At 62.8% G+C, this 54,527-nt stretch carries 59 protein-coding genes (2 of these 59 cut by a window edge); 23 read left to right on the forward strand and 36 right to left on the reverse strand.

Features of this window, described 5'->3' with window-relative positions; translation table 11 throughout:
* The 4 genes from ICI42_RS07550 to ICI42_RS07565 form a co-directional block, all read right to left on the reverse strand.
* A protein-coding gene (locus ICI42_RS07550; RefSeq protein ID WP_188163944.1) for an endonuclease domain-containing protein crosses the window boundary here: on the reverse strand, positions 1-152 show its 5' portion. 97 nt of this gene lie to the left of the window's left edge; only the first 152 of its 249 coding nucleotides appear in the window; the start codon lies at positions 150-152; the stop codon falls past the left edge of the window.
* A gap of 26 nt (positions 153-178) precedes the next feature.
* Positions 179-1,324, reverse strand: a complete 1,146-nt coding sequence (locus ICI42_RS07555) for a hypothetical protein (RefSeq protein ID WP_188163945.1) — start codon at positions 1,322-1,324, stop codon at positions 179-181.
* Between the two features lie 233 nt (positions 1,325-1,557).
* Complete coding sequence (locus ICI42_RS07560) at positions 1,558-2,646, reverse strand: coiled-coil domain-containing protein (protein WP_188163946.1); 1,089 nt, start codon at positions 2,644-2,646, stop codon at positions 1,558-1,560.
* A 147-nt stretch (positions 2,647-2,793) separates the two neighbouring features.
* Entirely contained in the window at positions 2,794-3,408 is a 615-nt protein-coding gene (locus tag ICI42_RS07565; RefSeq protein WP_188163947.1) for a thymidine kinase, read from the reverse strand.
* 220 nt (positions 3,409-3,628) lie between these two features.
* On the opposite strand from ICI42_RS07565, the gene ICI42_RS07570 reads away from it, so the two are divergent.
* The 4 genes from ICI42_RS07570 (at position 3,629) to clpS (ending at position 7,359) form a co-directional block, all read left to right on the forward strand.
* Positions 3,629-4,576: a choline ABC transporter substrate-binding protein gene (locus ICI42_RS07570; protein ID WP_188163948.1), complete on the forward strand. Its 948-nt coding sequence runs from the start codon at positions 3,629-3,631 to the stop codon at positions 4,574-4,576.
* A gap of 271 nt (positions 4,577-4,847) precedes the next feature.
* Positions 4,848-5,702, forward strand: coding sequence for a choline ABC transporter permease subunit (gene choW / locus ICI42_RS07575; RefSeq protein WP_188163949.1), 855 nt, complete (start codon positions 4,848-4,850; stop codon positions 5,700-5,702).
* Entirely contained in the window at positions 5,699-6,889 is a 1,191-nt protein-coding gene (gene choV, locus ICI42_RS07580) for a choline ABC transporter ATP-binding protein (protein WP_188163950.1), read from the forward strand. The genes choW and choV overlap by 4 nt, the downstream gene beginning before the upstream one ends.
* Before the next feature lie 125 nt (positions 6,890-7,014).
* Positions 7,015-7,359, forward strand: coding sequence for an ATP-dependent Clp protease adapter ClpS (gene clpS, locus ICI42_RS07585; RefSeq protein WP_188163951.1), 345 nt, complete (start codon positions 7,015-7,017; stop codon positions 7,357-7,359).
* Between the two features lie 126 nt (positions 7,360-7,485).
* Here the strand turns inward: clpS and betC are convergent, their stop codons facing one another.
* On the reverse strand, positions 7,486-8,997 hold the full coding sequence (betC, locus tag ICI42_RS07590) for a choline-sulfatase (RefSeq protein ID WP_188163952.1): 1,512 nt from the start codon (positions 8,995-8,997) through the stop codon (positions 7,486-7,488).
* 64 nt (positions 8,998-9,061) lie between these two features.
* Positions 9,062-10,000: a choline ABC transporter substrate-binding protein gene (locus ICI42_RS07595; RefSeq protein WP_188163953.1), complete on the reverse strand. Its 939-nt coding sequence runs from the start codon at positions 9,998-10,000 to the stop codon at positions 9,062-9,064.
* Positions 10,001-10,122: 122 nt separating this feature from the next.
* Between ICI42_RS07595 and ICI42_RS07600 the strand changes: the two genes are divergently transcribed.
* A complete protein-coding gene (locus tag ICI42_RS07600) occupies positions 10,123-11,013 on the forward strand; it encodes a LysR substrate-binding domain-containing protein (RefSeq protein ID WP_188163954.1) in 891 nt (296 codons plus the stop codon).
* Between the two features lie 3 nt (positions 11,014-11,016).
* On the opposite strand, the gene ICI42_RS07605 is transcribed toward ICI42_RS07600, so the two are convergent.
* From ICI42_RS07605 to ICI42_RS07620, 4 genes are all read right to left on the reverse strand, one after another.
* The gene (locus ICI42_RS07605) at positions 11,017-13,098 is read right to left on the reverse strand and encodes a hypothetical protein (RefSeq protein ID WP_188163955.1); all 2,082 of its coding nucleotides are present in this window, start codon (positions 13,096-13,098) and stop codon (positions 11,017-11,019) included.
* Positions 13,099-13,288: 190 nt separating this feature from the next.
* Entirely contained in the window at positions 13,289-16,117 is a 2,829-nt protein-coding gene (locus ICI42_RS07610) for a DUF4159 domain-containing protein (RefSeq protein WP_188163956.1), read from the reverse strand.
* Positions 16,114-17,028, reverse strand: coding sequence for a DUF58 domain-containing protein (locus tag ICI42_RS07615; protein WP_188163957.1), 915 nt, complete (start codon positions 17,026-17,028; stop codon positions 16,114-16,116). Before ICI42_RS07615 ends, ICI42_RS07610 begins: the two co-directional genes overlap by 4 nt.
* Positions 17,028-18,032, reverse strand: a complete 1,005-nt coding sequence (locus ICI42_RS07620) for an AAA family ATPase (RefSeq protein ID WP_188163958.1) — start codon at positions 18,030-18,032, stop codon at positions 17,028-17,030. Before ICI42_RS07620 ends, ICI42_RS07615 begins: the two co-directional genes overlap by 1 nt.
* A gap of 139 nt (positions 18,033-18,171) precedes the next feature.
* On the opposite strand from ICI42_RS07620, the gene ICI42_RS07625 reads away from it, so the two are divergent.
* From ICI42_RS07625 to ICI42_RS07635, 3 genes are read left to right on the forward strand one after another with little or no spacing between them, the layout of a single operon-like run.
* Complete coding sequence (locus tag ICI42_RS07625; RefSeq protein ID WP_230980249.1) at positions 18,172-18,816, forward strand: DUF1285 domain-containing protein; 645 nt, start codon at positions 18,172-18,174, stop codon at positions 18,814-18,816.
* A gap of 1 nt (position 18,817) precedes the next feature.
* A complete protein-coding gene (locus ICI42_RS07630; protein ID WP_188163959.1) occupies positions 18,818-19,450 on the forward strand; it encodes a CoA pyrophosphatase in 633 nt (210 codons plus the stop codon).
* Positions 19,447-20,718, forward strand: a complete 1,272-nt coding sequence (locus tag ICI42_RS07635; RefSeq protein WP_188163960.1) for a CCA tRNA nucleotidyltransferase — start codon at positions 19,447-19,449, stop codon at positions 20,716-20,718. Before ICI42_RS07630 ends, ICI42_RS07635 begins: the two co-directional genes overlap by 4 nt.
* Here the strand turns inward: ICI42_RS07635 and ICI42_RS07640 are convergent, their stop codons facing one another.
* The 3 genes from ICI42_RS07640 to hemF all read right to left on the reverse strand — a co-directional run bounded on the left by ICI42_RS07640 (position 20,719) and on the right by hemF (position 23,846).
* Positions 20,719-20,904, reverse strand: coding sequence for a DUF1059 domain-containing protein (locus tag ICI42_RS07640; protein ID WP_188163961.1), 186 nt, complete (start codon positions 20,902-20,904; stop codon positions 20,719-20,721).
* Between the two features lie 133 nt (positions 20,905-21,037).
* Positions 21,038-22,810 carry a DEAD/DEAH box helicase gene (locus ICI42_RS07645; RefSeq protein WP_188163962.1) on the reverse strand — a complete coding sequence of 591 codons (1,773 nt, stop codon included), beginning with the start codon at positions 22,808-22,810 and terminating at the stop codon, positions 21,038-21,040.
* A gap of 121 nt (positions 22,811-22,931) precedes the next feature.
* Complete coding sequence (gene hemF, locus ICI42_RS07650) at positions 22,932-23,846, reverse strand: oxygen-dependent coproporphyrinogen oxidase (RefSeq protein WP_188163963.1); 915 nt, start codon at positions 23,844-23,846, stop codon at positions 22,932-22,934.
* 78 nt (positions 23,847-23,924) lie between these two features.
* On the opposite strand from hemF, the gene ICI42_RS07655 reads away from it, so the two are divergent.
* Positions 23,925-24,179 (forward strand): hypothetical protein, encoded by a 255-nt coding sequence (locus ICI42_RS07655; protein WP_188163964.1) that lies wholly within the window; start codon positions 23,925-23,927, stop codon positions 24,177-24,179.
* Positions 24,180-24,222: 43 nt separating this feature from the next.
* Here ICI42_RS07655 and ICI42_RS07660 read toward each other — a convergent pair whose 3' ends face one another.
* Complete coding sequence (locus tag ICI42_RS07660) at positions 24,223-24,942, reverse strand: anti-sigma factor (RefSeq protein WP_188163965.1); 720 nt, start codon at positions 24,940-24,942, stop codon at positions 24,223-24,225.
* Complete coding sequence (locus tag ICI42_RS07665; protein WP_188163966.1) at positions 24,939-25,493, reverse strand: sigma-70 family RNA polymerase sigma factor; 555 nt, start codon at positions 25,491-25,493, stop codon at positions 24,939-24,941. The genes ICI42_RS07660 and ICI42_RS07665 overlap by 4 nt, the downstream gene beginning before the upstream one ends.
* Positions 25,494-25,660: 167 nt before the next feature.
* On the opposite strand from ICI42_RS07665, the gene ICI42_RS07670 reads away from it, so the two are divergent.
* Complete coding sequence (locus ICI42_RS07670) at positions 25,661-26,431, forward strand: DUF4394 domain-containing protein (protein WP_188163967.1); 771 nt, start codon at positions 25,661-25,663, stop codon at positions 26,429-26,431.
* Positions 26,432-26,518: 87 nt separating this feature from the next.
* On the opposite strand, the gene ICI42_RS07675 is transcribed toward ICI42_RS07670, so the two are convergent.
* From ICI42_RS07675 to ICI42_RS07685, 3 genes are all read right to left on the reverse strand, one after another.
* On the reverse strand, positions 26,519-26,959 hold the full coding sequence (locus ICI42_RS07675; RefSeq protein WP_188163968.1) for a hypothetical protein: 441 nt from the start codon (positions 26,957-26,959) through the stop codon (positions 26,519-26,521).
* A 446-nt stretch (positions 26,960-27,405) separates the two neighbouring features.
* The gene (gene soxR, locus ICI42_RS07680) at positions 27,406-27,843 is read right to left on the reverse strand and encodes a redox-sensitive transcriptional activator SoxR (protein WP_188163969.1); all 438 of its coding nucleotides are present in this window, start codon (positions 27,841-27,843) and stop codon (positions 27,406-27,408) included.
* 137 nt (positions 27,844-27,980) lie between these two features.
* Positions 27,981-28,445 carry a tRNA (cytidine(34)-2'-O)-methyltransferase gene (locus ICI42_RS07685; protein WP_188163970.1) on the reverse strand — a complete coding sequence of 155 codons (465 nt, stop codon included), beginning with the start codon at positions 28,443-28,445 and terminating at the stop codon, positions 27,981-27,983.
* Between the two features lie 286 nt (positions 28,446-28,731).
* Here ICI42_RS07685 and ICI42_RS07690 point away from each other — a divergent pair, with 286 nt between their 5' ends.
* The 8 genes from ICI42_RS07690 to ICI42_RS07725 all read left to right on the forward strand — a co-directional run bounded on the left by ICI42_RS07690 (position 28,732) and on the right by ICI42_RS07725 (position 36,880).
* Positions 28,732-29,091 carry a hypothetical protein gene (locus ICI42_RS07690; protein WP_188163971.1) on the forward strand — a complete coding sequence of 120 codons (360 nt, stop codon included), beginning with the start codon at positions 28,732-28,734 and terminating at the stop codon, positions 29,089-29,091.
* A 65-nt stretch (positions 29,092-29,156) separates the two neighbouring features.
* Positions 29,157-31,043: an ABC transporter ATP-binding protein gene (locus ICI42_RS07695; RefSeq protein ID WP_330999126.1), complete on the forward strand. Its 1,887-nt coding sequence runs from the start codon at positions 29,157-29,159 to the stop codon at positions 31,041-31,043.
* Positions 31,044-31,045: 2 nt separating this feature from the next.
* On the forward strand, positions 31,046-32,905 hold the full coding sequence (locus ICI42_RS07700) for an ABC transporter ATP-binding protein (protein WP_188164458.1): 1,860 nt from the start codon (positions 31,046-31,048) through the stop codon (positions 32,903-32,905).
* A 47-nt stretch (positions 32,906-32,952) separates the two neighbouring features.
* Positions 32,953-33,228 carry a DUF6665 family protein gene (locus tag ICI42_RS07705; protein ID WP_330999127.1) on the forward strand — a complete coding sequence of 92 codons (276 nt, stop codon included), beginning with the start codon at positions 32,953-32,955 and terminating at the stop codon, positions 33,226-33,228.
* A 227-nt stretch (positions 33,229-33,455) separates the two neighbouring features.
* Complete coding sequence (petA, locus tag ICI42_RS07710; RefSeq protein WP_188163974.1) at positions 33,456-34,019, forward strand: ubiquinol-cytochrome c reductase iron-sulfur subunit; 564 nt, start codon at positions 33,456-33,458, stop codon at positions 34,017-34,019.
* 25 nt (positions 34,020-34,044) lie between these two features.
* Positions 34,045-35,346 carry a cytochrome b gene (locus ICI42_RS07715; protein WP_188163975.1) on the forward strand — a complete coding sequence of 434 codons (1,302 nt, stop codon included), beginning with the start codon at positions 34,045-34,047 and terminating at the stop codon, positions 35,344-35,346.
* 31 nt (positions 35,347-35,377) lie between these two features.
* Positions 35,378-36,241, forward strand: coding sequence for a cytochrome c1 (locus ICI42_RS07720; RefSeq protein WP_188163976.1), 864 nt, complete (start codon positions 35,378-35,380; stop codon positions 36,239-36,241).
* 93 nt (positions 36,242-36,334) lie between these two features.
* The gene (locus tag ICI42_RS07725) at positions 36,335-36,880 is read left to right on the forward strand and encodes an adenine phosphoribosyltransferase (protein ID WP_188163977.1); all 546 of its coding nucleotides are present in this window, start codon (positions 36,335-36,337) and stop codon (positions 36,878-36,880) included.
* Between the two features lie 6 nt (positions 36,881-36,886).
* Here the strand turns inward: ICI42_RS07725 and ICI42_RS07730 are convergent, their stop codons facing one another.
* The 15 genes from ICI42_RS07730 to ICI42_RS07800 form a co-directional block, all read right to left on the reverse strand.
* Positions 36,887-37,345 carry a MaoC family dehydratase gene (locus ICI42_RS07730; RefSeq protein WP_188163978.1) on the reverse strand — a complete coding sequence of 153 codons (459 nt, stop codon included), beginning with the start codon at positions 37,343-37,345 and terminating at the stop codon, positions 36,887-36,889.
* The gene (locus ICI42_RS07735; protein WP_188163979.1) at positions 37,342-37,803 is read right to left on the reverse strand and encodes a MaoC family dehydratase; all 462 of its coding nucleotides are present in this window, start codon (positions 37,801-37,803) and stop codon (positions 37,342-37,344) included. The genes ICI42_RS07730 and ICI42_RS07735 overlap by 4 nt, the downstream gene beginning before the upstream one ends.
* A 9-nt stretch (positions 37,804-37,812) precedes the next feature.
* Complete coding sequence (gene corA, locus ICI42_RS07740) at positions 37,813-38,787, reverse strand: magnesium/cobalt transporter CorA (RefSeq protein ID WP_188163980.1); 975 nt, start codon at positions 38,785-38,787, stop codon at positions 37,813-37,815.
* Between the two features lie 188 nt (positions 38,788-38,975).
* Positions 38,976-40,079 (reverse strand): redox-regulated ATPase YchF, encoded by a 1,104-nt coding sequence (ychF, locus tag ICI42_RS07745; protein ID WP_188163981.1) that lies wholly within the window; start codon positions 40,077-40,079, stop codon positions 38,976-38,978.
* A 10-nt stretch (positions 40,080-40,089) separates the two neighbouring features.
* A complete protein-coding gene (locus ICI42_RS07750; protein WP_188163982.1) occupies positions 40,090-40,539 on the reverse strand; it encodes a PIN domain-containing protein in 450 nt (149 codons plus the stop codon).
* Positions 40,526-40,780 (reverse strand): hypothetical protein, encoded by a 255-nt coding sequence (locus ICI42_RS07755; RefSeq protein ID WP_188163983.1) that lies wholly within the window; start codon positions 40,778-40,780, stop codon positions 40,526-40,528. Before ICI42_RS07755 ends, ICI42_RS07750 begins: the two co-directional genes overlap by 14 nt.
* 116 nt (positions 40,781-40,896) lie before the next feature.
* On the reverse strand, positions 40,897-41,613 hold the full coding sequence (pth, locus tag ICI42_RS07760; RefSeq protein ID WP_188163984.1) for an aminoacyl-tRNA hydrolase: 717 nt from the start codon (positions 41,611-41,613) through the stop codon (positions 40,897-40,899).
* 24 nt (positions 41,614-41,637) lie between these two features.
* Positions 41,638-42,273: a 50S ribosomal protein L25/general stress protein Ctc gene (locus ICI42_RS07765; protein ID WP_188163985.1), complete on the reverse strand. Its 636-nt coding sequence runs from the start codon at positions 42,271-42,273 to the stop codon at positions 41,638-41,640.
* 199 nt (positions 42,274-42,472) lie between these two features.
* Positions 42,473-43,408 carry a ribose-phosphate pyrophosphokinase gene (locus ICI42_RS07770; protein WP_188163986.1) on the reverse strand — a complete coding sequence of 312 codons (936 nt, stop codon included), beginning with the start codon at positions 43,406-43,408 and terminating at the stop codon, positions 42,473-42,475.
* 125 nt (positions 43,409-43,533) lie between these two features.
* Positions 43,534-44,685: a M24 family metallopeptidase gene (locus ICI42_RS07775; RefSeq protein WP_188163987.1), complete on the reverse strand. Its 1,152-nt coding sequence runs from the start codon at positions 44,683-44,685 to the stop codon at positions 43,534-43,536.
* Between the two features lie 4 nt (positions 44,686-44,689).
* Entirely contained in the window at positions 44,690-45,481 is a 792-nt protein-coding gene (gene pgeF / locus ICI42_RS07780; protein ID WP_188163988.1) for a peptidoglycan editing factor PgeF, read from the reverse strand.
* Between the two features lie 108 nt (positions 45,482-45,589).
* Positions 45,590-46,672: a class I SAM-dependent methyltransferase gene (locus ICI42_RS07785; protein WP_188163989.1), complete on the reverse strand. Its 1,083-nt coding sequence runs from the start codon at positions 46,670-46,672 to the stop codon at positions 45,590-45,592.
* Positions 46,669-47,532: a prolipoprotein diacylglyceryl transferase gene (lgt, locus tag ICI42_RS07790; protein WP_188163990.1), complete on the reverse strand. Its 864-nt coding sequence runs from the start codon at positions 47,530-47,532 to the stop codon at positions 46,669-46,671. Before lgt ends, ICI42_RS07785 begins: the two co-directional genes overlap by 4 nt.
* A gap of 52 nt (positions 47,533-47,584) precedes the next feature.
* On the reverse strand, positions 47,585-47,857 hold the full coding sequence (locus ICI42_RS07795) for a type II toxin-antitoxin system RelE/ParE family toxin (protein ID WP_188163991.1): 273 nt from the start codon (positions 47,855-47,857) through the stop codon (positions 47,585-47,587).
* 21 nt (positions 47,858-47,878) lie between these two features.
* A complete protein-coding gene (locus ICI42_RS07800) occupies positions 47,879-48,136 on the reverse strand; it encodes a type II toxin-antitoxin system ParD family antitoxin (protein ID WP_188163992.1) in 258 nt (85 codons plus the stop codon).
* Between the two features lie 146 nt (positions 48,137-48,282).
* On the opposite strand from ICI42_RS07800, the gene ICI42_RS07805 reads away from it, so the two are divergent.
* The 4 genes from ICI42_RS07805 (at position 48,283) to ICI42_RS07820 (ending at position 50,671) form a co-directional block, all read left to right on the forward strand.
* A complete protein-coding gene (locus ICI42_RS07805) occupies positions 48,283-48,597 on the forward strand; it encodes an accessory factor UbiK family protein (RefSeq protein ID WP_188163993.1) in 315 nt (104 codons plus the stop codon).
* Between the two features lie 305 nt (positions 48,598-48,902).
* Complete coding sequence (locus ICI42_RS07810; RefSeq protein ID WP_188163994.1) at positions 48,903-49,403, forward strand: type III secretion system chaperone family protein; 501 nt, start codon at positions 48,903-48,905, stop codon at positions 49,401-49,403.
* Between the two features lie 9 nt (positions 49,404-49,412).
* Positions 49,413-49,772, forward strand: coding sequence for a tRNA-binding protein (locus ICI42_RS07815; RefSeq protein ID WP_188163995.1), 360 nt, complete (start codon positions 49,413-49,415; stop codon positions 49,770-49,772).
* A 158-nt stretch (positions 49,773-49,930) separates the two neighbouring features.
* Positions 49,931-50,671, forward strand: coding sequence for a gamma-glutamylcyclotransferase (locus tag ICI42_RS07820; RefSeq protein ID WP_188163996.1), 741 nt, complete (start codon positions 49,931-49,933; stop codon positions 50,669-50,671).
* 8 nt (positions 50,672-50,679) lie between these two features.
* On the opposite strand, the gene ICI42_RS07825 is transcribed toward ICI42_RS07820, so the two are convergent.
* From ICI42_RS07825 to ICI42_RS07835, 3 genes are all read right to left on the reverse strand, one after another.
* Entirely contained in the window at positions 50,680-52,095 is a 1,416-nt protein-coding gene (locus ICI42_RS07825; RefSeq protein ID WP_188163997.1) for an ATP-binding protein, read from the reverse strand.
* 98 nt (positions 52,096-52,193) lie between these two features.
* Positions 52,194-52,913, reverse strand: coding sequence for a response regulator (locus ICI42_RS07830; protein WP_188163998.1), 720 nt, complete (start codon positions 52,911-52,913; stop codon positions 52,194-52,196).
* Positions 52,900-53,433: a MarR family winged helix-turn-helix transcriptional regulator gene (locus tag ICI42_RS07835; RefSeq protein WP_188163999.1), complete on the reverse strand. Its 534-nt coding sequence runs from the start codon at positions 53,431-53,433 to the stop codon at positions 52,900-52,902. Before ICI42_RS07835 ends, ICI42_RS07830 begins: the two co-directional genes overlap by 14 nt.
* A 246-nt stretch (positions 53,434-53,679) precedes the next feature.
* On the opposite strand from ICI42_RS07835, the gene ICI42_RS07840 reads away from it, so the two are divergent.
* Positions 53,680-54,527 carry the 5' portion of a branched-chain amino acid aminotransferase gene (locus ICI42_RS07840; protein WP_188164000.1) on the forward strand. The gene runs 46 nt beyond the window's last position, so 848 of the gene's 894 nt are visible here — the first part of the coding sequence; it begins with the start codon at positions 53,680-53,682; the stop codon falls past the right edge of the window.

Consider the following 54,527-nt stretch of genomic DNA (forward strand, 5'->3'; position numbering starts at 1 on the left):
TCGAGACCATACGGCCCGATTGGATGCTGGCGGCGGAACCGCAGCCCACCGAGGCGCAACTGTCGCAATTGCTCCCAGAGCAAAACCTCAGGAAGCGACATGTCACTTCGCAGGGTCCGCGCCGCCGCCACGGTCCTCTCAGGCGCGCGCATTCGGCACTCGGAAAGATCGGCTGGGTTCAAACATCGCTGATCACCTGCCCCTGCGACAGGATATGCACCTTGTAGCCGCTGAAGATCTTGGCGGTTTCCCCCGCTGCGTAGAGCACCTGATAGGCCTCGTGCGGGACGAGCGCGTGTTTTTCGTAGCTGGAGACGCCTTGGCGGGCGGCTTCGAGATCGTCGGTGTTGATGTAGAATTCCTCGCTTGCCGGCGTGCTCGACCACAGGCCGCGACGGCTGGGGATCTCGCCCTTGGAATAGACCTCCTGTACCGTCCAGGTCAGCAGCCAGGCGTTTTCCGCCTTGCGCACCTTGGACAGCACCTCCGTCACCGTCGAATTGTGCTCGGTGATGCCAGCCGTGTAGAACGGCCCCAGCACGACGCGGCGCAACTGCTTGGGGTGCAGCGTCTCGAAATCCTTGTCCATGTTGCTGGCGATGGTCACGGGCGACAGCGTGTAGGCGGAATTCTTTTGGGTGAAATCGTCGAAGCGGTGGGCGAGCTGCGGATTGAGCAGACCGTCGACGGGCAGGGGGATGTCCAGCTTGTCGTTGAGCTTGCCGTCGGGGCCGACGAGCTGGGCTACCATGTCTTCGGAGGAATCCTCGACGGTGGCCATGTAGATCAGAGGCAGGTTGGCGAAACCGTCGAAGCTCGCCCAATGCACGAGGTAATAGGGGCGCAGCGTTTTCGGGTTTACCGATACCTTGACCGTCTGGCACAGGCTGAACGGGCCGAAATTCGCGCCGTCCTTCACACTTTCCAGATAGAGCCGCTCCGCCATGGAGCGTTGCAGCGCATCGGGAAAGGCTTTGTGACGCAGGATGAAATCAGCCATCTCGCCGCGCAACTCGTCGGGCTGCGGAATGTTCGCCAGCCGCTGGGCGGCAGTGCGGCGGTCGTTTTCAAGCTCCAGCACGTTCTGGAAGACAGGAAAACCGCTCTCGGCGCGCGAAATGCGGAAGCTGTCCATAAAGCCCAGCCGGTTGCGCCATGAGGCGAACGCGCTGTCGAGCTGGGCGATGTATTCGACCACAACGCGCCCGATCAAGTCATGCCGATAAAGCGGCGAGCGGTCGTCGCGCAGGAAGATTTCCAGACCGTCGAGTGCTGCGACGATGGAATCGAAATAGTGCACGGCGGGGTCGGTGGAGGGGGTCATTTGTAATGTACTCGGCGGCGCATGCGATCCTTCGCGCCCCCCTCTGTCCTGCCGGACATCTCCCCCGCATAGGGGGAGATTAGGCCCTTACGTCGGCTTTCGCCAATCGCAAACGTCGCAGAAAAGGCGGTTGCGACCGAACTGCTGATCTCCCCCCATGCGGGGGAGATGGCCGGCAGGCCAGAGGGGGGCAACATGGGGCGAAAACCCATCAAGCGTTCAAGCTCACCCACCTAAGACTGCACGTAGTTCGAAGCGTTGTGCTGTTTCAACACCTCTTCGAAGCGGCGGGCAAAGGCGTCGTCGGCGAGCTTCTTGCGGCGCTGGATGTCGGCCGAGGCATTCATATTGGTGCCGTGGAGTTCCAGGAGGTCGCCGATATGCTTCTGCGAAGCGGCGCCGATGCCGGCCATGGTTTCCTCGGCGGTGTTGTCGACCTTGGAGCCCAGTGTGTTGATCTTGTGGGCGACATCCTGTTGGGCCGCGGTCTTCAACGAATCCTCAAGCGCCTTATAGAGCACGATGCGCTGCTCGGTATCGATGGTCAGCTTGTTGATCAGCGTGTTCTGCGCGGCGATCTGGTTGTTGAGCGAATCCACGAAGGTCTGGAACATCGAGGTATAGCGTTCCAGCGTCTGGCTTTCGGCGAGCAGCTCCTGTTCCTTGGCCTGCTTCTCGTTGTATTCGGTCGCGAGCTTGGCGCGCTCAGCTTCGAGCTCTGCGCGCTCGCTCTGGTTGGTCGAGGCGGCGATGCGGTTTTCCACGTCGAGCAGGATCGGATTGAGTTCCTCGATGCGCTTCTGGGTGGCTTCGAGATTGGCGATCGTCGCCTTGCGCCGTTCGATGACCTGCCCGAGACTGGTTTCCGAGGTCTTGTAGCGTTCGGCGAGAACCTGCTTCTGTGCCTTCAGCACGCCTACGATGGTGTCGGACTTCGACAGAAGCTCCTGCAGATTGCCAGACAGGGACATGTTGCGAACGCGCTCGGTGCGCATGCGCTGCTTGCTCTGGTTGGAGAAGATGCCGACAAAGCTCTCCCAACCGCTGTAGTTCTTCATGCTCTCGAACTCGGTGCCGAAGACGTTGGTGGCATCCTCCAGGCCGATGATGAGATCGGCGATGTTGGCTTCCATCACCTTCTGCTGGTTCAGCACGTCGGTGATGCGGGCATTCTCGATGTCGAATTCGGCCGCGCCGATCTTGGCATCGGATTGCGCCAGCTTGTCCAGCACGGTGCTCGACTGCTCGATCTTGGAGCGCATCTGCTCGACGGCCTGTTTCGTCTTGGCGATCTCGGCATCGAAGTTCTGCAGCGTTGCCATTGGTGTCTCCGGTTGTGGGGTCTCCTCACAATCAACTATAGGCATTGAGCAGCACGGTTAAAAGACATCGGCCAAAACGAAACAGGCGCTTTTTTTCAACAGCTTGTCCTGATCGTGCCGTTTCAGTGTCTCAAATGGCACCGCGTGTCAGCTGCCGCCAAAGCCGAACATGTCTTCCGGCTTCACGCGGCCCATCTCTTCCTCCCAATGGCGGCGGCACAAGGAGACATAGGCTTCCTTGCCGATGGCGACCTGTTCGCCCTGCTTGGCGACCTTGCCGTCGGCGCCAAGCCGCACCACCATCGTCGCTTTCTTGCCACATCGACAGATGGTACGGACTTCGCGAAACTCGTCGGCGATGGCGAGAAGCTGCCGCGAGCCTTCGAACAGCTTTCCCTGGAAGTCGGTGCGCAGGCCGTAGCACATCACCGGAATGTCCAGCCGGTCGGCGACGCGGGCAAGCTGCCAGACCTGGTCTTCCTGGAGGAACTGCGCCTCGTCGACGAAGACGCAATGCACGGGTGCACGGCCGTGATGCTCGGCGACACGAGCGAGAAGGTCGTCGCCGTCGCGAAACATGTCGGCGTCCTCCTCCAGCCCGATGCGCGAGGAGATGTAGCCGGCATCGTCCGCCTTGCGGTAATGCCCGGCTACGAACAGCATCGTGTTCATGCCGCGCTCACGATAGTTGTAGGACGCCTGCAGCAACATGGTGCTCTTGCCGGCATTCATCGTCGCGTAGTGAAAATAGAGTTTTGCCATGGCGTTTCATATCGCGACGGCACGGCAGGGTGGGAGAGCAAATGCGAGACCGTTCACCGTATTTTATCGTTTGCCGGGTCTGAGAGGACGCATCCGGGCTATTGCATGGCGCGGCGCGTATAGCGGAAGTGCTTGTAAGCTCGGCAAAATGATGTTTGGTTTTAGCACGAGAAGGCGGATAGCGCCCGCGTCGCTTTAATTCAGAATGGGAGACTACCCGATGCTGCGTATGAAATCTGTTGCCGTCTCGTTCGGCATGGTAGCGCTTCTGGCTTCGCCGGCGGCTTTTGCCGCTGAGCCCGACAGCTGCAAGACCGTGCATTTTGCCGATGTCGGCTGGACCGATATCACCGCTACCACCGCGACCGCCTCGGTGGTGTTGGAAGCGCTGGGCTATTCGCCCGATGTGCAGGTGCTTTCGGTGCCGGTGACGTATACCTCGCTGAAGAACAAGGACATCGATGTCTTCCTCGGCAACTGGATGCCGACCATGGAAGCAGACATCAAGCCATATCTGGAAGACAAGTCGGTCGAGACCGTCCGGGTCAATCTGGAAGGCGCGAAATACACGCTCGCCGTGCCGAAATACACTTTCGACGAAGGCCTCAAGACCTTCGCCGATATTGCGAAATTCAAGGACAAGCTGGGCAACAAAATCTATGGCATCGAGGCCGGCAATGACGGCAACCGGCTGATCCTCGACATGATCGAGAAAAACAGCTTCGACCTTGGCGGCTTCGAACTGGTCGAAAGCTCCGAGGCGGGCATGCTCTCGGCTGTCCAGCGTGCGGCGGGTTCCAAGACCGACGTGGTGTTCCTCGGCTGGGAGCCGCATCCGATGAATGCCAATGTCGAGATGGCCTATCTGTCGGGCGGCGACGAGGTGTTCGGGCCGAATTATGGCGGCGCCACGGTTTCAACCAATGTGCGTGCGGGCTACACCAGCGAATGCGCCAATGTCGGCCAGTTCCTGAAGAACCTCTCCTTCTCGTTGAAGATGGAGAACGAGATCATGGGCTCGATCCTCAATGACGGAGCCGATCCCGAAGCAGCCGCCACCGAATGGCTGAAGGCCAATCCAACGGTAATCGACCCCTGGCTGCAGGGCGTGACCACCTTCGACGGCGGCGATGCGACTGCGGCGGTCAAGACGGCATTGGGTATCTAGAAGGCATTGGAGCATAGGAAATTCTTGCGAAGCTACGGTGAACCCCCCTCACCGGTTTGCTTCGCAAACCACCTCTCCCCCACTGCGTAGGGGAGAGGAACCGCTGGTTCTTCCGGCTCGGCATTCCGGAGCTTGGGTTCCTCGCCCCCATGGAATGGGGGAGAGGTGCCGAGCGAAGCGAGGCGGTGAGGGGGGCCTAGCTCGGTAGTGCCAATAACGTCGCCCAAGTGGAATTGCAAAACACGCTAAGCAAAACAGAAAAGAGAGGTTGATGGATCCCGTATCGCAACTGATCGCTAGCTTCAAAATCCCCGTCGGGCGATGGGGCAAGCAGTTCTTCGATTTCCTCACCGGCAATTTCGCCTGGTTCTTCGATTCCATCGCCGGCGGCGTGGCCTTTGTCCTCAACGGCCTGATCAGCATCATGCTGTGGCTGCCGGCCTTCGTGCTGGTGCTGATGATCGCAGCCCTTGCCTGGTATCTGCAGAAATCGTGGAAGCTGGCGCTGGCGGTGGTGATCGGGCTCTCCTTCATCATCAACCAGGGCCTGTGGAAAGAGACGGTTGAGACGCTGGTGCTGGTGGTCGCTGCCGCTGCCGCTTCGATGGCCATCGGCGTGCCGATCGGCATCTGGGCCGCGCACAACGAGCGCGGCTATCGCTGGCTGCAGCCGGTGCTCGACCTGATGCAGACCATGCCGACCTTCGTCTATCTGATCCCGGTTCTGATCCTGTTCGGCCTCGGCCTCGCGCCCGGCCTGATCGTCACGGTGATCTTCGCCGCGCCCGCGCCGATCCGCCTGACGCATCTCGGGATCACTTCTGTGCCGAAGCCGATGCTGGAAGCGGGCGAGGCGTTCGGCGCCACCAAGCGCCAGCTCCTGTGGAAGGTCGAGCTTCCGGCGGCCCTGCCGACCATCATGGCCGGCCTGACGCAGTGCATCATGCTGTCGCTGTCGATGGTGGTCATCGCCGCCCTGATCGGCGCCAACGGCCTCGGCAAGCCGGTGGTTCGCGCGCTGAACTCGGTCAACATCCCGCTCGGTCTCGAAGCCGGGCTGGCGATCGTCATTCTTGCCATCATCCTCGACCGTATCAGCCGCGTCCACACCGGAGTTGCCCGATGACCGTCGCCGTCGATTTCCGCAACGTCGACATCATCTTCGGCGAAAACCAGAAGCAGGCGTTGGCGATGGTGGACGCAGGCGCCACCCGCGCCGAAATCGCTGCCAAAACCGGTGCGGTGCTGGGCTGCGCCGGGGCCAACCTCACCGTCAGGGAAGGCGAGATTTCCGTCCTGATGGGCCTGTCCGGATCGGGCAAGTCTACTCTCTTGAGAGCGGTCAACCTGCTCAACGTCCCGGCGCGCGGCAATGTCTTCGTCAAGGACGGGCAGGGTACGGTGGATGTCGCCCATTGCGATGCCACCACATTGCGGCGCATACGCCAGAAGCAGGTTGCCATGGTGTTCCAACAGTTCGCGCTGCTGCCGTGGCGGACAGTCGAGGAAAATGTCGGCTTCGGCCTGGAACTGGCCGGCGTCCCAGATGCCGAGCGCCGCGAACGCGTCCAGACGCAGCTCAAGCTCGTCGGCCTCGACCAGTGGGCGAAGAAATACGCCCACGAGTTGTCCGGCGGCATGCAGCAGCGCGTCGGCCTGGCGCGCGCCTTCGCCACCGAAGCACCGATCCTGCTGATGGACGAGCCGTTTTCCGCGCTGGACCCGCTGATCCGGACCAAGCTGCAGGACGAGTTGCTGCAGCTTCAGGCCAAATTGAAAAAGACCATCATCTTCGTCAGCCACGATCTGGAGGAGGCGCTGAAGATCGGCACCAACATCTCGATCATGGAAGGCGGCCGTATCGTGCAGACGGGCGCGCCGGAAGACATCGTGCTTCGGCCGGCCAACGACTATGTCAGGGACTTCATCGCCAATGTGAACCCGCTGTCGGTGCTGACGGCGTGGAACGTCATGCGCGACCGTCGCGATCTGGAAGCTGCCGGCGATGACGGGTGGGTATGGCTGGACCGCCGCAACACCACCCGGTTCAAGATCGACAGCGACGGGCTGGTGGCGGCTGCGGAGCGCAACGGCAAGCCTGCCGTCTGGATATCCTGCGACGATGTCGAGCGCCAGCCGGAGGACGATGCGCAGGTGTTCTGGGCCAATCCGGGCACGTCGCTGAAGACTGTTATGTTCGCCATGCACCGGTCGCAGACGGCGCCGGTGGCTTTGCTGGACGACCGGTCGCGCTTCGTCGGCGCCATCGGCATCCGCGACGTGCTCAGTGCGGTGTTGCGGCGCGCGGCATAGGCCTCGCATGCGGCAGGGCTTTCATTGTCGGGAATCTGCGCTAAATTAGGCGCAGGCCCTGACCGCCCGCGCGAGATGCGTTGATGTGACGGTCGGCTGTTCCTGAAACAATCCGCGAGTTGCCGATGAACGCCGTCGTTTCTATTCCCCGTCTTGCCGGCAATGACGATGACACGACGCTGAAGCCGCGCCTGAAGGTCCGGCCCAAACTCGAACGGCCGAAACTCTACAAGGTCATGCTGGTCAACGACGATTTCACCCCGCGCGAATTCGTCGTCATGGTGCTGAAGGCCGAGTTCTCGATGAGCGAGGACCAGGCCAGCCGCGTCATGATCACCGCGCACCAGAAAGGCGTTTGCGTGGTCGCCGTCTTCACCCGCGATGTCGCCGAGACCAAGGCCACCCGCGCCACCGACGCTGGCAAGGCGATGGGCTTTCCGCTGATGTTCACGACGGAGCCGGAGGAGTAGGAGCTCCCTGATGGAATTCTTGCAACTCACGCCGGCGATGCCCCTCACTGTCCTGCCGGACATTGCCGGGGTGAGCCACCGGTCCCGGCAGGGGGATGAGGGGCTGTAATTTGTTATTGCGTCCGATCACTCCCCGCGCGGAAAGCGCTGGGCATCTTCGAGCACGTTGAGATCCATATGGTTGCGCATGTAGCGCTCGGAGGCGCGCTGCAGCGGCTGGTGGTCCCAGGGATAATAGGCGCCGTTGCGCAACGCCGCGTAAACGATGTGACGGCGCGCCTGGCTGGCGCGGACATCGGCATCGAAACGCCTGAGGTCCCAGCGGTGGCGTGCGACTGTTGTCATCGACGCAAGCGTCTCGGCATATGAAGGATCGGCCGCAAGATTTGTAAGTTCATGCGGATCGGCATCGAGATCGAACAGTTGCGCCGGGTCGGCCTCGCAGAGTGTCAGCTTGAAGCGGCCGTCGCGCAGCCCCACCATCGGCGAGACGGTCCCTTCGGCAGCATATTCCATCGGCACGGGGCCGCGGCGCTTGCCTTTTGTAACTTCGACGAGGCTTTCGCCGTCGGTCCAGGGCAGGATTTCGCCGAGATCGATGCCGGCCAGCTCGGCGAGCGTCGGCACCACGTCCAGCGTCGACACCGGCGCATCGACGCGGCCCGCCGCCAGCCCGGGTGCTGCGATCATCAGCGGCACGCGGGCCGAGCCCTCCAGAAAACTCATCTTGAACCACATGCCGCGCTCGCCCAGCATGTCGCCATGGTCGGAGAGGAAGACGATTATGGTGTTGTCGTCCTGGCGCGTGCGCTTGAGCACGTCGAGGATTTCGCCGATCTTGCTGTCGACATAGGAGATGCCGGCGAAGTAGGCGCGACGGGAGCGGCCGACCTGTTCGGGCGTAATGTCATAGGCGGCATGGTCGCTGGCAAGCATCAGCCGCTGCGAATGCGGGTCCTGATCCTCGAAACGTATCGGTGCGACCTTTGGTTGGAGCTCCAGGCAGTCCTCGTAGAGGTCCCAGAATTCCCGGCGCGCCACATAGGGGTCGTGCGGGTGGGTGAAAGAGACCGTCAGGCACCAAGGTCGCGCATCGTGGCCGCGCGCGAGGTCATAGAGCTTGCGGGTGGCGTTGTAGGCGACCTCGTCGTCATATTCGAGCTGGTTGGTGATCTCCGCCGTTCCCGCGCCGGTGACCGAGCCGAGATTGTGGTACCACCAGTCGATGCGTTCGCCGGGCCGGGTGTAGTCGGGCGTCCAGCCGAAATCCGCCGGATAGATGTCGGTCGTCAGCCTTTCCTCGTAGCCGTGCAACTGGTCGGGGCCGACGAAATGCATCTTGCCCGACAGGCAGGTCTGGTAGCCCGCCCGGCGCAGATGATGCGCGTAGGTCGGAATGTCGGAGGCGAATTCGGCCGCGTTGTCATAGACGCGGGTGCGCGACGGCAACTGCCCGGACATGAAGGATGCACGCGCCGGCGCGCAGAGCGGGCTTGCGGTGTAGGTGTTGGCGAAGCGCGCTGAGCGAGCGGCAAGAGCTGTCAGGTTCGGCGCATGGAGAAAAGGCGCCGGCCCATCCGGAAACAGCGTTCCGTTGAACTGGTCGACCATCAGGATGAGGATGTTGGGGCGCTGCATGCGCGGTCTTTCAGGCAGGAGAGGCAGCCGCCCAGGCTTGCTGCTCGGGCGGCTGTCGTGTTCGTTACAGGCCGAGTGAGGTCTTCACCGCCGCCAGGCCGGGCTGGCCGTCGAAGGTGGTGACGTCCTTCAGCCAGGCGTCGAGGGCTGTCGGATTGGCCTTGATCCAGTCTTTCGCGGCGTCGTTGGGCGCCATGCTGTCATCCATGATCTTGCCCATCATGGCGTTTTCAATGTCGAGCGTGAATTTCAGGTTCTTGAAGAAGGTCGCCGCGTTCGGGCATTCGCCCGACCAGCCGGTGCGTGCCAGCGTGTACACGTCGGCCCCGCCGAAATTCGCCCCGAAATATTCATCGCCGCCCGACAGATAGGTGATGTCGAACTTGGTGTTCATCGGGTGCGGCGCCCAGGCGAGGAAGACGATGTCCTGCTTGGCGGCTTCGGCGCGTGCGACCTGCGATAGCATGCCGGCCTCGCTGGATTCGACGACGCTCCATTTGCTCAGGTCGAAATCGCCGGAATCGATCATCTTCTGCATGTTTTCATTGGCGGGCGCACCCGGCTCGATGCCGTAGATCTGCGAGCCGAACGAATCGGCATGCTTGGCGAGGTCCTTGAAGTCCTTGATGCCCTTCTCGGCGACGTAGGACGGCACGGCGAGGGTAAATTTCGCGCCGGTGAGGTTCTGCCCGAGCACTTCGGCAGCATTGCTGGCATTGAGTTCGTCGATGAATTTCTGCTGCGCCGGCATCCAGTTGCCGAGGAAGACGTCGATGTCCTTGTTCTTCATCGACTGGTAGCCGACCAGCACCGACAGCGTCTGGATATCGGTCGAATAGCCGAGGCCTTCGAGAAGGACGGTGGCGATTGCGTTGGTGGAGGTGATGTCGGTCCAGCCCGGATCGGACATGCGGATCGTCTTGCAGCTCTCGGCATCGGCGGCCATGGCCGGTGCGCTGAGAAGAATGGCGGCCACGGCCAGGCCGAAACGGCGGTATGTCATGGCAATTCCCCTATTTTTCTGGGTTCGCAGGCGGTCCTCCAACCTGCGCGGACTTCCATCAAAGCTTTTTATGCGGTTCTATTGCAGTCGTTGTTTTTCGATGGTTGCCATAGAGAACGTTTATGTCAGAACGAAAGCTGGATTTGGGGTGGCTGCGCATTTTTGAGGCCGTCGGCAGGCTAGGCAGCCTCACGGGCGCGGGGGCGGAGCTCGGCCTGTCGCAGCCGGCCGTCAGCTATCAGATCAGGCGTATCGAGGAACAGGTCGGCGCACCCCTGATCAGCCGAATGCATCGCGGCTGCAAGCTGACGACGGCAGGGGAGACGCTGTTTCGTGCGGTGCATGGGGGGCTCGAACGCATCGACGACGCAGCCAGACAGGTGCGGGCGAGCCTCAGTTCGCCGGTGATGCGCATTTTCACGGATTACGGTTTTGCCAGCTTCTGGCTGATGCCACGTGTGGCCGAATTCCGGCGCCTGCACCCCGGCATCGATGTCCATGTCGTGGCTTCGCAAGGGCTGGAGGGTGCTTTCGATGGAACGTCCGACGCGGCGATCCTGTTCGGCAGGAGAGCGGACTTTCCCGGCGAGGCGCGGCTTCTCATGCCGGAGCGGGTCGTTCCGGTGTGCAGCGCCGGATATCGCGCACGCTACGGTCCGTTCGACGATCCGCGCAGCCTTTCGCGGCAGCCGCTGCTGCATCTCGACACGGTGGGCAAGCCGCGCTGGCTGACCTGGACCACCTGGCTTGCCGTACAGGGCGTGGAGCGGGAGCCGGCACAGGGCGACCTTGGCCTGAACACATACGGCTTCGTCATCCAGGCTGCTCTTTCCGAGCAGGGAATTGCTCTGGGATGGATCGGACTGGTCGATGCGCACCTGGCCGGGGGGAGCCTTGTAGCCGTCGGTCCGGAAGTGCGGCGCGACGATTGCGGCTACTGGCTGGTCACGACGGGCGAGGGGAACGAGCGGCGGAAAGCGCTGTCCGACTGGCTGCTCAGCCAGCCGCAATAGCTCTTACCGACCCTCGCGATACCACATCGAGCCAATGGCGAGCAGCAGCAGGCCGAGGCCGAGGAAGCCGCCGAACATCGGCACGCGGCCGACGGATTTGAGCACGCTGTCGTCCGTCGTTCTGAGGCCGATCCAGTCGCGGCCCGAGGCGTCCGCCGTGCCTCGCACGGGCACAACGCTGGGCAGGCTGACGCTGGACGCATTGCCGAGCAGGCCTGTGCCCTGCACCCTGCGGACACTGCCGCCGGAGGCATCGGCCACGGGCGACACGACATCGGCGGTGGACACCACATCGGTGAACTCGGGCGCATTGATCGGGCCGACATGGGCCAGCGTGGCGAGATCGCCGTTCGCCACCTGATAGAGGCCGATTTCGGGAACTTCCGCACTGCCGGAGAAGATGCCGGGCTCGGACTGGCTGAGCTGGATGTCCATGGCTTGGCCGGACGGCGTGATGACCCTGGCGGGACCGGCCTGGTCGCTCATGGTCTGGCGGCGCACTTCGAGAACCATGCCGCGACCGTCGGCGGTCAGGCGTTCTTCCTCGAGTTCCGGCTCCTTCATCAGCCAATGCGCCATGCGCCGGTAGAGCTGGACATGCGGGCCGCCGCCCTCGAAGCCGCGCGCCCAGAGCCAACCCTGGTCGGATAGAAGCATGCCGACGCGGCCTTCGCCCTTGCGGTCGAGCAAGAGCAGCGGCTGGTCGTCCGCGCCCTTCATGACGACTTCGCCCTCAGGGTTCTGAATGCCGATCTGGCGGAACCAGCGGCTCCAGTGCGGCGGCTCCTGGCCCGATCCGTCGAGCCCGCGCGTGACCGGGTGGCGCTGGCCAAGATCGGTCAGGCGCGGATAGAAGGCCTTCTCCATGACATCACCGGTTGGCAGGCCGGGCAGCGCGGCCATCAGCGGCGTGCGCGCGATGGAGGACTGGCTAGCATATTCGGGACCTGCGGCAACCAGCAGCGCGCCGCCCTGTTCGACATATTCGGCGATGTAGTCGTAGTAGAGGATCGGCAACACGTCGCGATGTTGGTAGCGGTCGAAGATGATCAGGTCGAAATCGTTGATCTTCTCGACGAACAATTCGCGCGTCGGGAAGGCGATGAGCGACAGCTCGTTGATCGGCGTGCCGTCCTGCTTTTCGGGCGGACGCAGAATGGTGAAGTGCACGAGATCGACCGAAGCGTCCGATTTGAGAAGGTTGCGCCAGGTGCGTTCGCCGGCGTGCGGCTCGCCGGAGACGAGAAGCACGCGGAGGTTTTCGCGGATGCCGTCGACCATGGCGATGGCGCGGTTGTTGGTGTCGGTCAGCTCGCCCTCAACGGGATCGATGGCCAGCTCGACGATGTTGCGGCCGGCGGTCGGGATGGTGATCTGCAGCGGCATTTCCTGGCCGATGACGGCTTGTTCCGCTGCGACCTGATTGCCGTTGATGGAGATGCGCACATTGACCGGGCCGGACTGTCCGTCGGTGGCGATGACCCGGTAGGACATGTCGAGCGGCTTGCCGACGATGCCGAAGCGGGGCGCGCGCTCGAAACGGATGCGGCGGTCCATCTCGCCTTCGTGGCCGGTGATGAGAGCATGCAGCGGCGCGCCGAATTCGGTGCGTTCGGGCACGTCGTGAACCTGCCCGTCGGTGATCATGATAGCGCCGCCGATACGCGACGGCGGCACGTCGCGGAAGGCGCTGTCGAGCGCGCCAAAGAGGCGGGTTTCGGTGCGGTCGTCGGCAGCTTCGCCGCGCCCGGCCTCGACCTCGCGGACGTCGAATTGCGGAAAGCGCTGCAGGCGTTCCTTGATGCCTTGCACAGCGGCGTCGGTCTGGGCAGTGCGTTCGCCGATATCCTGGCTCTGGCTGCGGTCGACCACGAGCGCGACGACGCTTTTCAGCGGCTCGCGCTGCTCATCGAGCAGCACCGGATTGATCAAGGCAAGGGCGAGTGCTGCCAGGGCGGCCAACCGGAACCATGCGCCGCGCTGGCGAAACCAGACGCCGGCCAGCGCCAGCAGCGCGAGCGGGATCATCATGGCGACGAGAATCGGCCATGAGAACAGCGGCTCAGAAGCGATGGACCAGTTCATTGAGTGCCTCTCGGGAAGGTTTCAACCACCCCCTCACCGGCCCTTCGGGCCACCTCTCCCCCTGCCAGGGGGAGAGGAAACGCAGCGTCTGCGCCGGCGTTTTTCCAGCCTGGGTTCCTCTCCCCCGGGCAGGGGGAAAGGTGGTTTGCGAAGCAAACCGGTGAGGGGGTGATTTCTACTGGGAGAGCAATCACTGTCCCAGCCTTTCCAGCAGCGTGGGCACATGGACCTGGTCGGACTTGTAGTTGCCGGTCAGCATGTACATCATGATGTTGACGCCCGAGCGCAGGGCGTAAATCCGCTGCATCGGGTCGGCGGGAACAGTTGGCAGCATGGCGTTGCCGGAGGCATCTATGGCCCAGGCCCCGGCGAAATCGTTGGCGGTGATCATGATCGGGCTGACGCCGTCGCCGGTGCGCACCGGGCGGTCGCCGTTGTCGGAGGTATCGAGCGACGTCGCCACCCAGAGCGGGCTGCCATTGAAGCGGCCGGGGAATTCGGGAAGGATGAAGAAGGATTTGGTCAGCACATGGTCGGCTGGCACGGGCTCGAGCGGCGGGACGTTGAGATTGCCGAGAATGTCGCGCAGCCGCTCCGTCGCGGGGCTGGCGGAATTGGCGTCGAAGCCGGTGGAGAACTGGTCGCGGGTGTCGAACAACACCGTGCCGCCCTGCTTCATGTAGGCGTCGACGCGCGAGATCGCGTCCTGGCTGGGCATCTCAGCATTCGCATCGATGGGCCAGTAGATCAGCGGATAGAACGAAAGCTCGTCGCTGGCGATGTCCACGCCGGCGGGCTCGCCGGGCTCGAGTGCCGTCTTGTCGACGAGGAAACGGTTGAGCCCTTCGATGCCGGCCCGACTGATGGAATCGACCGAGGAATCGCCGGTGACGACATAGGCGATGCGGGTCTTGGCGATGGCCTCTACCGCCTCGACATCGCCGGGCTTGGAATCGTCGGCCAGCGATACGCCTGAGGAGGCGAGCACGGCACCGAAAGCGACGATCGCGAGCAAGGTTGTCGTTGCCGCTGCGCGGCTGCGCATGCGCGAACGGCGCGAGAACAGCCCGCCCATCCAGAATACGATCAGCGTATCGAGCGCCAGGAGGAGCAGGGCGATGATCATCAGCAGGCCCTTGAGGTCGCGGGATTCGTCGAAGGCATAGCGCATATCGGTCATCGTGCCGGTGAATTGCGGCCTCACGATGGGGGCAAAGCTCGCATCGGCGGCAAGAAGATTATGCGCGAAAACGCCTTCCTCGGAGCCGTAAAGGCCGGGAGGGTTCTCGATGGTGATCGGCATCGCGCCGGCGCGGACCTGCAAGGGGCGGGCGTCCGGGCCGGGCGGCACCAGCGTCCCGTCTGCGCCGATCATGCGATAGGGTGCGAGCGAGGCGGAGCGGCTGTCGGCATTGGCAGCCGCTGTTCCCTGGTTGCGCGAGAGCTGGACGATGCGGCGCAGCATCTCCACGAAGCTGCCGGAGATCGGCAGGCTCGACCATGTCGCTTCCGGCGTGACATGGAACAGCACGACATTGCCTTCGCCGCGACGCGCGCCGGTCACCAGAGGCGTGCCGTCGGCGAGATTGGCCCAGGTGCGTTCGGCAAGGTCGGGGGTCGGTTCGGCAAGCACCTGACGGGTGACGGTGACCTCATTGGGCGGCGGCAGGTCGGCGAAGGGGCCGTTCTGCGGGAACTCGGTCACCGGCTGGGGTGTCGTCCAGGACAGCGAACCGCCCAAAGAGCGTTCGCCCAGCCGCAGGCGAACGGGAAGCAGTTCCTCGTCATTGCCGGCGGCGGCCAGGCGCGAACCGGCGAAACGGACCAGCGTGCCGCCCTCGTTGACCCATTGCACCAGCCTTTCGCGGGCAGCGTCCGGAATGGTGCCGACATCGGCCATGACGATCATCGCCGGATTCTGGTCGAGCAACTGCGGCACGGCCTCAGCCAGGTCCTGCGCCTGCGGTTCGAGCAAATCGGCGTACGGTTCCATGGCGCGGCGGATGTAATAGAGCGGCGACAGCAGCGGCTGCGACTGGTCGGCTTCGCTGAGCGAGAGCAGACCGACGCGACGGCGTTTGGAGTTTTCGTCGAGCACGCGGATGGCGCCGGCCTGTGCTTCGCCGTCGAGCGCGATGGAGGAGAAGTCGTTGCGCAGTTCGAAGGGCACGGTCATCGTGCCGGTTGCGGTGGCTGAGCCCGCGCCGAAGGTCAAAGTGGCATCGGCGATGCGGCGGCCCCTGTCGTCGAAAGCACCCGCGGTGACGCTGCGCGGCGCGGGATCGCCCGCGGCGCGGATGGCGGTCAGCACGAAGCCGTCGACTTCGTTGGTTGTGGCGGTGAGGCCGAGCGGTGCGAAGCGGTCTGGCGTCGCCCAGACCACAGTGCCGGGGTTGGCGGCGAGCAAGCCCTGGAAGGCCGCTTCGTCATCGCCGGAAGCAAGTCCGTTGACCAGAAGGGCAAGGCTGGCGCCGGGGAATTCGGCCAGCGCGCCTGCTACCCGTTCATAGACGGCGGCGCGGTCGGTCGGGATCGGGCGCGGGGCTGCTGCGCGCAGCCGGTCGCGGGCCGCTTCTGCATCGAAAGGCCCGATCTCGGCGTTCGGCGGCTCGGAGGTGAGCGCAAGCAGCACAGGTATGCCGGTGGAGGAGGCGTCGGCGATCAGCCTTTCGGCGGTTGCGACGCGCCGGTCCCAATCGGGCGCGCTCGACCAGTCGTTGTCGATGACCACGGCGAGCGCCGATCCGCCGGTTGAGACGCGCTCACGCGGATTGAAGACCGGATCGGCCAGCGCCATGACGACGAGGCCGGCAAGGATCAGGCGCAGCAGCGTCAGCCACCAAGGGCTCTGGTAAGGCGTTTCCTCCTTGCGCAGCACCTTGGCGAGAATGCGCAAGGGCGGGAACACCTCGGTCTGCGGGCGAGGCGGGGTCAGCCGGAGCAGCCACCAGATGACAGGTAGGGCGAGCAACCCCCACAGGACCGCCGGTGCGCCGAAGGACAGCGGGAGCCAACTCACGCGGCACCTCCCTTGGCGGCGTCGCCCAGGCTCATCGCCATATGCACTTTGACCAGCGCCTCCGAGGCGAGACGATCGGTGTGATTGACGGTGTAGCTCCAGCCCTGGCGCTTGCACCAGGCGGCGAGTTCCTCGCGCCGGGCGACATAGACGTTGCGATAGGCTGAAACCAGCGTCTCGGCTCGGCCCGCGGTCAGCTTCTCGCCGGTCTCAGGATCGGTGAACTCTGTGCGGCCGGAATAGGGGAAGGTCTCCTCCGCCGGGTCGGCGACCTCGACGAGATGGGCGCGGACGCCATGCCGCGCCAGCGGGTCGAGCCAGGCCATGGTTTCCTCGACCGGATCGAGGAAGTCGCCGACGAGGATGATGTCGGAAAAGCGCCGGATCGCGGTCAGGTCGGGCCGCATCGGCAGCGTTGGGGCATGGGCGAGATGGGCTGCCATGCGTTCTGCGCCATTGCGGGCGCTGAACGGTTCGGTCAGGCCCGGCCAGGCGATGCGTTCGCCGCTGCGTGACAGAAGCTCGGCCAAGGCAAGCGATAGAACCAGGGCACGGGATTGCTTGGACACGGTCGCGGTGGTTGATTGGTAGAGCATCGAAGGCGACGGGTCGGCCCAGATCCAGACGGTATGAGCGGCCTCCCATTCGCGGTCGCGCACATAGGTTTGCTCGTCGCGGGCCGAACGGCGCCAGTCGATGCGGGCGATGGCCTCGCCCTCGACATAGGGACGGAACTGCCAGAAATTCTCGCCGATGCCGCGCTTCTTGCGGCCGTGCCAACCGGCGATCACGGTGTTGACGATGCGGCGCGCCTCCACCAGCAGGTCGGGGACGAGCGATGCGCGTTGCCTGCCGCGAGCGAGAGCGTCGGTTGTCGTGACCGCTGCAACTGACTCGCCGATACGCGCCATCAGATTCCTTTCGCCAACTTGGCGACGACGTCGCGCACGCTCATGCCTTCGGCGCGGGCAGCAAAGGTCAGGGCCATGCGGTGCTGCAGCACCGGCTCGGCCAGGGCGCGCACATCGTCGATGGATGGCGCGAGGCGGCCGTCATAGAGCGCGCGGGCACGGGCGCAGAGCGTCAGCGCCTGGCTGGCCCGCGGGCCGGGACCCCAGGCGACGTGCTTATCGGTGTCGGCATCGCCCTGGCCCGGCCGGGCGGAGCGCACCAGCTTCAGAATGGCCTCGACAACGCTTTCGGGCACGGGCATGCGGCGGATGAGATGCTGGATGTCCTTGAGGCGCGAAGGGTCGAGCGCGTTCTGGGCAACAGCGTCCTGCGTGCCGGTGGTTTCCAGAAGGATGCGGCGTTCGGCCTCCAACTCCGGATAGAGGATGTCGATCTGCATCAGGAAGCGATCGAGCTGGGCTTCCGGCAGGGGATAGGTGCCTTCCTGCTCCAGCGGGTTCTGAGTGGCCAGGACATGGAACGGGGCGGGCAGGTCATGGCGCGCGCCGGCGACGGTGACATGATATTCCTGCATCGACTGCAGAAGTGCCGACTGCGTGCGCGGGCTGGCGCGGTTGATCTCGTCGGCCATCAGAAGCTGGGCGAAGATCGGGCCGGGAATGAAGCGGAAGGAGCGGCGGCCGGTCTCGTCCTGTTCCATGACTTCGGAACCGAGAATATCGGACGGCATCAGGTCGGGCGTGAACTGGATACGGCGGGCATCGAGGCCGAGCACGATGCCGAGCGTCTCGACCAGCTTCGTCTTGGCAAGGCCGGGGACCCCGACCAGAAGGGCATGCCCGCCCGCCAGAAGGGCTACCAAAGTCCGTTCGACGACGCTTTCCTGGCCGAAAATGACTTTGCCGACGCCGTCGCGAACCTTGGAAATATCGGCCAGCGCGGCTTCCGCCTGCGCCACCATATCCTTTTCGCTGAGGGCGGGTTCCTTGACGACAACGCTCATGCAGGTCGGATCCTTCTTTTAGCCAGAACGTTCGCCTGACGTGATACGATAACCTGACTCGCACACGGCGCCGTCCAGCGATCAACTTAAATCACGCACCAAGGCTGACAAGCGCAACAACAGTGACTATTTCGTGACCATGACAAAAGACACCGACGCCGAAACACCAAGCAGCGCCGAGGCCGGTCTGGCCGAAAGCCGAGACACGGCGGGTCTCGAAGCCCTGATTTCGCGTGCTGCCCGCGCCGGCAAGGGGCCTGCCCCCGTCGAGCGCTGGAATCCCGACTTCTGCGGCGATCTCGACATGGAGATCCGCGCGGACGGCACCTGGTTCTATCTGGGAACGCCCATCGGCCGCATGCCGCTGGTGCAACTGTTTTCGTCCGTCCTGCGCAAGGACGAAGACGGCAAAACCTATCTGGTCACACCTGTGGAAAAGGTCGGCATCCGCGTGGTCGATGCTCCCTTCATCGCCGTGGAGATGGATGTGTCGGGCGCCGGTCACGATCAGGTCATCACCTTCCGCACCAATGTCGGCGATGTGGTCGCGGTCGGCCCGGACCGGCCGCTGCGCTTTGTCGATGAAGACGAGACCGGCGGGCTCAAGCCTTACGTGCTGGTGCGCGGACGGCTGGAGGCCCTGGTGGCGCGGCCGGTGATGTATGAACTGGTTGAGCATGGCGAAGAGATCGAGATCGATGGCACGGTGATGTTCGCCGTGCGGTCAAAGGGCGAGGTTTATCCGATCATGCCCGCCGACAAGCTGAAGCGGCTGAGCGCCTGAGATGGCCGACCTCGTGCTGCCGTCCTTTTCCGCCGAGGATTTTCGCGCCCGCGCGTCGACGGCGATGTCGCATGCGGACGATGGCGAGTATGGCGATCACCGCTTCAATCCGGGACATCCCCGCCTGACGCTGAACGCAAGGCTTCGCGATGCCGCAGTGCTCATTCCGGTGATCGATCATGGCAGGGAAGCAACGGTGCTGCTGACCAAGCGCACCGAGTTTTTGCGCAATCATTCCGGCCAGGTGGCTTTCCCCGGCGGACGGATCGACCCCGAGGACGTGTCGCCGGAGGCGGCGGCGCTGCGTGAGGCGCAGGAAGAAGTCGGGCTCGACAGTCCGCATGTCGATATCATCGGCCGTCTGCCGGATTATGTTTCGGGAAGCGGCTATCGCATCGCGCCGGTGCTCAGCATTGTGCGGCCTGGCTTCACCTTGACGCTCAACCCTGCGGAGGTCGATACGGCCTTCGAGGTTCCGCTGTCCTTCCTGATGGATCCGGCCAATCATCATCAGGGCCGCGTGATCCGGGAAGAACAAGAGTGGCTCTATTACGACATGCCCTATGGCGGCCAGCGCATCTGGGGCGTCACCGCCGGCATCATCCGCACCCTTTACGAAAGACTGTACCGTTGAACCCTTCGCTTGCCGATGCCGCCTGGTTGATAGAGGGGCGGTTGCAGAGCCTTCTCGCGGTGCTGAACGCCGATGGCGAAGAGGCGCGCGTGGCAGGCGGGGCCGTGCGCAATGCGCTTCTCGGCCAGTCGGTGGCCGATGTCGACATCGCCACCACCAGCCTGCCGGACGAGACCCTTCGGCGGGTCGAGGCCGCCGGCTTCAAGGCGGTGCCGACCGGGATCGAACACGGCACCATCACAGTGATCGTCAGGGGCGAGCCGTTCGAGGTGACGACGTTGCGCAGTGATGTCGAAACCGACGGGCGCCATGCCAAAGTATCGTTCGGACGCGACTGGAAGGCGGATGCCGAGCGCCGGGATTTCACCATCAATGCGCTCTATGCCGAAGCCAACGGCACGGTCATCGATCTGGTGGGCGGGCTGGCGGATATTCAGAGCAAGACTTTGCGTTTCATCGGCGACGCCGAGGCGCGCATCCGCGAGGACTATCTGCGCATCCTGCGTTTTTATCGCTTCTTTGCCTGGTACGGCTCCGGCCGGCCCGATGCGGAGGGGGTGAAGGCCTCGGCGCGGCTGAAGGAAGGGCTCGACCGGCTGTCTGCCGAGCGCGTCTGGTCCGAACTCAAGAAGCTTTTGAGCGCGCCCGATCCATCCCGCGCCTTGCTGTGGATGCGGCAATCGGGCGTCCTGACCCGCGTCCTACCTGAAAGCGAGAAGTGGGGCATCGATGCGATCCACGGTCTTGCAAAGACCGAAGCCGAGCTCGGCTGGGCGGTCGATCCGCTGCTGCGTCTGGTGGCAATCATTCCCCCGGACGCGGCGCGCATGGATACGCTGGCCCAGCGACTGAAGATGTCGGCCCACGAACGCGAGCGCCTGACCGCATGGGCGCTGTCGGATGCGGTCGCGGCGGGGGTTACGGAGCTGGAACTGGCGCGTCGGCTTTATTGCGGCAGTCCGCAAGGGATCATCGACCGGCTCAAGCTGGCCTTCGCCGCCGCGCGCTGGAAGGCGATGCAAGAAGACGGCGCCCTGGTGCAGGCGGGACATTTGTCGCGCCTCCTGGCGTTTGCGCAGGCATGGCAGAAGCCGACATTTCCAATTTCGGGTGCCGACCTCCTGGACCTGGGAATGGAAAAGGGCCCGGCTGTCGGCCAGACCCTCAAAAAGCTCGAAACGGAGTGGATATCGAAGGATTTCCGGATTGGGCGCGACGCTTTGTTGAAGCAGGCCGCGGAGCTCTTCGGAAATTTAAGCGCCGACTGATCAGGCGGCGTCGCGAACTTTTTCGATACGAGAGCGAATCGCTTCGATCATCGTTTCCCGAATAAGCGTTTCGCCATGGGTTTCGCGCAGGTGCTCGGCGGCGCGTCGGATGATTTCAGCTTCTTCCTGATGCCGTGTGTGCCAGTCGCAGCCGGGAACCAGTGATCCGCATTGAAATTCTTTCATTGCTTCCTCCTGTACTTCGTTCTGCCACTATAACCCAAAACAACCGCGATTGGTTGCGGAAAATGGCGGCGCAAAAGTTGCAGCCCGCCATTTCGCTTCCTCTTTCGGCAGTTCGAGCGGCTGTCGGATCGGGTCAGCCTTTGTCGAAGGGCTTCTTCTTGAACTTTCTGTCGGGGCGTGGCGTGGCGTTGTCGCCAAAACCGGCAGCCTTCTTGTCCTTGATGGAGCGCTTGGGTTCCGCGCCGGGAGGCGGGCCTTTGCGATGCTTTTTCTTGAAGTCCTTTTCGCCGCGATCCGATGGGCCGGCATCTTCAGCAAGGCGGATGGTGACGCCTTTTTCCAGCGTTCCCTGTTCGCGGACGGCGGCGGCATAGCCGGCGGCCCTGTCCGACTTCACCTCGAAGCGGGTTTCCGCATCGAGAATGCGGATCGAGCCGATCTCGTTCTTGGTGACGCGACCGGCCTTGCACAGGAGCGGCAGCAGCCAGCGCGGCTCGGCGCGGTGCTTGCGGCCAAGCGAAACGCTGAACCAGGTGCCGCCTTCGAAGCGGGTGTCGGGGCGCTCGCCCTTAGAAGGCTCGAAGGTCGGCGCGGGACCGCTCGACAGTTCCTCGGCGGCGGGGCGAGAGGCGATCTGCTGCCGCAGCCAGGCCAGCGCGAAGCGTTCGGCATCGTGCTTTTCAAGCAGTTCGGCGACCATCGCGCGCTCTTCGTCGCTCGGCGCTTCGGTCTGCTCGAGGTCGGCCAGCATGCGCTGATGGTTGCGCTCTTCGATCTCCGCAGGGCCGGGGGCCGGCTGCTGGACGGCTTCGAGCTTGGCAAGCTTGAGCAGGCGGGCAGCGCTGCCGCGACGGTGATAGGGCACGATCAGCGCGCAAATGCCCTTGCGCCCGGCGCGACCGGTGCGGCCGCTGCGGTGCAGCAGCGTGTCCGGATTGGTCGGCAGATCGGCATGGATGACGAGATCGAGATTGGGCAGGTCGATGCCGCGCGCGGCGACGTCGGTGGCGACGCAGACGCGGGCCCGGCCATCGCGCATGGACTGCAGCGCGTTGTTGCGCTCGGCCTGGCTGAGCTCTCCCGACAACGACACGACCGAGAAACCGCGATTGTTCAGGCGGCTCGCCAGATGCTTCACCGCATCGCGGGTGGAGCAGAAGACGATGGTGTTCTGGGCGTCGAAATAGAGCAGGGCGTTGATGATGGCGTTTTCCCGCTCGGGCGGCGCGACCAGCAGAGTACGGTATTCGATGTCGTCGTGCTGCCTGCCCTCGCTGACGACATTGAGGCGGACCGCATTGCGCTGGAAGCGCTTGGCGAGCTGAGCGATCTGCGCGGGAACGGTGGCGGAGAACATCAGCGTGCGGCGGTCGACCGGGGCCGCGGCCAGGATGAATTCGAGATCCTCGCGGAAGCCGAGATCGAGCATCTCGTCGGCCTCGTCCAGCACCACGGCACGGACGGCGGAAATGTCGAGCGAACCGCGCGTGATGTGGTCGCGCAGCCGGCCGGGCGTGCCGACGATGATATGCGCGCCTTCATCGAGGGCGCGGCGCTCCTTGCGCATGTCCATGCCGCCGACGCAAGAGGCCAGGCGCGCGCCGGTGCCGGCATAGAGCCATTCGAATTCGCGGCGCACCTGAATGGCGAGTTCGCGGGTCGGCGCAATGATGACGCAGAGTGGAGAGGCGTCGGCGGGCAGCCGCTCGGCGCCACGCAGAAGGGTCGGCGCGATGGCGATGCCGAAAGCGACCGTCTTGCCAGAGCCGGTCTGGGCGGAAACCAGCAGATCGGCGTTTCCGGCGTCTTCCGCCAGCACGGCCTGCTGGACGGCGGTGAGTTTATCGTAGCCGCGCGCTGCGAGCGCTCCGGCCAATGCCGGGGCCATTCCTTCGAAGATCGTCACAAGGTATTCTTTCAATGAGAGCGTATGGGGAGGGCGAACACAGCATCCTCCGCTTAAACTGCTCTCCTAAAGCCATGGCACCGCCGCGTCAATGCGCGGCGATGTCTGGTGGGCTTCCGCGTCAGGGCCAGCGCACCTCGGGCGGCATGGAAGACAGGATGGAATTGACGTTTCCGCCGGTCTTCAGCCCAAAGATAGTGCCTCGGTCGTAGAGCAGGTTGAACTCGACATAACGGCCGCGGCGGATCAGTTGCTCCTCGCGGTCTCCATCGGTCCAGTTTGCATTGAAATTGCCGCGCACCAGATGCGGATAGACGACGTTGAAGGCGCGTCCGACATCCTGCACAAAGCGGAAATCGGCGTCCCAGCCGCCTTTTTCCTCCGGCGAGTGCTGCCAGTCGAAGAAGATGCCTCCGGTGCCGCGCGGCTCGTTGCGGTGCGGCAAGTAGAAATACTCGTCGCACCAGTTCTTGTACCGGTCGTAATCGGCAATGTCGGGATGCTTTGAACAGGCGAACCGCATCGTCTTGTGGAAGGCCTGTGTGTCGGCGTCGTCCTGGGTACGGCGACGGTCGAGCACCGGGGTGAGATCGGCGCCGCCGCCGAACCACCAGCGCGAGGTGACGACCATGCGCGTGTTCATATGCACGGCCGGCACGTTGGGGTTCCAGGGATGGGCGATCAGCGAGATGCCGCTGGCCCAGAAACGCGGGTCTTCCTCGCCGCCTGGCATCTGCTTGCGGAACTCCGGCGAGAATTCGCCATAGACGGTGGACGTATGGACGCCGACCTTCTCGAACACCCGGCCATGCATCATCGACATGGTGCCGCCGCCGCCATTGCCCTCGTCGCGCAGCCAGGGCGTGCGCTCGAAGCGACCAGCCGCCCAGGAAGCCTGGGGCCCTGCGACCTCGTCCTCGAGGGTCTCGAAGCTTTGGCAGATTCGGTCACGCAACTCCTCGAACCAGGCGCGCGCCTGGGCTTTCTTGTCTTCGATGTCGGCTGGCAATCCGGCGGGCAGGTCAGGTCGTTGCAAATCGTGCTCCAAACAAAAGACTCGTCTTTTTCCGGGCCGATCCCTAATCTGATTGGCGCACGGGTCAAGGAGTTCGTTGTGCGCACGCCGGCCAGACCGCCGCTGGATGATCTCAGAAAACGGCTGCGCGCCAGCCGCGAGACTGAACGCATGCCGCGCGACGGTTTCTTGCGCGAGACCTTCGTGCTGTCACGGACGGAGGCCCGCGCCAAGGCGCAGGAGTGGTTTTCCCGCTGGCCGAAACAGGCCTACTGGACCGAGATCGAAAGCTGGTTCGAGCGCCCCGGCGACGTCATCGAATTCACGATCAGGCGGCTGCCGGCGGCGGATTGAACGCTGTCTTCAACACGACGTTACCTCGCCGCACCTTACCCGCTCACCTCGGCGTCCGTCTGGCGAAGCCCTTCACAAGGATGGGACCGGTGGGTTTTCCGGTTGGCGAGCCGGGTTTGGGTTCAAGCGTGATCTCGTAGAGCTGCCCGTCCGCCGGGGTCGGGAACGGCTGGCCTTGGAGCGTCGCGACTTCGGTTCGCGGCAGGGTGCCGAGCGACACCGGCCCCACGGACGGGTCGTAGAGCGTCCAGACCTGCATGATCTTGTCGTCGGGCACCTGGAAATCCTCGAGCGGAACGATGCGGACGCTGTTGTCGGCGAAGGCCTCGAACACAGCGCCAGTGGTGTTCTGCTGCGTCTGCAGCACGACGAGGACGACGGGTTCGGCAGGCGAGACAGTGGCGCGGCCGCCGAGATAGCCCAGGCCGAGTGCTGCGAAAAGCGACGCGGCGATGGCTGCGTTGCGCCAGAATGTCGGACGGTTCTGGTTGGCGGCGATGGGGTGCGCGGAGGGGGCGGTATGCGGCGCCTCCTGCGGGATCGTGTCTATCCTGGCGCGGATGCTGTCCCACATGCCGGCGGGGACGGCTGCAGGCGCGACCGTTTCATCGAGGCTGGACATGCGCTCGGCAAAGCGCCGGACCGTCTCGCGGAACAATGCGTCGTGTTCCATGTCGCGCTCGGCCTCGGCGCGGGCAGCGTCGTCCATCAGGCCAAGCACATAGTCGCCGGCACGGGCGAGGCGTTCGCTGTCGTCGGTCATGACAGACACTCCTGCAAGGAGATGACGCCCCGTCTGATCCAGGCTTTCACCGTTCCCACCGGGGCGTCGAGTTTCGCGGCGATCTCGCCATGCGAGAAGCCGACGACATATGCGAGCAGGATCGAGCTGCGTTTCTTGTCTTCGAGCTGCCCAAGACAATGCCTTAGCGCATCGCTTTCGCCGAGCGCGCCATAGGCGACATCGGCCTCGCCGGATCGGTCGTGATAATCGGCGATCTCGTCTTCGCTCACCAGATCCATGCGGCTGCCGTCGCGCAGCATGTTGAGCGCGCGGTTGCGCACGATGGTGGTCAGCCAGGCCCGGGCGCTGCCGCGCGCTGGATCGAAGCGCGCTGCGTTGCGCCAGACGGCGATGAAGCTCTCCTGCACGGCCTCTTCGGCCAATTCGCTGCGCCGCAGGATGCGCCGGGCAATCGCGATCAGCCGGCCGGCCTCACTGTTGAACAGGTCGCCCAAAGCGTCGCGGTCGCCGCGGGCGACGCGCGTCAGCAGGCCATCACAGAACCGGTCGCGATCATCGAGTGCCGACATGAATCCTTTCCGAGGTTTCGGTCACCTTACACGGCAAAAGCGCGGACAGATGCAGCCCTCAAATTTTTTTGCAGCCGCTGCATCCAATGCGCGCCCCCCGTGTGTAAGGCCGATGAGCGATGCGGAACAGCCCACGCTCGTCGAAGAACAAAAGAGGAGATCGACCCATGAACCGTATTGCTTCCAAGCTCGTCCTTGCCGGCCCCATGCTCGTTTCGCTGACGGCAATGGCCGCCGCGGCGCCCGCTCTGGGACTGACCGGCGAAAAGACCCTGATCTGGTTCGATACCGACAAACCAGCCGAGACCAAGACCATCGAAGTGACCGGCGTCGACCGGCTGCACGGCATCGACCTGCGCGCGGCGGACAAAATGGTCTATGGCGTTGCGGGCGACGGTTCGCTGGTCAGCATCAATCTCGATACGGGTGCGGCAACCGTGGTATCCAAATTGTCCAAGCTGCCGCCCGAAGGCGGCAAAGTCAGCGTCGACTTCAACCCGATGGCCGACAAGCTTCGCGTCATGGCTTCCGATGGCACCAATCTGCGTGTCGATCCGGCTTCCGGTGCGGTGACCGAGGACGGCAAGCTTGCCTATGAGGCCGGCGATCCGAGTGCTGAGATGAAGCCGAATGTCATCGCTACCGCCTATACCAACTCATTCGGCAAGCCGGAAAAGACCGGGATGTATGACATCGACGCGAGCGGATTGTTCCTGCAGCAGACCAAGCCGAACGACGGAACGCTGAAGACCATAGGCAGCCTGGGCGTTACGCTGGGAGACCATGTCGGCTTCGACATCCAGACGACCGAGGATGGCACCAACACGGCGTGGCTTGCCACGGGCGGCGCGCTCTACAAGGTCAATATCGAGACGGGCAAGGCGGAAAAGGCAGGCGAGGTCGATGCCGACTTCCGCGACCTTACTGTCCTGCCATAAGCAAAACGGCCCGTATCAAAAACGGCGGCGGCATTCCAAGAAACCTCCTCCCCCGCGCAGTGGCCGGGGAGGCGAAATAGATCACGATCAGCGCTGCTGTGCCCGGACGGCATCAACGAGCCTGAGTGCGATATCGGCGCAGGCTGCCATCGGTTCGTCGTCGGCGCATTTGACGTCGATGTTCATGTCACCCTGCTGAACGCGGAAATGCGCAGCCTTGGATGGTGGCGGGGGCGGAGGCATGTCGCCACGGCCAGGACCGCGGTTGTGGCGGGGCCCATGTCCACGCGGGCCATCGCCCCGAGGACCCATATGCCTTGGCCCGTGATCGCGGCGACCGTGATCGCGCGCTTCGGCACCGGGCGACGGCGCCATGCCTTCAGGCATCGCAACGGGTGGAGCGGGCGGCGACGTGGGCGGGGCTGCTTCCGGCGATGCCGCCGGTGGCGGCGGGGCTGTCGTGCCCTGGGCGATCGAGACGCCGGTCAGCATCAGCAGGCTGGTGCCCGCGAGTATCAATGCACGCATGTCATATTCCTTCCGGTGTTTCCTCAAGAGGGTCGACCTCGTCCGTTTACCGTCCGAAATGGTCCATCCATTCCTTCGGGCTGTGAGGCCCGAGGCCCCTCAAGGTCTAGGATCTCGGCTTTGCCGTCGGCATGGATAATTGCGGGAGCCGAGCTAGAAGCCGTTTCAAAACGCCCCTGACCGGCAATGGTTTCGTTGCTGGCGACGAGAGTTCCGTCGCGGAAGAAATTTATACGCTGCTGGATAGAATGCTGCCGAGCTAAAGCGGGCTCGGCGGTTCGGCTCGCACCGGTACCGCAGATGTGTAGCGGCTTGGCTGTCGTGTTCCCGACAGTCCATGCCAATAAGAACCTCGATTTCCGCGCGGAAATCGATCCGTCTGGAATGGCAGGCTGACGCTGAGCCTGCCTGCGCGCGGCGATAGCCCTGCCGTCGGCGGTCCGAGGCTACTGGACGACCAGGCGATGAGCACCCGGACCTTTTGCGGCGAGGCGGTCCTCGCGGTTGCGCAAAGGACATGCCGTGATCGACATGCAGCCGCAGCCGATGCAGTCGCCCAAACCGTCGCGCAATTTCTGCAACTGACGGATGCGATGGTCGAGATCGGCCTTCCACGCCGTTGAAAGACGAGTCCAGTCCTCCCGCGTCGGCGTACGCCCGTCCGGAAGGCTGGCGAAAGCGTCGGCGATGTCGGCGAGCGAAATGCCGACATCCTGCGCCACCTTCAGGATTGCCACGCGTCGCAGCACGTCGCGCGAATAACGACGCTGGTTGCCCTCGGTGCGGTGGCTGCGGATGAGCCCGCGCGTCTCGTAGAAATGCAACGCCGACACCGCCACGCCGCTGCGTTTTGCGACCTCGCCGACGGTGAGTTCCCGTGTCATGAATTTAGCCCTTGACCTCAAGTTAAGTTGAGGTTGTAGCAAGATGTCCGACGCAACGCAAACGAAGGACGTAGGCCATGACATCCAATCGAACGGGCCAATGGTGGTGGTGGCTGTCGCCCAACGGCAAAGGCGGGTCAGATGACAGAGATCTGACGGAGGGCCTCGCCGGCGACCATGGCCGCACTGAGGGCGACGTTGAGGCTGCGGCCGCCGCCCGGCATCGGGATGAGCAGGCGTTCATCCGCGCTGCCATGCACCTCTTCGGGTACGCCGGCCGACTCGCGGCCGAGCAGGATGACGTCGTTGGGGCGAAAGGCAAAGCTGGTATAGGGCAGGGCGGCCTTGGTCGACAGCAGCACCAGCCTGCGGTTCTCGCCCAGCCGCCACTTCTGGAAGCTGATGTAGTCGATGTGCCGGGTCAGCGCCGCCATTTCGAGATAGTCCATGCCGGCGCGCCTGAGGTTGCGGTTGGACAGGTCGAAGCCGGCGGGTTCGATGATATCGACGCCGATGCCGAGGCAGGCGGCCATGCGCAGGATGGTGCCGGTATTGCCTGCTATGTCAGGCTGGTACAACGCGATGCGAAGATTTCGATCCATCTGAGCCTGCATATCCACCGTGTTCGAGATGCAACACTCCGCAGTTCGGCTCACCTGCTGGCCGATCTGGGGTGGCATTTTGCCGCGAATGAGTCTAAAGCACTGCCATTGTCAACTCGAACCGCAGGAGGGGTCGATGGAATTCATGATGACTGTAGACATTCACCGCCCCATCCGATGGCTTTGCGCCTAACGGCGGCCCGGTTCGACGTTTCCCTGATCATTCAAGGCACCATCGTATCGATTGCCGCCGAGTCCGTTTTCCGGTTCTCGAAGGAATCCTCCGATGTTTGGCAATTTTCATGACGGGCACGATGCCCGTAACCATCCTTTGTCCCATGCTCCCAATGCGTCCGGCGATGCTCGGCACGCAGCCTGGAAGCTGTTGTCCGATCCCCGCGATGGCGCGGATCACCAGGCGAGCCACGTAAGGCCGCATCGCGGCATGTTGCCCGATGTGGATTACAGCAGGATCGTGCCCGATCCGTCCCATCGCCCGCTGTTGCGGCGGCTGGTGGGCGCTGTCGTCAGGCTGTTCAAGGCACGGCGTCGCGCTCCCGCCAGCGCCGTGTCAGCAGACGACGATGGCGGCGTCGCGGACCGAGGTCTGAGACCCTATATGAGCATCACCCGCCCAGCCGTTTAGACGAGGCGGATGCGGTGATTGTTAGCCGCGCGGTCCGACCGCGCGGCCCATGACTTTGAGAAAGAATGACTATGTTTCGCTGGTTTGAGAACAGATTGAACCCGTTTCCGCCGGAAGAGCCGATCGAGCCGCCGAAGACGCTGGTCGGCTTCTGCCTGCACTACACGAAGGGTGCGTGGACCTATATCGCCATTGCTGCGGTGCTGATGTCGGCCATCGCGCTGGCGGAAGTCTGGATGTTCAGCTTCCTCGGCTCGATCGTCGACTGGCTGTCGGCGCATGACCGCGAGACATTTCTGCAGATCGAAGGCTGGAAGCTCGCCGGCATGGCGTTCGTGGTGCTGTTCGCGCTGCCGGTGACGGTGTTTTTCCATTCGATGCTGAACCAGCAGACGCTGATGGGCAACTATCCCATGCGCATCCGCTGGCAGGTCCACCGCTACCTGCTCAAACAGTCGATGGTGTTCTACCAGGACGAGTTCGCCGGCCGCATCGCCACCAAGATGATGCAGACGGCGCTCGCCGTGCGTGAGTGCGTCATCAAGCTGATCGACGTCCTCAACTACGTCATCGTCTATTTCCTCGGAATGCTGGTCATCGTCGGCTCGGCCGACTGGCGGCTGGCGCTGCCGCTCGCCGTGTGGCTGGTCGGTTACCTGTTCCTGCTGCGCTATTTTATCCCTCGTCTGGGCGTGATCGCCGGCGAGCAGGCCGATGCGCGTTCGACCATGACCGGCCGCGTCGTCGACAGCTACACCAACATCCAGACGGTGAAACTGTTCTCGCATGCGCGCCGCGAGGCGACCTATGCCAAGGAAGGCATGAACACCTTCCTCGGTACCGTCCATCGCCAGATGCGCATGATCACCTGGCTCTACGGCCTGCTCTATCTGCTGAACTCGCTGCTGCTGTTCGCTGTCGCATCGCTGTCGATCTGGTTGTGGCTCGGCGAGATGGTTTCGATCGGCGCGGTTGCCGTGGTCATCGGCCTGGTGCTGAGGCTGTGGGGCATGTCGCAGTGGATCATGTGGGAGGTTTCGGGCCTGTTCGAGAATATCGGCACCGTCAAGGATGGCATCGGCTCGATCTCGCTGCCGCGCGTGGTCGAAGACGAGCCGGGCGCAAAGGACATCGTCGTCGACAAGGGCGAGATCGTCTTCGACCATGTCGGCTTCCACTATGGCAAGGGCAAGGGCGTGATCGGCGACCTGACCCTGACGGTGAAGCCGGGCGAAAAGGTCGGCGTCGTCGGCCGTTCGGGCGCGGGCAAGTCGACGCTGTCGAACCTTCTGCTGCGCTTCTACGATGTCGAGAAGGGCCGCATCCTGATTGACGGCAAGGATATTTCCAAAGTGACGCAGGATAGCCTGCGTGCGCAGATCGGCATGGTTACGCAGGACACGTCGCTGCTGCACCGCTCGGTGCGCGACAACATCCTGTATGGCCGCCCCGATGCGACCGAGGAGATGATGCTGGAGGCCGCCAGCCGGGCCGAAGCCACCGACTTCATCGCCGGACTCGCGGATGCGAAAGGCCGGCGGGGCTTCGACGCCCATGTCGGCGAGCGCGGCGTCAAGCTGTCGGGCGGTCAGCGGCAGCGCGTGGCGATTGCCCGCGTGATGCTCAAGGACGCGCCGATCCTGATCCTTGACGAAGCCACCTCGGCGCTCGATTCGGAAGTCGAAGCAGCGATCCAGGAAAATCTCTACCGGCTGATGGAGGGCAAGACCGTCATCGCCATCGCGCATCGGCTGTCCACAATCGCGGCGATGGACCGGCTGATCGTGATGGACAAGGGCGCGATCATCGAAGAAGGCACGCATGAGGAACTTGTCGCGCGCGGCGGGCTTTATGCCCAGTTGTGGCAGCGTCAGTCGGGCGGGTTCCTGCTTGCGGACGGGCCGGGCGACGCCGACAATGATACGATTCCCAAGGGTGAAGCCGCCGAATGAGCATGCAGGCCGTCTACCGGTGGTTCGAAAGCTGGGTCACGCCGTTCCGAGAACCTGCAAACCTGCGGCCGCCATCGTCGGTCGCGGGTTTTCTCTGGCATTATGTCGGCCAGGCGAAACTCGCCTTCTTCGCCATGCTGGTCATCGGCGGCATCGCCCCGCTCGTCGAAGCGGGGCTTTTCTACTTTGTCGGACGGCTGGTCGATATTCTCGATTCCGCGCCCGCCGACCGAAGCTGGGCTTCGCTGTGGGAAGCGGCCGGGCCGGAACTGCTGTTCATGGCCGCCGTGGTCCTCGTCATCCGCACGCTGGTCGTCGGCCTGGCCGCGCTGGTCGACGAGCAGACGATCACGCCCGGCTTCTACAACCTCGTGCGCTGGCAGGCGCATCGGCACGTCTCGCGCCAGTCCTACTCGTTCTTCCAGAACGATTTCGCCGGCCGCATCGCGACCAAGGTGTGGCAGTCGGGCCAGGCCACCGGCGACCTGATGGAAAGCTTTATCGAAGTCGTCTGGTTCATGATGGTCTACACCATTACCACGCTGGTTCTTGTGGCCGGGCTGGACTGGCGGCTCGCGGCGATGGTCGTGGTCTGGATCGTCGCCTTCGGGATTCTGGCGCGGCTCTATCTGCCCTCGATCCGCAAAAACGCCGAGGCGACGGCGGAAGCCGGTTCGATGATCAATGGCCGCATCGTCGATTCCTATTCCAACATCCATACGTTGAAGCTGTTCGCCGCCGATGGCGACGACCGCTACATCCGGCGCGGCTTCGACATCTATCTCGACGCGCTGCGGCCCTTCACGCGCAGCCTGACCGGCGTTCGCATCGCCTTGACCTTGCTGGCCGGCGTGATGATATCAGCGATCTCGTGGTTCGCGATCAATCTGTGGGTGGAGGGTGCGATCAGCGTCGGCGCAGTCGCCTTCACGCTCAGCCTCGTTCTGCGGCTCAACATGCTGCTGGGCCGGCTGATGATGCAGCTCAACGGCATCTTGCGGTCGCTCGGCGTTCTGGAGAATTCGAAGGCGCTGATCTCCCAGCCGCTGTCGCTGACCGACAAGCCGGGTGCTGCCGAACTCAAGGTCACCGGCGGCGAGATCGTGCTCGACAAGGTGACGTTCCACTATGGCAAAGGCTCGGGCGTGCTCGACGGCATCGACCTGAGGATCAGGCCGGGCGAAAAAGTCGGGCTGATCGGCCCGTCGGGTGCGGGCAAGACAACCATCGCCAATCTCATCCTGCGGCTCTACGACCTCGAAAGCGGACAGATCCGGATCGACGGGCAGGACGTGTCGCAGGTCACGCAGGTGTCGCTGCGCTCCAACATCGGCGTGGTGAGCCAGGACACGGCCTTGTTCCACCGTTCGCTGCGCGACAACATCCGCCTTGGCAGACCCGAGGCGACCGAGGAGCAGGTCATCGCTGCTGCCGAAAGGGCCGAGGCGCACGACTTCATCAGGCAGTTGCGCGACAACCGCGAGAGGGCGGGCTACGACGCTTATGTCGGCGAACGCGGCGTGAAGTTGTCGGGCGGACAGAGGCAGCGGGTGGCGATCGCCCGCGTGTTCCTCAAGGACGCGCCGATCCTGATTCTGGACGAGGCGACGTCTGCGCTCGATTCGCAGGTCGAGGCAGCGATCCAGGAAAGCCTTTTCGATCTGATGGAAGGCAAGACCGTGATTGCCATCGCGCACCGCCTGTCGACAATCGCAGCACTCGACCGGCTGATCGTTCTCGACAAGGGCCGCATCGTCGAGGAAGGCAGCCACCAGGCGCTGCTTGAAAAGGGCGGCCTCTATGCTCAACTTTGGAAGAGGCAGTCGGGCGGCTTTTTGGCCGACAGGCTCGCCGCCGAATAGGGTTTTCCATGTCGTTGCGTCCGCCACAGACATTCACCGCCGGAGGCATGTCCAACTCAGCGCTCGATGTGCTGGAGTATGAATTCCTCGCGGAGAAAGCGTCTGCGCTGGGACAGACCGGGCAACGCGTGGTGAAATGCCTCGACGCGCTGAAGGCGCATTCGGGAAGCGAGGAAGAGCGCGCCGTGTTGCGCAAGGCAGCCGCGGACGCGGTCTATGGCTACTTCATCCAGCGCGAACTCTGCGGTTTCCGGCGCCATGAGGATGTGATCCGCGAATATGCCATCCCCGGCGAAGTGCTTGCCAGGCTTGGAGCGAAGTGATCCTCGCGAAGTGTTGAAAAGAGCTGTTTGGAAGGCCTGTTGACACTGCTTGCGACAATCTGCCCACGTGCCTTGTGCCGTCTGGACAAAAACAGGCTTCACGCATAAACCGAACTCCAAATGCTGGAGGAACTACGCTAGCCTGATGCCATGCGATATCAGGCCGGCGTGTGAGCGGGGACAGGGCTCTTCCTTCAGCGGATTTGAGGCAGAAGGATCAAGGTCCCTTGAGCGCAACCGATACGACCGAGCCCAACCGGCGCGATTTTCTCTATGTAGCCACGGGTATGGCGGGCGTCGTCGCGGCAGGTGCCGTGGCATGGCCCTTCATTGACCAGATGCGTCCCGATGCATCGACGCTGGCGGCGGCCTCCATCGAGGTCGACGTTTCGTCGCTGACCCCCGGCATGTCGCTGACCGTCAAGTGGCGCGGCCGTCCGGTGTTCATCCGCAACCGTACGCCGGAAGAGGTCGAAGCGGCCAAGGAAGTGCCGATGTCGGATCTCAAGGATCCCGTCGCACGCAACGCCAACCTGGCTGCCGACGCCACCGCCAGCGACCTTGATCGCTCGGCGGGCGAGGGCAAGGAAAACTGGATCGTGATGATCGGCGTCTGCACCCATCTGGGTTGCGTGCCGCTCGGCCAGCAGGGCGATTTCGGCGGCTGGTTCTGTCCGTGCCATGGTTCGCACTACGATACGGCGGGCCGCATCCGTAAGGGCCCTGCGCCGGAAAACCTGCACGTACCGAGTTACGCGTTCGTTTCCGATACCACGATCCGGGTCGGCTGAGGCAGGGACAGAGGGGACACTTCACATGAGCGCTGGACACTCGACCTATCAGCCCAAGACCGGTATCGAACGCTGGATCGACGCACGCATGCCGCTGCCGCGGATGATGCACGATTCCTTCGTGTCCTATCCGGTGCCGCGCAATCTCAATTACGCCTACACGTTCGGCGGCATCCTCTCGATCATGCTGGTCGTGCAGATTCTGACCGGCGTCGTTCTGGCCATGCATTACACGCCGCATGTGACGCTGGCCTTCCAGTCCGTCGAGCACATCATGCGCGATGTGAACTCCGGCTGGCTCCTGCGCTACATGCACGCGAACGGCGCCTCCTTCTTCTTCATCGCCGTTTACGTCCACATCATGCGCGGTCTCTACTACGGCTCCTACAAGGCGCCGCGCGAACTGCTCTGGATCCTGGGCTGCATCATCTACCTCCTGATGATGGCGACCGGCTTCATGGGCTACGTGCTGCCGTGGGGCCAGATGAGCTTCTGGGGCGCTACCGTCATCACCGGCTTCTTCACCGCTATTCCGCTGGTCGGCGAGTGGATCCAGCAGTTGCTTCTGGGCGGCTTCGCGGTCGACAACCCGACGCTGAACCGCTTCTTCTCGCTGCACTACCTGCTGCCGTTCATGATCGCTGGCGTCGTCGTGCTGCACGTCTGGGCGCTGCATGTCACCGGCCAGACCAACCCGACCGGCATCGAAGTGAAGTCCAAGACCGACACGCTTCCCTTCACGCCTTATGCGACCATCAAGGACGCGTTCGGCATGGTGGTGTTCCTGCTGGTCTTCGCGTACTTCATCTTCTACATCCCGAACTTCCTCGGCCACCCCGACAACTACACCATGGCCGACTCGCTGAAGACGCCGGCGCATATCGTTCCGGAATGGTACTTCCTGCCGTTCTACGCGATCCTGCGCGCGATCACCTTCAACATCGGGCCGATCGACTCCAAGCTGGGCGGCGTGCTCGCCATGTTCGGCGCTATCGCGGTGCTGTTCGTGGTGCCCTGGCTCGATACGTCGAAGGTTCGTTCGGCGGTCTATCGTCCCTGGTACAAGCTGTTCTTCTGGCTGTTCGTGGTCAATGCGATCCTGCTCGGCTGGCTCGGCTCGCGTCCCGCCGAAGGCGTGTATGTGATCATGTCGCAGCTTGCCACGATCTACTATTTCGGCTTCTTCCTGATCATCATGCCGTTGCTTGGCCTGATCGAGACGCCGCGCCGCATGCCCAACTCGATCACCGAGGCTGTTCTGGAAAAGAACAAGGGCGGTTCGGGACTTCCGGCTGGCGCAACCGCCGCGCCGGAAACCAAAGGCTGAGCGACGAGAGAATCTTGAGAGGGATTTTGTAATGAAAAAGATTCTCAACGGACTGGTGGTGCTCGGCGTCCTGATGACAGGATGTGCCGGCGTTGCCTTCGCCGCCGAGGAAGCCGGACACAACCCGGCCGAGCCAACCCACTTCCCGATCCACAAGCCCGAGGAAATGGACTGGTCGTTCGCCGGACCTTTCGGCACCTATGACAAGGCGCAGCTGCAGCGCGGCTTCAAGGTCTATAAGGAAGTGTGCTCGGCCTGCCACTCGATGAACCTTGTGACTTTCCGGACCCTGGAAGGCGCGGGTTACAACGATGCGCAGATCAAGACCCTGGCCGCCGAATACCAGGTGCAGGACGGCCCCAATGCCGATGGCGAGATGTTCGACCGTCCGGCGGTCGCCAACGACCATTTCCCGTCGCCGTTCCCCAATTCCGCAGCCGCCGCTGCCGCCAACAACGGTGCTGCACCGCCGGACTTCTCGCTGATCGCCAAGGCGCGCGGCGTCGAGCGCGGCTTTCCGACCTTCGTCTTCGACATCTTCACGCAGTATGCGGAGAACGGTCCGGATTACATCCACGCTCTCCTGACCGGCTATGACGAGCAGCCGCCGGAAGGCATGGAGATCGCCGAGGGTACGCACTACAATCCGTACTTCATCGGCGGCAAGTCGCTGGCCATGGCCAAGCCGCTGTCCGATGGACAGGTGACCTACGAGGACGGCTCGCCTGAGACCGTCGACCAGTATTCGCGTGACGTGTCGGCCTTCCTGATGATGGTCGCGGAGCCGCATCTGGTGGACCGCAAGCAGACCGGTTTCGGCGTGATGATCTTCCTGATCCTGTTCTCCGGTCTGGTCTACCTGACCAAGCGCAAGGTCTGGGCGAACGCTCACTGAATCCATCGCCTATCGTGATCGAGGGCGCCTGCGGGCGCCCTTTTCTTTTGCGCTGCAAGGCGCAAGAACGGACGGGGTAACGGAGCCGCTTTTATGAATTCATCGCTCGAAAAGACGCTCCTGGCGTCGATCAGGACCATTCCGGATTATCCCAAGCCGGGTATCCTGTTTCGCGACATCACCACGCTTCTGGGCGATGCGCGCGCCTTCCGCCGCGCGGTGGACGAACTCGTGCATCCGTTCGCCGGCACCAAGATCGACAAAATCGCCGGTATCGAGGCGAGGGGTTTCATTCTCGGCGGGGCAATTGCACATCAGCTCTCTGCCGGCTTCGTGCCGATCCGCAAGAAGGGCAAGCTGCCGCATGAGACGGTGCGCGTGGCCTACAGCCTCGAATATGGCGTCGACGAAATGGAGATGCACAAGGATGCGATCGCGCCCGGCGAGCGGGTGTTGCTGGTGGACGACCTGATCGCCACAGGGGGCACGGCCGAGGGCGCCGTGAAGCTGTTGAAGCAGATGGGGGCGGATATCGCCGCGGCCTGTTTCGTCATCGACCTGCCGGATCTCGGCGGTCGCGCCAAGCTGGAAACGCTCGGCGTCGAAGTCAGGACGCTTGTCGCCTTCGAGGGGCACTGAGCGCCATCAGGCGACCTTGATGAGCACGGGGCTGTCGAACTGCAGGACCGTGTCTCCAGTGCTGTCGTAGCCCCCATTGAGGGTGTTGAGCAGTCGCCAGCCGGGGCGGGACGCGAGTGCGCGATGATCGATCACCAGCCGGGTGAAGGTGACGGTCTCGCCTGCATAGACGGGCTTGGGCCATTTGAGATTCTTGAAACCGGGAGAGGGGCCGAACTCCGGTGCCGGGCCTTGGCCTGTCCAGGCGGGCCCGCGATTTGTCAGGTTGTATTTCATCCAGGTCGCAGCGGTGTGCCAGCCCGACGCGCACAAGCTGCCGAAAACGCTGTTTTTCGCAAGTTCCTCATCGATGTGGAAGGGTTGCGGATCGTATTTCCGTGCGAAGGCCTTGATGCTTTCGGCGTCGAAACGGTGGCTGCCGAGCGTGACCGTCACGCCAACTTCCAGGAAATCGTCGAGCGTCATGCCTGACCTCCGCGAGACAGGAACATGCAGGTGTTCTGAAGCTCGAAGACGATTTCGCCCTTCTGGTTGGCCATCTCTGAGCGGAAGGTGACGAGGCCGAGCCCCGGACGGGATTTCGATTCGCGCTTGCTCAAAACCTGGCTCGTCGCGGTCAGCCGGTCGCCTGCGAGCACCGGACGTCTCCAATTGACGAAGTCGATGCCGGGAGCACCTTGCGAGGTCGAATCGAGCAGGATGCCATCGCAGAACAGGCGCATATACATGGCGCAGTTGTGCCAGCCGGAAGCGCCGAGCCCGCCGAGCAGGCTTGCCTTGCCGGCCTCCTCATCGAGATGCATGGGCTGGGCGTCGAACTCGCTGGCGAATTCGACGATCTCCTCAGCGGTGACGATCTTTTCTCCGAGGGGGATGACGCCGCCCTCCTCGAAATCCTCATATGCCCATTTTATGTCGCTCATCATGCAGTCCTATAGCCAGCCACGCCGCCGGAAGTAGAGATAGGGCAGGATCGCCGAAACGATCATCAGGCCGATGCCGAACGGATATCCATACTCCCAGTTGAGTTCGGGCATGACGTCGAAATTCATGCCGTAAATCGAGGCGACGAGCGTTGGCGGCAGGAAGATCACGGCGGCGACCGAGAAGATCTTGATGATCGCATTCTGCTCGATGTTGATCATGCCCAGCGTCGCGTCGAGCAGGAAGTTGACCTTCTGCGACAGGAACGTCGTGTGGTCGGCAATGGACAGGACGTCGCGCGATAGCGTCTTGATCCGGGCGCGGACATCCTTGTTCATCTTGGCCGTGGTCGCCGCATGGGCGAAGAAACCGGACAGCCGCTGCAGCGATGTCAGGCTGTCGCGGATGTTCGACGCCAGATCCTCCTTGCGGCCGATCTGGGTCAGCAGCGACTGGAAGTCCTGGCCGCCGCGCGTCTTGCCGTCGCGGGTGCGGAAAATCTCGCGTGAAAGCGCCTCGATGTCACGAGCGGCGCGTTCGAGAATATCGGCGATGCGGTCGACAAGCGCTTCGAGCAGGCCGATCAAAATCGTGTCGCCCGTCGTGCAGCCGGTATCGGCCTTCTCAGCGCGCTGGGGGTAGATGCGAAAGGCGCGAGGATCGTGATAACGCATGGTGACCAGCCTGCTGCCCACCAGCACGAAGGTCACCGGCGCCATGATCGGGTCTTCATCCACCTCGGTCTTGGCGGGTACGGTCGCCGTCATGAAATAAGCGCCGTCCTCGACATAAAGGCGGCTCGATATCTCGATCTCCTCCATCTCATCGCGGCTCGGCAGTTCTATGCCAAGCCAGTTCTGGATAGTGGCGACTTCTTCCCTGGTGGGCTCGTGGAGGTCTGCCCAGGCGATATCAGCCTTGTGGGCATCGAGATCGTCCACGAGACGCAGACGGCCGCTTTCCACGACGAATGCCTTGATCATCGTCGGGTCTCCCTTGCTCGGTGCCATGAAGATGCGTCGTTAGACGCACCGGTCCGGAGTGCGCGGGACCGCGCGGGCTTGTGCCCGTTCGGGTCAGGTGCAGAGGGCCCTTAGACCCGCCTGCAAGGGCAGTCAAGCGCGACAGTGCCGCGCTCTTGGACCCTTTGATCGGAACGCTTAGCCGGCGATCAGGTGTTGAACTTGAACAGCATGACGTCGCCGTCCTGCACGACATATTCCTTGCCTTCGTCGCGCGCCTTGCCGGCTTCCTTGGCGGGGACTTCGCCGCCCAGCGCGATGAAGTCGGTGTAGGCGATGGTCTGGGCACGGATGAAGCCGCGCTCGAAGTCGGTGTGGATGACGCCGGCAGCCTGCGGCGCCTTGGCGCCCTTGTGGACGGTCCAGGCGCGCGTTTCCTTGGGGCCGACGGTGAAATAGGTGATGAGGTGCAGGAGTTCGTATCCCGCGCGGATCAGCTTGTCGAGACCAGGTTCCTCCAGCCCAAGATCGGCCAGGAATTCCTTGGCCTCCTCGTCGGGAAGCTGGGCGACTTCCGCCTCGATGGCGGCCGAGATGACGACGGTCTTCGCGCCCTGGGCTGTGGCCATTTTTTCGACGGCAGCCGTGTGCTCGTTGCCGGTCGCAGCTTCGGCTTCGGAGACGTTGCAGACATAGAGCACGGGATGGGAGGTGAGCAGGTTCAAACCCTGCAGGATCGCCAGATCCTCCGCCGCAATGCCGTTGAGCAGCAGCCGGACCGGCTTGCCGTCCTGCAGCAGCGTCAGCGCCTGCTCCATGATCGGCAGGATGGTGGTGGCTTCCTTGTCCTTGCTCGCGGCGCGCTTGCGGAACTGCACGATACGGCGCTCGAGGCTGTCCAGGTCGGCAAGCATCAGCTCGGTTTCGACGGTCTCGGCGTCGGCGACGGGGTCGATGCGGCCTTCGACATGGGTGATGTCGTCATCCTCGAAGCAGCGCAGCACATGCACGATGGCATCGACCTCGCGGATATTGGCGAGGAACTGGTTGCCCAGCCCTTCGCCCTTGGAGGCGCCGCGCACCAGGCCGGCGATGTCGACGAAGGAGATGCGGGTCGGGACGATCTCCTTGGACTTGGCGGTGGTCGCGAGCTTCTGCAGGCGAGGATCGGGAACAGCAACCTCGCCGGTGTTCGGTTCGATGGTGCAGAACGGATAGTTTGCGGCCTGCGCGGCGGCTGTGCGCGTCAGCGCGTTGAATAGCGTGGACTTGCCGACGTTGGGCAAGCCGACGATGCCGCATTTGAAACCCATGATGATAACCTTACCGGAAACGGAGAATTTGCTCAGGGCTATGGGCGAAAGGATCAACGATCGTCAAGCCTTCGATGACCTGGCCGTCCTGCAAATCCTCGGAAAGGAAGTGTTTGCAGCCCAATTCGAGCGCGGATGCGATGAGCAGGCAGTCCCACCAGGAGTAGGCGTAGCGCTCTCGGACGTTCCTGGCGCGAAGAACGTCATGAACGGCCAATGGCGCAGTGCCGAAATCCGAAAATGTGTCGACCTGCCTAAAGACGCTGAGAACATCAAAGCGGCCCGGCTTCTTGAACAGAACGTTGGTGATTTCGTTCAAGACCTGCAAATTTGTGACGCCAAGATTGGTTTCGGTCAGGATGACCAACCAACGCCTCGCCTTTTCGCGTTTTTCGGCAAGGCCAATCTGAATCGAATACAGAAAGGTATTGCTGTCGATGAATATCTTATCGCCGGGCATTTCGTTCTTCGGCGGTTGGCATGCGTCCGTTTTCAGTTACATCCCACATCGGTCCGTCGAAAATACGCTGCAATGCTTCCAGCCGGCGTTTCGTCTCAGAATTCGCAATTTGCTCGGCATTCGCCAGATTGCTTTTGAGCAAATCGGCAACATACTGGGAAGCCGTTCTACCGGTTTCGGCAGCCTTACGCTCTGTTTCTTGCATCAGATCGTCAGCAATTGAAATCGTCAGGTTTCTCATTTCCTCACCTTCGGAAAACCTTCTGACCTGAAAGTAGCATCGCACTGCGCCAGCTTCAACGAATCAGCGCCTCACCTTGTGTTGCGCATGGGTCGCCCTGTTTTTCAGCTGTTGAATCACTCCTTGTTGCCAAGGAGCTTTCTTAGCATGGCGGCCATCGGACCTGTGTCAGGAGCCTTTATGGCCGGCTGTTGCGGGCGAGCCTGGCGGATATGGCTCTGGGCTTTCGCGGCAGGCTTTGCTGGCTCGGCTTTGGCCTTTTCCGATCCTGGCAATGCCAAAGCGAGCTTGTTCATGAAGCCGCTGTCATCGCCTTTGGCGAGATAATCGGCATTGTCTCCGAACGCCTCGAGCAGCGGCTCGAGCCACTCGCGGTCGGCTTTCGAGAAGTCGCCGAGAACGTAGTTGTGAACCAGCGCCTTGACGCCGGGATGGCCGATGCCGATGCGGACGCGCTTGTAATTCTGGCCGCAATGGGCGTCGAGCGACTTGATGCCGTTATGGCCGCCAGAGCCGCCGCCCACCTTGATCCGCACCTTGCCGGGAGCGAGATCGAGTTCGTCATACAGGACTGTGATGGCGGATGTGTCGAGCTTGTAGAAGCGCATGGCTTCGCCGACCGACTGGCCGGACAGGTTCATGAAGGTCTGCGGCTTGATCAGGATGACCTTCTCGCCGCCGAGTCTGCCTTCGGCGATCTCCGCCCGGAATCTCTTCGACCAGGGCGAAAAGGAATGGCGGCGGGCAATCGCGTCCGCCGCCATGAAACCGACATTGTGCCGATTGTTCGCATATTGTGCACCCGGATTGCCAAGACCTGCGATGAGCAGCATGTTCCGGCCCTCCGGGAAAACCGATTATTCCTCGGTTTTTTCCGCCTCTTCGGTGGTCTCGGCCTCTGCGCTGTCTTCTTCAGACTTCAGAGCCGCCGGGGCTGCAACCGTCGCGATGGTGAAATCGCGGTCGCTGATGACCGGGGTCGCGCCCTTGGGGAGCTCGATGGCCGAGATGTGGATGGAGTCGCCGATTTCCAGGCCGGTGAGGTCGACGGTGATCGCCTCGGGGATGGAGTTGGCCGCGCAGTGCATTTCGATCTCGTGACGAACGATGTTCAGAACACCGCCGCGCTTGATGCCGGGCGACTTCTCTTCGTTGATGAAGTGAACCGGAACCTGGACGTTGACTTCGGTGTTCTTGCCGACGCGCAGGAAGTCGACATGCATGGGGAAGTCGCGGACCGGATCCAGCTGGTAGTCCTTGGGGAGAACCTGGATCTTTTTGCCGTCCAGGTCGATCGTTGCGACAGTGGTCATGAAGCCGCCGCCGTGGATCTTGTAGAAGACATCCTTGTAGGACAGCGTGATAGCCAGGGGAGGCTGCTTGTCGCCGTAGATGACTGCAGGCACTTTACCGTTGCGGCGAATCTCTCGGGCGGACCCCTTACCGACCCGTTCGCGCGCTTCGGCCTTGAGCTCGTAAGTTTCATTGCTCATGGCAATTCCTTTCGCGATATACTGGAGCACTTTCGCCGGTCACCTGAGCGACCGCCGAAAATGTAGAAAGCCGCGAATTCGCGGCCCTCGACCGCGTTGCCTCCAAGGGTGTCTACGCGGATGGCGGCTCTATAACGGAAGGGGTTAAAAAGCGCAAGTTTCGGCCGGAACTTCCGTCGGCTTTTGCTTTTTGCCCGATTCAGTCGAACAGGCTGGATACAGACTCTTCGCTCGCCGTACGGGAAATCGCCTCGCCGATCAGGTCGGCGATGGATACGACGCGGATATTGGGAGCGTCGAGCACCGCCTGGGTCGGCTGGATGGAATCGGTGATGACCAGTTCCTGCAGCTTGGAGCCGCTGATGCGGGCGACCGCGCCGCCCGACAGCACGCCATGGGTGATGTAGGCGGTGACGCTGCTGGCGCCTTTTTCGAGAAGGGCATCGCCTGCGTTGCAGAGCGTGCCGCCGGAATCGACGATATCGTCGAACAGCAGGCAGTCCTTGCCGGTGACATCGCCGATGACGTTCATCACTTCGGATTCACCGGGACGCTCGCGGCGCTTGTCGACAATGGCAAGCTGGGCGTCGACGCGCTTGGCCAAGGCGCGGGCGCGGACCACGCCGCCGACATCGGGCGACACGACCATGATGTTGCTGAGCTGCTTGTATTTTGCCTTCACGTCGCGGGCCATGACGGGCACCGAAAACAGGTTGTCGGTCGGGATATCGAAGAAGCCTTGGATCTGCCCGGCATGCAGGTCGAGCGTCAGGACGCGGTTGACGCCGGCCCGGGTGATCATGTTGGCGACGAGCTTTGCCGAGATGGGCGTGCGGCCCGAGGCACGGCGATCTTGCCGGGCGTACCCGAAATAGGGAATCACCGCCGTGATGCGCCGTGCCGACGAGCGCATGAAGGCGTCGATCATGATCATCAGTTCCATCAGATGATCGTTGGTCGGAAACGATGTCGACTGGAGAATGAAAACATCCTCGCCACGGACATTTTCCTGAATCTCGACAAAAATCTCCTGATCGGCAAAGCGGCGGACCGTCGCCTTACCAATCGGAATGTTGAGATATCGGGCGACCGCTTCGGCCAGCACCCTGTTGGAATTGCCCGCGAAGAGTTTCATGCATCTGTCCTGCCGAAGGGATGTTGTCCGGGCTTTTAGCGTCCCCCGCTGCTATTGCAAGCGGAGTCGGACCTCAACCCCAATAAACACCGTCATTCGTGTTGCGCCGGCGCATCATTATGGGGTCACCGCAGGATCAGGTCGAGACCGTGGCGCGACAGCGCCCTGGGCGCGGACTCGGTGGTCAGATAGGTGTGTCCGAGCGTCATGGCGGTCTCGGTCTCCGAATCCATGATGATCATATGCGCGAACAGCGTCATGTTCGGTGCGATCGGCTCGGGGTTGCCCTGGTAGAACATCGGCATGTCCATCCAGGACGGGGTGAAGCGCGCGCCCAGCGAATAGCCGCAGGCATTGAGCCGGTGCTTGGTCAGACCATGCGATTCCATCGACCTCGCGTGGGCGTCGAAAACGTCGCCGAAGGTGTTGCCCGGCGTCATCACCTTTTCCACAGCAAGCAGGGCGGCGAGTGCGGCGTCGTAGAGCTCCTGATGACGCCTCGACACCTTGCCGACGAGCACCGTGCGCATCATGGCCGCATGGTAGTGATGATAGACACCGGCCCATTCGAGCGTCAGCTGGTCGTTCTTGCTGAGCTTGCGTCGGCCCGCCTTGTAGCGGCAGAGCAAGGCATCCGTGCCGGAACCGATGATGAACTCGTTGGCGGGGTAGTCGCCACCGCCGGCAAAGATCGCGCCCTGCATGGCCGCCAGGATCTGGCCTTCGTCGCCGCCCTGCTTGATCAACGGAAGGGCGGCGTCGAGCGCATCGTCGGCAAGGTTAGCTGCCTTTTCGACCTTCTTGATCTCCTCGGGGCTCTTGAACAGACGCAGGCGCGAGACCAGCCCGGAGGCGTCGGAGATCTGCGCGAAGGTCTGCAATTGCTCATCGAGGCGCCGGCCGTTTAGGGCGGTCAGGCCGTGGGTGTCGTATTCGACGCCGATGCGCGAGCCCAACAGGTCGAGGTCGTTGAGCAGGTCGCGCAGGTCGACCGCGGGGTTGGCGCCCTCGCGGTCGGTCCACAGCACGATATTTTGGATGGTCGAGGTATGGCGCGCCTGGCGCAGGTCGGCCGAGCGGGTCAACAGGATCATCGAGCCATCGGCCTGTACCACCAGGCACTGGAAGAAGCAGAAGCCGAAGGTGTCGTAGCCGGTCAGCCAGTACATGCTTTCCTGGGCGAAGAGGAGAACCGCGTCGAGCTTCTTTTCGGCCATCTCGATGAGGAGACGGTCGCGACGGGCGTCGAATTCGGTTCGTTCGAAATGCAGCGCCATGAAATTACCTTTCGAGGACGATGGCGGAGACCTGTCGGCCGTAATCCGCTTCCTTGTGGTGGGTGGTGCGGCGGTAGCTGTAAAACAGCGCCTCTTCCGCATAGGTGCAGAGCCCAAGCATATCCGCCTGAACGCCGGCCTTGCGCAGGCGGTCGACGGTGTAGCCATTGAGATCGAACAGCGCGTGGCCGACCTGCAGGGAGGGGACGAAGTAGCGCTCGTTTTCGGTGTCGTCGGCGACGAATCGCTCGACGAATTCCGGGCCTACCTCGTAGTTGGCGGCGCTGATCGATGGGCCGAGCACCGCGACGATGTTATCGCGCCGGGCGCCCAGCGTTTCCATGGCTGCTACGGTGTTCTCCAGCACGCCGGTGAAGGCACCTTTCCAGCCGGCATGCGCCGCGCCGATCACCCCTGCCGTACTGTCCGCGAAAAGCACCGGGCCGCAATCCGCGCTGGAGGCGCCCAGCGCAAGACCCGGCACATTCGTGACCAGAGCATCGACCTTGGGCCGCGGGCCGGAAAACGGTTCGGTTACGACCAGCGCGTCGGGCGAATGAACCTGATATGCCGTCAAAAGCCGGTCGGGCGCAACGCCCATCCATTCGGCGACGCGCCGCCTGTTTTCCGCAACCGATGCGGGGTCATCGTCGGAGCCGACGCCGGTGTTAAGGCTGGCGTAAATACCTTGCGAAACGCCGCCGCGACGGGTGAAATAGCCGTGCCTTATGCCGTTTTCGCCGGCCTTGGAGAGCAGGTCCGAGCGGACCGGATCCGGTTTCGAATCGTTCAGCATTGCCGCCTTGTCGTTTCTGGACGCCGCCGCGTCAAGACCTCGCGAGCGGCTTGATAGTGTCCGCCGCAGCGCTGCGGAGAGTGGGGCAGCGCAGGCCTGACTGTCAACTCAGGAGGAAAAGCCCGGCACCGCGACATCCCGCGGGACGATAGCAAGGACCTTGAAAAGCCGTCCCATCTGGTCCTCGCCGGCAAGCCGTTCGACCTCGGAACGGAGGCGCTCGCGGCCGGCCTCGTCAAAACCCGCGCCGAGCGCGCCGGCTCGTTCGAGCAGGCCCATGCCGAGCAGGAAATCGCCTTGCGTGGCGGTGTGGGCTACAAGACCGTGGCTTTGCGCGCTCGCTGCGATGCCCTCGAAATCGACATGCGCGGTCAGGTCTGCCTCGCCTGGCTCGGCCAGCACATCGGCATAGGCATGCCGGCGCATAGCCTGCAGCGTATCGCCAATGCCCGGTTCCAGATAGCCATAGTCGAAGAAGAGCCCGGCGCCGCCACGCTGGGCGATGGGGGCGGCGATGGACGCCATTGTGGCGCCGCGGGCAGGGGCAAGCTCGACAATGGCCCCTTCGGGCGCTGCCGCGGCGTCGGGCGGCAACAGGCTCGAATCGAGCGAGTTCAGCCCGGCGACGAAGCGCAGCTTCCGATCGTCGTCCAATGCGACCAGACGCTCGCGCCAGCCTTCCGGCATCTTCACGAACTGGCGGATCGGAATGGCGTCGAACAGTTCGTTGCCGACGATGAACAGCGGCAGAGGCGGCAGCGTCTCCACCGTTTCGTGCCAGGAGACGACGGCGGGCGCATCGGCGAGGGTCTCGACCTGAATCCGCGTCAGGCGCGGGCTCGCTTCGACCAAAGCGAAGGACGCCTCGTCAACGATGCGCTTGTCGAGCCGCGCAAGGCTGCGCATGATATCCTTCATCAGCGTGCCCCGTCCGGGGCCGATTTCGGCGAAGGTGCAGGGCAGTGGGCTGCCTGATGCACGCCATGCGGCAAACAGCCAGACGGCGACCAGTTCGCCGAACATCTGGCTGACTTCGGGCGCGGTGGTGAAGTCGCCCTTCACGCCGAACGGTTCGCGTGTCGTGTAGTAACCGTCGGTCGGATCGAACAGGCACATCGCCATATATTCGGCCACGCTGATCGCGCCCGATGTCTCGATCAGCGTGGCGATGCGCTGGGCCAGCGCATTCATTTCGTCACAGCCGCGATGTCTGGCCGCGGCGCCGGTTTGGCGGTCAGCATCCATGCGACGCCGAGGATGAAGATCGGGAGCGACAACACCATGCCCATGGTGAGCCAGCCGCCCAGCAGGTAGCCGAGCTGCGGGTCGGGCTCACGGAAGAACTCGACGAAAATGCGCGAGGCGCCATAGCCGGCGACGAAGGCGCCGCCGACAAAGCGCGGCGTCTTCAGCTTGAGCCGCGAATGGGTCAGGAACCGCAGGATGAAGAACAGGACGAGGCCCTCCAGAAGCGCCTCATAGAGCTGGCTGGGGTGCCGGGCCAGCGGCCCGCCATTGGGGAAGACAAAGGCCCATGGCACATCCGTCGGCCGGCCCCAGAGCTCGGAGTTGATGAAGTTGGTCAGGCGTCCCAGCCCGAGGCCGACCGGCACTCCGGCGGCGACGACATCGATCAGCGACCATGGGTTGATGCCGCGCTTCCGGGCAAACAACACCATGGCCAGGAAGGTGCCGAGCAGGCCGCCATGGAAAGACATGCCGCCCTGCCAGACGGCGAAGATGTCGAGCGGATTGGCGATATAGCGCTGGAAATCATAAAACAGAATGTAGCCGACGCGACCGCCCAGAACCACACCTATGGCGGCCCAGACAAGGAAGTCGTCGAGGTCTTCGGCCTGCATCGGCTTGTGGCCGGCGGGCCAGAGGCGCGGATTGGCAACGAGCCGCTTGGCATATTGCCAGGCAAAAATGATGCCGGCGATATAGGCGAGTCCGTACCAGTGGATGGCAAGCGGCCCGATGCTGACGATGACCGGGTCGATGTTGGGGAAGGGCAGGGCGGCCAGAGGCAGCAGCATATATTCGGACAAAGTGTCTCTCCAGACGCGGGATGCGGGACCATGATCCAGGCTTTGGGCGGGGTCAAGGCAAGAGCGGATCGTAGTCCATCGCGCCGTGAAGCACTTTCAAAACGTTTATCGAGTTCTCAGTCACCTGAAAGAAGTTCAGGTAATTTCCATGAACGCGTTGCCGAACGCCGCTTTGTTCGTGACCTGGCAACAGAGGATAACCCAGTGGGAGTTCGGCGAGTGACACACACCCATGTCGCAATTCGCCGACAAAGGGAATTGCTCTTTCTGGGCTTGAGCTTGCGATATGATCGCCGATGCGTTCTAGGTCTTGCTCCGCCGCCATCGCAAGCGGACGTTCATGGAGCTAGCTTCCGTGGGAAGCCATGGCCTCATATTTCGCTTTCAGGCGATCAAATACGTCTTCTGCAGGCTTCGCTCTGCCAGCCGCTGCGTCCGAAAGTCCTTCCGCGAGAGCGGCATCGAGAGCCAGGCGCTTTTCGCGTTCCTCAACCAGCCTGACACCTTCGCGAAGCACCTCGCTTTTTGAATTGTAGCGTCCTGTCCGGACGAGTTGGTTGACGACGTCTTCCAGATAGCCGCCGAGATTCGCGCTCAGTGCCATGCGGTCATCTCCTTTGCTGCTCTGAAAGACAATAACTATTATTGCCTCTGGCAATCCGCAACTATTTGTCATGCTGCGAGATCGCGCAAGCTTGCATTCCGCACTGCGTCGCCCTACGTCGAAGGGAGTTATGCGAGGGTTTTGCCATGTCGACCGGTTCCAATCGTATTCTCGACGAGTTCGCCAAGCTTCTGACCGACGCCGCAGGTGCCGCGCAGGGTGTGCGCCGCGAGATGGAAACTGCCTTCCGCGCCCAGGGCGAACGCATCCTCAACACGATGGATGTCGTGCAGCGCGAGGAATTCGAAGCCGCCCGCGAAATGGCGGTGAAGGCGCGTGCGGAAAACAAAGTTCTGACGGCGCGCCTCGAAGCGTTGGAGGCGAAATTCGCCGAGATGCAGGGCTCGTCTTTCGGCGAAGCTGCCGCTACGGCACCGCGCAAGCCGCGCTCGACAAAATAATCTTTGGACTTGTCCACAAAGCGCGGCACGCAAAAAGCGCTTTATGCTGAATCGCTTAACAGCGATTGGTGAATCTCGGCCACAGGCGCTGTCCACATCCTATATGGGCATCGCGAAAAATTGGGCTGTTCACGACTCTCCGTATCAATAGACTGAATTTGTTGCATGATTCGAAGCGGATCAGGCGATGGACGGCGGGGGCCGGCGCAAGACTTGTTGCGCCCATGATTGTCGTTCGGGACCAGCAAAGATTTGTCTGATCGCAGCTTGTCTGCGGCGATGCCCGGAACTGTCAGGACGCATTCATGGAACTTCTGGAACTCGAGTTCTCCCGTGAAATCCACCCGGTGGACGTCATCGAGCAGGTCGCCAACAACAATGACTGGTCGTTCGAGCGGGCCGGGGACGACGAGATCGCGATTTCGGTAGCCGGAAGCTGGACCGACTATCACGTCTCCTTTTCCTGGATGGAGGACTTTGAGGCGCTGCATCTGGCCTGCGCCTTCGACATCAAGGTTCCCGAGACCCGCGCGCTTGAGATCATGCGCCTTCTTTCGCTGATCAACGAGCAGATGCTGTTCGGGCATTTCGATCTCTGGGAACAGGAAGGCGCGATCATGTTCCGCCAGTCCTTGTTGCTTGCCGGCGGCGTCGAGCCGACCAGCCAGCAGGTCGAAATCCTGCTGTCGTCAGCGCTCGAAGCCTGCGAATGCTATTTCCAGGCGTTCCAGTTCGTCGTTTGGTCGGGAACTTCGGCCAAGGAAGCATTGGCAAGCGTGCTGTTCGAAACCCAGGGCAACGCCTGAGATTTTTCGATGAGCGCAAGCACCGAACGCAAGCCCGAAATCACATTCGCGGAGTTCGACAAGGTCGACATCCGCGCCGGCACGATTGTAGAAGCCGAGCCGTTTCCGCAAGCGCGCAAGCCGGCGATCAAGTTGAAGATCGATTTCGGTCCCTTGATCGGCGTGAAGAAATCCTCGGCGCAGATCACCAAATACTATGAGCCCGCAGAATTGATCGGCAAACAGGTCTTTGCCGTGGTGAATTTCCCGCCGCGCCAGATCGGCCCCTTCATGTCGGAGGTGCTGACGCTCGGATTCCCCGACGAAGAGGGCGCCGTGGTGCTGGGCGCGGTCGATCGCAAGGTGCCCGACGGCGGACGGCTGTTCTAGAGCGTTTCCTGTTTAGATTGAGACAGAACTGCTTCAATCTAAACAGGAAACGCTCAAGTTTACACTCCGTCATCAATCGGCGCCTTGACGCGAGCGCTCATGCCCTGTCTGCTAAGGCCATGCTGAAACGAGAAGCCGATTTCGCCCCGGAGTCCGGGATGGCCGTCACTGATGCCTCCCGCGTAGCGACGACCGGAAGAACGGCGCCACGCGCAAGAACCCTCTCGCTCACCTCCGAACTGGTGGCGCTGACCGTGCGGCCGGAGCCCGAACTGCCCTTCCCAGATTACTGGACTTTGCTGAGCGATGAAGAGCTGGACGCGCTGGCTGCGCGCTACGACGCGGAGTGCGGCGACGATCCGCTGTGGGTCTTCGCTTATGGCTCGCTGATCTGGAAACCGGATTTCGACGCCGTCGACCATATGCGCGCCGCCGCCTATGGCTGGCACCGGTCCTTCTGTCTGAAGATGGAGGCCTGGCGCGGCACACCGAAGCAGCCCGGCCTGATGATGGCGCTGGAACGCGGCGGGCGTTGCGACGGCGTCATATACAGAATCCGCCAAGAGGATCGTGTCACCCAGATACGGCGGATGTTTTTCCGCGAACTGCGCGTGCATGAAAATCTGCATATGGTGCGCTGGATTCCGGTGGAGACCGCCGCGGGCAAGATGCGGGTCATGGTCTTCTGGGCGGGGCCGAGCGGCGAGCGGGTAGCCAACCGGCTGCCCCTGGATGAAGTGGCCTGGATTTTGGCGCGCGCCCGCGGCCATGCCGGCTCATGCGCGGAATATCTGTTCAACACCGTCGCCCATCTCGAGGAATTCGGCATCCACGACCGCAATCTCTGGACGCTGCAACGGCTCGTTGCCGACGAGATCAAGGCCATACACGGCCTGTAGCCCTTCCTTCAGGCGGGAACTCGGATCACGGCGCGCAGGCCGCCCAGCGGGCTGTCTTCCAGCGTGATGTCGCCGCCATGGCTGCGCGCGATATCGCGGGCGATGGACAGGCCAAGCCCTGTGCCGGTGGAATCGAGATTGCGTGCTTCGTCCAGGCGGTAGAACGGCTTGAACACGTCCTCACGGCGCTCGGGAGGAATGCCGGGGCCGTCATCGTCGACGGTCACGGTCAGAGTGCCCTTGTTGTGGACGGCGGTGACATCGACTTTCTTGGCATAGCGAAACGCATTGCCGACGATGTTTGCCAGCAGCCGGTCGAAGGCATTGGGCCGGACATGGATGCTCGGGTCGCCGGTCAGCTTGGTGGTGATCTTGCGCTTGCGCAGCTTGGCTTCGTCGCTGATCTTGTCGAGATAGGCGGCAAGGTCGAAGCGGCCGGGATCCTCCGACGCTTCGCCGCGCGCGAACGCCAGATAGCCTTCCAGCATCGACTGCATGTCGTCGATGTCCTGGTTCATCGCCTCGGTGTCGGCCTTGCTGCGGCTCAGCGCCAGTTGCAGTTTGAAGCGGGTGAGAATGGTGCGCAGATCGTGGCTGACGCCCGTCAGCATGGCGGTGCGCTGCTCGATCTGGCGCTCGATGCGTTCGCGCATCTGGATGAAGGCGAAGCCGGCGCGCCGCACTTCCTCCGCACCGCGCGGACGGAAATCGGCCGGCATCGGCCTGCCCTTGCCAAAGCTCTCGGCGGCCTCGGCAAGCTTCAGGATCGGCCTGATCTGGTTGCGCAGAAACGGAATGGCGATCATCAGCAGCACCAGCGACGTGCCGACCATCCAGACGATGAAGATATGGGTGTTGGACGCGTAGGCCTGGCTGCGGCGGATGAAGACGCGCAGCACCTTGTTCTCCAGCTGGATGCGCACCTCGATGATGTTCGAATTGCCCACCGTATCGATCCAGAACGGTCGGTTGATCTGCCGGTTGATCTCGCTCGACATGGTTTGGTCGAGGATCGAGAAGAATGGCTTCGGTCCCGGGGCGGGCAGGGGGTCTGGCGGCAGGATGTCGACCTTCATCTGCATGCGCTCCTGGGCAATGCGGATGATGTTGGCGTAGTCGGAATCCTGCGGTGAGGTTTCGACCAGATCGATGATGGCGGCAATGTCGCGCGTGACGGCTTGCGACAGGCGCTGGGTGACCGTTTGCCAGTGGCGCTCCATGAAGACGAAGGCCACCACCGACTGCAGCAGAATCATCGGCGTGATGATGATGATGAGCGAGCGGGCATAGAGCCGCTTGGGCATATAAAGGGAGACGAGGCGCCAGAACCGGCGCCAAACCCGGCGTATGCCGACGGTGGCGCGAAGGAACCGCGCCCACACACCGCCGCTGCCGGCCGTCCTGTCCAATTCCGTGCTTGCCATGCGCCTCTATCACCGGACGGCGACATGACGTCTGCCGCTTCGTCGGGCAGCTTCCGCCCTCGCTTCCGCGACAAGCCGGTCAGCCGCCCGGCACAAGTCTATTCCACGCTGAGCCGATACCCAATACCGCGCACGGTCTGAAGCCATACCGGATTGGCAGGGTCACGCTCGATTTTTCGCCGCAACCTGTTGATCTGAACGTCGATTGTGCGTTCGCCGACATCGGTGTCGCCGGTCACAAGTTCGTGACGCGGGATGGTCTCGCCGGCCCGAGCCGCGAAGATGGCCAGAATCTCCTGCTCGCGCTCCGTCAGTTTCAACGCATCGCCGCCCCGCTTGAGCTCGCGCCGCGCGATCTGGAACGTATAGGGACCGAACACCAGTTGCTCGACCTTTGGGGTTGTGGCCGGGCCGCCGCGACGCAGGATGTTGTTGATGCGCAGGATCAGTTCACGGGGGTCGAAAGGTTTTGGCAAATAGTCGTCGGCGCCGGCCTCCAAGCCGGTGATGCGGCTGTCGGTTTCCGACAGCGCCGTCAGCATCAGGATGGGTACGGTCTTCTGCTCGCGCAGGGATTTGGTCAGATCCACGCCGCTTTCGCCCGGCATCATTACGTCGACGATGAGCAGGTCGAAGTCGAGGCCGGCAAGCTTTTTACGCGCCTCGGAGGCATTGCCCGCCACCGTTACGCGAAAGCCGTTCTCGGTCAGATATTGCTTGAGCAGGTTGCGAATCCGGGTGTCGTCGTCGACGACCAGAAGATGCGGCGCGTCGTCGCTGAGGGGAGCCGTCTGGCCGGAAGCTTCATTGTTTTCCATCGTCTTTCCCTGACATGTTTCCGGGCAGGTGGTCGATCTGCGCCCTCAGTTCGGGATTGACCATGCCCTTCAGGAACCGCTCGATCGACAGCCGTCCGGCCGCGCTCTCGCCTTCCAATGCCGCATGGATGCGGCGCGACTGTGGCCGCGCCAGCATGAGGAGAAAGTTACGCCCTTTGGCGGTGGGGTACAATTCCCGCTGCCTTCGGTCGCGAAGCCCCTGGACCTGAACGATATGGCCGGTGTCGATCAGCTGCTTGAGAACCCGCGCCAGGCTCTGCTTGGTGATCTGCAGGACCTCCAGAAGTTCGGCAACCGTCAGCCCCGGCAAGCGGTTGACGAAGTGCACGACCCGATGGTGCGCCCGCCCGAAGCCGTAGTCGGCCAGAATCTCGTCGGGGTCGGAGGTAAAATCGCGATAGGCGAAGAACATCAGCTCGATAATCGAGAAGTCGATACCCTCCTCGATCGTTATTGGCATACGGATGGGCTCATCTGAGGCGCCCTTGCGTTCTTTCATGCGTTTTCCAAGTCTGATGGAATTTATGTCAGCAGTGTTGACATAAATTAGCTGATCTCGTAATTTCTGCCAAGCTTTTCGGCGGATTGCGAACGAAAAGGCATGGCACCCGGTATTTTCCGCAAGATCATAAGTTTGCCATATCTTTTCTGACCGCCTACGCTTCGCCTCACCAGACCTTGGTCCGGCGACGGTTCAACAACGATAAATGCTTTGCGGGCCTGGTACCCGCGGGAGGTTACGAAAATGTCATCGGTTCCCTTTGATCAGCTCGATGGTCATATATGGATGGACGGCCAGTTCGTTCGCTGGGCGGATGCGAAGATTCACGTACTCACGCATGGCCTGCATTATGCAAGCGGAGTGTTCGAGGGCGAACGCGCCTATGGCGGGGAAATCTTCAAGCTGACCGAGCATACCGAGCGCCTGCACGAGTCCGCGCGCATCCTGGGCTTCACCATTCCCTACAGCGTGGCGCAGATTGACGACGCCTGCCGCGAGTTGCTGAAGATGCAGGGCTTCCGCGACGCCTATGTCCGTCCCATCGCATGGCGCGGCAGTGAGCAGATGGGCGTGTCGGCTCAGCACAACACGATCCATTGCGCGATCGCCATCTGGCAGTGGCCGAGCTATTTCGATCCGGCGCAGAAGCTGAAGGGCATCCGCCTCGACATGGCGGAATATCGCCGCCCGGACCCGAAAACCGCACCGTCGCGTTCGAAGGCCGCCGGTCTCTACATGATCTGCACCATCTCCAAGCATGCGGCGGAAGCCAAGGGTTATGCCGATGCGCTGATGCTGGACTGGCGCGGCCAGGTGGCCGAAGCCACCGGCGCAAACGTGTTCTTCGTCAAGGACGGCAAGATCCACACGCCGAAGGCAGATTGCTTCCTCGACGGCATCACCCGCCGCACGGTCATCGGTCTGGCGAAGGATCGCGGCCTGGAGGTCATCGAGCGCGCGATCCAGCCGGAAGAACTCGAAGGGTTCGAGCAGTGCTTCCTGACGGGTACTGCGGCCGAAGTCACGCCGGTCTCCGAAATCGGGCAGTACCGTTTCGAGGTCGGCGAAATCGCCAAGACACTGATGCTCGA

The organism is Oryzicola mucosus, assembly GCF_014534685.1.
In the GTDB taxonomy this organism is placed as follows: Bacteria; Pseudomonadota; Alphaproteobacteria; order Rhizobiales; family Rhizobiaceae; genus Oryzicola; species Oryzicola mucosus.

Bases quoted from the DNA above. Each gene is read 5' to 3' on its own strand.
- ICI42_RS07555 (WP_188163945.1), bottom strand. From the start codon at position 1,324: ATGACCCCCTCCACCGACCCCGCCGTGCACTATTTCGATTCCATCGTC.
- ICI42_RS07560 (WP_188163946.1), bottom strand. From the start codon at position 2,646: ATGGCAACGCTGCAGAACTTCGATGCCGAGATCGCCAAGACGAAACAG.
- ICI42_RS07565 (WP_188163947.1), bottom strand. From the start codon at position 3,408: ATGGCAAAACTCTATTTTCACTACGCGACGATGAATGCCGGCAAGAGC.
- ICI42_RS07570 (WP_188163948.1), top strand. From the start codon at position 3,629: ATGCTGCGTATGAAATCTGTTGCCGTCTCGTTCGGCATGGTAGCGCTT.
- choW (WP_188163949.1), top strand. From the start codon at position 4,848: ATGGATCCCGTATCGCAACTGATCGCTAGCTTCAAAATCCCCGTCGGG.
- choV (WP_188163950.1), top strand. From the start codon at position 5,699: ATGACCGTCGCCGTCGATTTCCGCAACGTCGACATCATCTTCGGCGAA.
- clpS (WP_188163951.1), top strand. From the start codon at position 7,015: ATGAACGCCGTCGTTTCTATTCCCCGTCTTGCCGGCAATGACGATGAC.
- betC (WP_188163952.1), bottom strand. From the start codon at position 8,997: ATGCAGCGCCCCAACATCCTCATCCTGATGGTCGACCAGTTCAACGGA.
- ICI42_RS07595 (WP_188163953.1), bottom strand. From the start codon at position 10,000: ATGACATACCGCCGTTTCGGCCTGGCCGTGGCCGCCATTCTTCTCAGC.
- ICI42_RS07600 (WP_188163954.1), top strand. From the start codon at position 10,123: ATGTCAGAACGAAAGCTGGATTTGGGGTGGCTGCGCATTTTTGAGGCC.
- ICI42_RS07605 (WP_188163955.1), bottom strand. From the start codon at position 13,098: ATGAACTGGTCCATCGCTTCTGAGCCGCTGTTCTCATGGCCGATTCTC.
- ICI42_RS07615 (WP_188163957.1), bottom strand. From the start codon at position 17,028: ATGGCGCGTATCGGCGAGTCAGTTGCAGCGGTCACGACAACCGACGCT.
- ICI42_RS07620 (WP_188163958.1), bottom strand. From the start codon at position 18,032: ATGAGCGTTGTCGTCAAGGAACCCGCCCTCAGCGAAAAGGATATGGTG.
- ICI42_RS07625 (WP_230980249.1), top strand. From the start codon at position 18,172: ATGACAAAAGACACCGACGCCGAAACACCAAGCAGCGCCGAGGCCGGT.
- ICI42_RS07630 (WP_188163959.1), top strand. From the start codon at position 18,818: ATGGCCGACCTCGTGCTGCCGTCCTTTTCCGCCGAGGATTTTCGCGCC.
- ICI42_RS07640 (WP_188163961.1), bottom strand. From the start codon at position 20,904: ATGAAAGAATTTCAATGCGGATCACTGGTTCCCGGCTGCGACTGGCAC.
- ICI42_RS07660 (WP_188163965.1), bottom strand. From the start codon at position 24,942: ATGACCGACGACAGCGAACGCCTCGCCCGTGCCGGCGACTATGTGCTT.
- ICI42_RS07665 (WP_188163966.1), bottom strand. From the start codon at position 25,493: ATGTCGGCACTCGATGATCGCGACCGGTTCTGTGATGGCCTGCTGACG.
- ICI42_RS07670 (WP_188163967.1), top strand. From the start codon at position 25,661: ATGAACCGTATTGCTTCCAAGCTCGTCCTTGCCGGCCCCATGCTCGTT.
- ICI42_RS07675 (WP_188163968.1), bottom strand. From the start codon at position 26,959: ATGCGTGCATTGATACTCGCGGGCACCAGCCTGCTGATGCTGACCGGC.
- soxR (WP_188163969.1), bottom strand. From the start codon at position 27,843: ATGACACGGGAACTCACCGTCGGCGAGGTCGCAAAACGCAGCGGCGTG.
- ICI42_RS07685 (WP_188163970.1), bottom strand. From the start codon at position 28,445: ATGGATCGAAATCTTCGCATCGCGTTGTACCAGCCTGACATAGCAGGC.
- ICI42_RS07690 (WP_188163971.1), top strand. From the start codon at position 28,732: ATGTTTGGCAATTTTCATGACGGGCACGATGCCCGTAACCATCCTTTG.
- ICI42_RS07695 (WP_330999126.1), top strand. From the start codon at position 29,157: ATGACTATGTTTCGCTGGTTTGAGAACAGATTGAACCCGTTTCCGCCG.
- ICI42_RS07700 (WP_188164458.1), top strand. From the start codon at position 31,046: ATGCAGGCCGTCTACCGGTGGTTCGAAAGCTGGGTCACGCCGTTCCGA.
- ICI42_RS07705 (WP_330999127.1), top strand. From the start codon at position 32,953: ATGTCCAACTCAGCGCTCGATGTGCTGGAGTATGAATTCCTCGCGGAG.
- ICI42_RS07715 (WP_188163975.1), top strand. From the start codon at position 34,045: ATGAGCGCTGGACACTCGACCTATCAGCCCAAGACCGGTATCGAACGC.
- ICI42_RS07720 (WP_188163976.1), top strand. From the start codon at position 35,378: ATGAAAAAGATTCTCAACGGACTGGTGGTGCTCGGCGTCCTGATGACA.
- ICI42_RS07725 (WP_188163977.1), top strand. From the start codon at position 36,335: ATGAATTCATCGCTCGAAAAGACGCTCCTGGCGTCGATCAGGACCATT.
- ICI42_RS07730 (WP_188163978.1), bottom strand. From the start codon at position 37,345: ATGACGCTCGACGATTTCCTGGAAGTTGGCGTGACGGTCACGCTCGGC.
- ICI42_RS07735 (WP_188163979.1), bottom strand. From the start codon at position 37,803: ATGAGCGACATAAAATGGGCATATGAGGATTTCGAGGAGGGCGGCGTC.
- corA (WP_188163980.1), bottom strand. From the start codon at position 38,787: ATGATCAAGGCATTCGTCGTGGAAAGCGGCCGTCTGCGTCTCGTGGAC.
- ychF (WP_188163981.1), bottom strand. From the start codon at position 40,079: ATGGGTTTCAAATGCGGCATCGTCGGCTTGCCCAACGTCGGCAAGTCC.
- ICI42_RS07750 (WP_188163982.1), bottom strand. From the start codon at position 40,539: ATGCCCGGCGATAAGATATTCATCGACAGCAATACCTTTCTGTATTCG.
- ICI42_RS07755 (WP_188163983.1), bottom strand. From the start codon at position 40,780: ATGAGAAACCTGACGATTTCAATTGCTGACGATCTGATGCAAGAAACA.
- pth (WP_188163984.1), bottom strand. From the start codon at position 41,613: ATGCTGCTCATCGCAGGTCTTGGCAATCCGGGTGCACAATATGCGAAC.
- ICI42_RS07765 (WP_188163985.1), bottom strand. From the start codon at position 42,273: ATGAGCAATGAAACTTACGAGCTCAAGGCCGAAGCGCGCGAACGGGTC.
- ICI42_RS07770 (WP_188163986.1), bottom strand. From the start codon at position 43,408: ATGAAACTCTTCGCGGGCAATTCCAACAGGGTGCTGGCCGAAGCGGTC.
- ICI42_RS07775 (WP_188163987.1), bottom strand. From the start codon at position 44,685: ATGGCGCTGCATTTCGAACGAACCGAATTCGACGCCCGTCGCGACCGT.
- pgeF (WP_188163988.1), bottom strand. From the start codon at position 45,481: ATGCTGAACGATTCGAAACCGGATCCGGTCCGCTCGGACCTGCTCTCC.
- ICI42_RS07785 (WP_188163989.1), bottom strand. From the start codon at position 46,672: ATGAATGCGCTGGCCCAGCGCATCGCCACGCTGATCGAGACATCGGGC.
- ICI42_RS07795 (WP_188163991.1), bottom strand. From the start codon at position 47,857: ATGGCGGCGGAGCAAGACCTAGAACGCATCGGCGATCATATCGCAAGC.
- ICI42_RS07800 (WP_188163992.1), bottom strand. From the start codon at position 48,136: ATGGCACTGAGCGCGAATCTCGGCGGCTATCTGGAAGACGTCGTCAAC.
- ICI42_RS07805 (WP_188163993.1), top strand. From the start codon at position 48,283: ATGTCGACCGGTTCCAATCGTATTCTCGACGAGTTCGCCAAGCTTCTG.
- ICI42_RS07810 (WP_188163994.1), top strand. From the start codon at position 48,903: ATGGAACTTCTGGAACTCGAGTTCTCCCGTGAAATCCACCCGGTGGAC.
- ICI42_RS07815 (WP_188163995.1), top strand. From the start codon at position 49,413: ATGAGCGCAAGCACCGAACGCAAGCCCGAAATCACATTCGCGGAGTTC.
- ICI42_RS07820 (WP_188163996.1), top strand. From the start codon at position 49,931: ATGGCCGTCACTGATGCCTCCCGCGTAGCGACGACCGGAAGAACGGCG.
- ICI42_RS07825 (WP_188163997.1), bottom strand. From the start codon at position 52,095: ATGGCAAGCACGGAATTGGACAGGACGGCCGGCAGCGGCGGTGTGTGG.
- ICI42_RS07830 (WP_188163998.1), bottom strand. From the start codon at position 52,913: ATGGAAAACAATGAAGCTTCCGGCCAGACGGCTCCCCTCAGCGACGAC.
- ICI42_RS07835 (WP_188163999.1), bottom strand. From the start codon at position 53,433: ATGAAAGAACGCAAGGGCGCCTCAGATGAGCCCATCCGTATGCCAATA.